We start from the raw sequence: 53,669 nt of genomic DNA on the forward strand, positions 1-53,669 counted from the left end.
TGCCACATCCTGTTCCCCTCCACCGCCAACGACTGCAATGCCGCTCCGCGCGTGGCTGCCAGGCTCGACGTGGCACAGCTCAGCGACATCACCAAGGTCCTGAGCCCGGACACCTTCGAACGTCCCATCTACGCCGGCAACGCCATCGCCACGATGCAGAGCACTGATGCGGTGAAGGTCATCACGGTGCGCACCTCTGTGCATTCAGCCGGTCGTTGCGATGCACAGAGGTATCTCGCAGATCAACGCCCGAGAGGTTGAGTCCCCAAGTACGCTCGGCCATTCTTGAAGCGACACAGCAGCTTTGCACTCGAGCGCATGTCGCGGCCTTGCCGCGTCAGTAAGCTTGCTGAGCCAAGACGCCAGGGGCCGAAGACGACAGACAGCCATGCCTGTGCTTATCCATCTAGAGGCCACAGAACAGCGCGCCGGTTATCGGCCCACGGCAGTTGAGGCACCAGGACCGCAATAACCATTCGCACGTGGAGACAAATGGAGTCGACTCTTTCACCGATGCGTCGCGGCCGCGTACTCATCACGGCCAAGTCTGTGGCCGGTTCACCTCAAGCGCTGAAATTGATTGAGCAAGCCGGACACGAGGTGATGGTCAAGGACCCGCCGCTGCCCTTCGACGAGCAGTGGCTGATCGACCAGGCCCGTGAAGTCGATGCGCTGGTCCTCGCCATGGAACCGGTAACCAGTCGCCTGCTCGATGCCGTGTCCAGGCTGAAGGTCATCGCTCGACCCGGCGTGGGCTATGACACGGTGGACCTGGAAGCGGCGAGTCGCCGCGGTGTGCTGGTGACGGTGGCATCGGGTACCAACGATCAAAGCGTGGCAGACTTCACATTTGGCCTGCTATTGCAGGCCACTCGCGCGATCGCCATCGCTGCGGACAGCGTGCGCCAGGGCCGCTGGGACCGGGTCACCGGGACCGAGGCTTGGGGCAAGACGCTGGCCATCGTCGGTTTGGGCCGAATTGGCAAGGCAGTGGCCAAGCGAGCGAGAGGGTTCGATATGCGCGTGCTGGCCGTCAGCAGGAACACGGACGACGCCTTTGCCCGCGAGCAGGGCATCACTTTCGTATCGCTGGAAGAAGCGCTGCGCGAAGCGGATTTCGTGTCGTTGCATGCCCCGCTCACGCCTGACACGCAGGACCTGATCAATACCCGCACCCTGGCTTGGTTCAAGCCGGGGGCCTACCTCATCAATACCTCACGCGGCGGACTTGTCGATGAACAGGCGTTGGCCGAGGCCGTACGAGGCGGACACCTCGCCGGTGCGGCCGTTGACGTGCTGAAAGCTCAAGGCGCCGGAAGCCAAAGTCCGCTGATCAATGTGCCTGGCATCGTGGTAACGCCGCACATGGCGACCTTCACCCGCGAGTCCATGGACCGCGTGGCGTTGTCGGTGGCACGCAGTGTGATCGCCGTACTGCAAGGCCAGCGACCCGAGCACATCGTCAACCCAGCTGCGCTGGAAGCAGCCGGCCTGTAACCCGAGCAAGCCAGCCCTTTTGAACTGATCTCATGGCCATTCCATCCGACACCATCAAGGCAGTCACTGCCGCGCTCTACGAGCGCTCGCTCAAGCGCGTGCCAGAGGACACCAAGGCGGCACTGCACAGCCTCAACCTTGCCGAGCGCAACGAAACCGCCAAGCACACGCTGCGCATCATGCTCAAGAGCGCGGAGGCCGCGGAGCGCAACGAGCACTTCGTCTGTTCGGACGCCGGCATCCCCGTGTATTTCGTTCGGGTTGGCGCCCAGGCGCAGTTTCAGGGCAGCGTGCGGCAAGCCATCACGCAGGGCTTCGACGAATTGGTGGCCACCATCACGCCGCCCTTGCTGCCGCACGTGACCAACCCGCTGACGCTGGAGCGCGGCTACAAGGGCAAGAGCATGCCCATCGTGACCTTCGACTTGGTCGATGACTGCGACTTCGTCGAGATCACCTGCAGTCCCAAGGCGTTGGGATCCGGACGCTGGGCCGCGTTGGAAATCTTCAGCTTTCCCGACCTGCACACCATCGAGAAGTTCGTGATGGAGACCGTGATCAAGGCAGGATCGCAGCCCTGTCCGCCGGTGGTCATTGGCGTAGGCATCGGGGGCACTTTCGATTACGCGGCCAAGATGGCCAAGGAAGCCACGCTGCGTCCCATCGGTAGCACGCATGAAGAAGCCATGGTCGCAGCCATGGAGCAGCGGCTCACGCGGGCCGTCAATGCCACGGGCTTCGGCCCCATGGGCACAGGCGGCGACGCCACGGCCCTGGCCGTGCACGTGAACTACGCCGCCGGGCACGGCTTCACGCCGGTGGCCGTGGCCTTCAACTGCTGGATCAACCGCCGCACCCGGGCGCGTCTCTTCAACGACGGCCGTGTCGAATGGATGGAGTGAGCGCATGAGCATCACGACACACCGCATGACCTTTCCGCTGTCAGCGGACGATGCCCGCATGCTGCGCGCGGGCGACCAAGTGATCATTGACGGCGAGATCGTCATCACGGCCGGCATGCCCACGCACGAGCGAATGTTGCGTTGCCTGGACGGCGCCGAGCCACTGCCCATGGACTTGCAGGGCGCCTCGCTGTTCCACCTCGGCAGTTTCAGCCGCGAGGTGGAGGGCCGCTTCGAGCTCCTGTATCTCAATCCCACGACCAGCACGCGCTTCAATCCATTCATGCCACGGTTGATCCGCGGCCTGCAGTGGCATGCCGTTGGCGGCAAGGGCGGGCTTGACGAACACTGCGCCGCTGCGATGCAGGAAGTGGGCAGCGTCTACCTGTCGTTCCTGGGTGGCGGCTGCACGTTGCTGTCGCAAGCCATCAAGGAAGTCGTTGAGGTGGGTTGGAGCGACATGCTTGTGCACTATCGACTTGTGCGGCTCAAGGTCGAGGGCCTGGGGCCGGTCACCGTGGGCATCGATGCGCATGGCCGCAGCCTCTATGCCGAAGAGCAGCAGGACGCCAAGGCCCGTCTGCCGGAGTTGTTGGCAAAGCTGGACGCCGAGCGCCACCAGGGGTAAGAGCGCAAAGCCGATCTTCAGGTGCCAGCCCTGCCTTTGTGCGCCACTTCCATTTCGGCAAGTGCCCGATGCCGCTACTGCATGCGCGGTGACGGCTTGACGTTGGCGCTGCCAGAAGGCGTTCGACACATTTTCTGAATCCAGGCCTGGACCGGCTCCTGCCATGCGCCCAAGCGCAAAACAGCCTTGCCGCTTGGACGCATAGGCATGACGGCAGTCGGCTCCTAGAGTCGTACCGATGCTGGGCTCTGCTGCATGGACCAACGGTCCCCCACGCTTCATTGATGGAATCAGCCATGAAAACTTCCCGCCGCTCCCTCCTCGTTGCACTGTCCCTGTGCTGTGCCCCAGTTGCTTTCGCACAGCAGGCTTGGCCCTCCAAGCCGCTGCGTATCGTCGTGCCCTTCACCGCTGGGGGCCCTGCCGATGGCTTGGCCCGCCAACTTGGCGCTCACATGGGTACCGAACTTGGGCAACAGGTGCTCGTGGACAACAAGGCCGGCGCTGGAGGGACGTTAGGTGCCGCCGAAGTCGCGCGCTCGGCTGCGGACGGCTACACCATGCTGTTCTCCGGCACGGGAGCGCTGGTCATCTTTCCGGCACTGAGTCCCAAGATGCCCTACAACACGGACCGTGATCTGATCCCCGTGGGCCAGGCGATCAGTACGCCCATGGTCATCGTGGTGGGCCGCAACAGCCCGTTCAAGGATTTGGGAGCCTTGCTGAAACACGCCAAGGCGAATCCGGGCAAGGTGAACTTTGCCTCGGCTGGTGGGGGCACGACGACGCAAATGGGCGCTGAGCTGCTCAGGCAGGAGGCTGGCGTCGAGCTGACCCACGTCCCTTACCGAGGCGCAGCGCCCGCCTTGAACGATGTGATCGCAGGCACTGCCGACATGATGGTGGCCGACGTGTCGGCCGTGGTCGCGTTCGTGAAAGGCGGCCAACTGCGACCGCTGGCCGTTACCTCGCTCACCCGCTCCAGCGTCCTGCCCGATGTGCCGACAACCGCTGAGGCAGGGTTGCGCAACGTGGTCGCCAGCACGTGGTACGGACTCCTCGTGCCGGCGCGTACACCGCCCGAGGTCGTTTCTCGTCTGAACGCGGCCTTGAAAAAGGCCGTGCAGCATCCGGACTCGGTGGCGTTTCTCAAAGCGCAAGGCGTGTTGCCTGCGGTCGGGTCTCCGGAGGCCTTCGGCCAGTTGATGAAGGCAGAGTCTGCCAAGTGGGGCACCCTGGCCAAGGCCGTGGGTGCCAAGCTGGACTGAGACATGCCCACGAGCAGGACCAAGGCACTGGTTGCGGCAGGACTGATGGCACTGGCCAGCCTTGCGCACGCAGCCTTTCCCGACAAGCCCCTGCGGCTGATCGTTCCGTTTCCCGCGGGAGGAGCCGCTGATGCCATGGCGCGAGGCATGGCACAACGGCTCGGCGCTGAGCTTGGCCAGCAGGTCATCGTGGACAACCGCGGGGGGGCCGGCGGCGCCACCGCGGCCGAAGCAGCGGCCCGATCGCCGGCAGACGGCTACACGCTGTTCTTCGGCACCATGGGAACTCACGCCATCAATCCCGCGCTGTATCCCAAGTTGCGCTACGACCCTGTGAAGGACTTCGCGCCCATCAGCCTGACCCACATCACGCCCCGGGTGCTTGTGGTCTCCCCGTTGCTGAACGTCCGCAGCGTCGCCGATCTTGTTGCGCTGGCCCGCAGCAAGCCCCGCAGCCTCACCTATGGATCGGCGGGAAATGGCAGCTCAAGCCATCTCGCGGGTGCACTGTTCGAGTCGCTGGCCGGCGTGCAGATGGTTCATGTGCCCTACAAGGGAAGCTCCCCGCTGCTGGTGGATGTGCTGGCAGGCCGCATCGACATGACTTTCGATTCCTACGTGGTTTACGAGGAGCACATCAAGGCCGGCAAGGTGGTGCCGCTGGGCGTTACGTCCAAGTCGCGCCTGGCCGTGCTGCCGAAGGTACCCACCATTGCCGAGGCGGGGCTCTCCGGCTACGACGTGTCGAACTGGCTGGGTCTTTTCGCACCCGCCAACACGCCACAGGACGTGCTGTCCACGGTGCATGCGGCGCTGGGCCGGGCCATGGCGGACGGCAACTTGAGGGCTCAACTCGCGGCCCAGGGCATTGAGCCTGCATTCGGCACCCCCGCAGCGCTGGCTGCGCTGATTCGCACCGAGATTCCGAAGTGGGCACAAATCGTCAGGAAGTCAGGCGCCACGGTGGACTGATCATTGGCCACGGCCGACCGCCGCCTCGACCGGAGATAGGAATGATTGAACTGCTGCATCGTGACGAAGCCCAGATCGAGGTCCTCGTCGATGGCGAGCCAGGACCGGCCATCGTGTTGTTGCCCTCCTCGATGCGTGACTCCATGGACTTCGATGATCTGGCACAGCAGATTGCCGCACGAGGTTTCAGGGTGCTGCGGCCCCAGCCGCGTGGCATGGCTCGCAGCCGTGGCCCCATGGACGGATTGGATTTGAGCGTGCTGGCCGCGGACGTCGCCCACACGATCGAGCAGCTGGGTGGAGGCCGGTCGGTGATCGTCGGCCATGCCTTCGGACACTTCATCGCCCGCGTGACCGATTTGGAACATCCTGAACGTGTTCGTGGCGTGGTCGTGATGGCCGGTGCGGCGCGCACCTTCCCGCCGGGCGTGGCCGAGTCGCTGGAGCTTGCGTCCGACGCGTCACGTCCTGAATCCGAGCGACTGCATCACCTGCGTCTTGGGTTCTTTGCACCGGGCAATGATCCGTCGCCATGGCTTGAGGGATGGCATCCCGAGCTGCGCGAGGCCTACCGCCGCGCCGGCACCAGGCCGCCCAAGGACGCCTGGTGGCCCGTGACCCATGCACCGATCCTGGATCTGCAAGGAGACGCCGACCCGTGGCGCCCGCCATCGACGCGCGGGGAGTTGGAGCAGGTGCTGGGTGACAAGGTCACCGTGCGTGTCGTGTCGCACGCCAGCCACGCGATGGTGCCGGAACAGCCCAAGGCTGTGGCCGACATCATCGTCGACTGGGCCAGGTCACTGGCCCCTTGAAGGTCAGCAGCCTTTGAAGACCGGGGGGCGCTTTTCGCGGAATGCGGCCTGCGCTTCCTTGGCGTCTTCGGTCTTGCCTATCAGGGCCGTCATGTCCTGCTCGTAGCGGTAGCCGTCGCGCAAGCTCATGTCCTCGATGGTGTTGAGGGTGTGCTTGCCCATCCGCGTGGACACGGGGCTCTTGGAAGCGATGGTGGCTGCCAGTTCCATGGCCGCAGGCATCAGCTCATCCGATGCCGTGCACGCTTCCACAATGCCCAGGCGATAAAGCTCCTCGCCGGACACACGGTAGCCCGTGAGCATCATGCGGCGCAGCCTGGAGTGTCCGAACAGCCGCATGGCGTGGCGGCAACCCCCAAGCAGACCCACATCCACTTCAGGCAGTCCCAGCGAGGCCTTCTCCGAGGCGATCAACACGTCTGCCGATGCCACCATGGCCAAGCCCGAGCCGAGCGCTGCGCCGTTGATGGCAGCGATCACGGGCTTGGCGCACTCGCGGATGGCATGGAAGCACTCGCGCGTGCGCCGCGAGTGCGCAGGCATGTCGCCCGGCCCCTTGATGTTCTCGGCACGTCCCTTGAGGTCGGCGCCGGCACAGAAAACCTTGCCGGCTCCAGTAAGCACCGCGACACGAACCTCGTCCAGCTCCGAGATGCGATCCAGCGCGAGGGTGATCTCATCATTGAGCACGCGCGTGAGCGCGTTCACCGGCGGGCTGTCCATCGTCAGGATCGCAATGTGTTGTTCGATGGTGACGCGCAGTTGAGTAAGGTCGTCCATGGGGGTTTCCAGTTTTCAATGTTGGGGCTCGCTGGCCCATCCGATGCCGCAGCCCGGGCCACCAGGCACGGCGATGAGACCTTCGGTGACGGGCAGCTCGGTGAAAGGGTCGTCAAGCAGGTGCTGGTGCTCGGACAGCTCGCACGCATAGGGCATGGCCTTGAGCACACTGGCCGCCTGCACGTTCATGGCTTGCAGCAGCGCAGGGCCGAACGTGGCACCAACTCGACAGACGACGTTACCGGCCTCGCAGATTTGCACGGCTTGTACGAAGCGGCGCAGGCCACCCAGCTTGGTCGGCTTGAGGTTGATCACGTCAACGACACGATCGGCCACCAGCCGGAAGACGTCGTGCACGGTCTGCGCGCTCTCGTCCGCTTCAATGGCCACGGGCAGGCTTTGGGTCAACAACGCAAGTCCGGCCCAGTCAGCGGCAGGCACCGGTTGCTCGACCAGGCAGATGTCATGCCGCTCCATCTGGGCAAAGGCGCGCATGAAGGACTTGGCTGCGTAGGACTGATTCGGGTCCAGCGTCAGCTGGACGCCGTGCCCCACGGCATCGCGCACCGTGGCCACGCGCTGCACATCGAGCGCGGTGTCGCCTGAGAGCTTGAGCTTGAGCTGGCCGAAGCCTTCCTCGACGCGGCAGACAGCCTGGCGGGCCATGTCCACCGGGCTCTTGATCGCGAGGATGCGCGCCTGCGGAATGGCATCGCGCAGCTTGCCTCCAAGCAGCACGTGGATGGGCACGCCCAGGCGCCGGGCCATCAGGTCGTGCAAGGCCATGTCGATTCCGGCCTTCGCGCTCGGCTGGAAGGCCAGCGTTGCATCGATCTGCTCGATCAAGGCCGACAGCTCATCCACTCGCCGCTGCAGCAGCAGCGGCGACAGCAGAGCCAGCGCCGCAGCGGCACCGTCGCCGTGGGTCGTGATGGCGGGTATGGCATGGACATAACCCGACCCCCGCACGCCGTCCTCATCCGTCAAGGTCACCACGTGGCCCTCGAGATGCGGCACGGTGGCCCGGGCGAACTTCCAGCTCGGGTCGCGCAGCCGCTGAACGCAAGGCTGAATGGCCACATCGACGATCTTCATGCGCGGCTCAATCGAGGGTGATCTTGGCGCGGGAAACCACCGCGTGCCACTTGTCATATTCGGCAGCCATGAGCTTTGCATACTCCTGCGGTGACGAACCCACTGCAACGGCACCCTGCTTGGAAAATTGGTCTTTGATCTCGTCCGACTGCAACGCGGTCGCAACGGCTTCGCGCATCTTCTTCAGCACGTCGGGCGCCACGCCCTTCGGGGCGATGAACCCGTAGTTGGTGTCCATCTGCACACCGGGCAGCCCGGCCTCCCTGGTCGTTGGCACATCCGGCAGCTGCGTGGCACGCGAGGCACTGGCGACAGCCAGTGCCTTGAGCTTGCCGGCCCTGACGTGCTGCAGGACCGGCGTGACGTCGACCATGGCCACTTGAACCTCTCCTCCCAACAGCGCCGTGACGGCTGGCGCCGCGCCCTTGTAGGGCACATGGGTGATATCGACGCCAGCTTCCAGCTTCAACAGCTCAGCGCCAATGTGAGGGGTTGTCCCGTTTCCAGCCGATCCATAGTTGAGCTTGCCGGGAGCAGCCTTGGCCTTGCCAATCAAATCGGACAGGCTTGAAATGCCTGAACCCGAGCCGACCACGATGACCGACGGCACCCGTGCTGCCAGCGTGACGTATTCGTAATCGGTTTGTGCATACGGCATCTTCATCAGGGTAGGCATGCCCGCCAGAGGGCCAGGCCCGGTGAAGGCAAAGGTGTAGCCGTCAGGAGCGGCCTTGACCATGGCTGCCACGCCGATCGTGCCGCCGGCACCAGCGCGGTTGTCAACGATCACGGGCTGGCCGAGTTGAGTGCCGACCTTCTTGGCCAGCATCCGCGCGATGGCGTCGCTGGGGCCACCAGCGGCATAGGGCACGATGAGAAGCATCGGTTTGGCCGGCCAGGCCTGGGCCTGGGCCTGGGCCTGGGCCAGCGGACTCGTGCCGGCAAGGGCCAGTGCTGCCAGGCCGCTCATCGACGACAGGAATCTTCTGCGCATGATGTCTCCGTGTTTGTGGATCGATTCGAGTGTGGTCGGCCCGGCGGCCTCCAGGTAGGCAGGTAGCCGGCAATTCAGCTATGCACGACGCGAAACCCTGCGGCCTCAAACGCGTTCGAGCACGACGGCAATGCCTTGCCCCACGCCAATGCACATGGTGCACAGCGCGTAGCGCCCGCCCGTGCGCTGCAGTTGGTTCACGGCCGTGATGACGAGCCGTGCACCGCTGGCGCCCAGCGGGTGGCCCAGCGCGATGGCGCCGCCCCATGCGTTGACGCGCGGGTCGTCGTCGCGCAGGCCCAACTGGCGCAGCACCGCCAGGCCTTGCGCCGCGAAGGCCTCATTGAGCTCGATCACGTCCATCTGCGAGAGCTGCAGACCGGTGAGCTGCAACACCTTTTGCGTGGCCGGCGCCGGGCCGATACCCATGATGCGTGGCGCGACACCCGCAGTGGCCATGCCCACCACGCGTGCGCGCGGTGTCAGGCCCTGGCGTGCTGCGGCAGCCTCACTGGCCAGCATCAGCGCGCAGGCGCCATCGTTGACGCCAGAAGCATTGCCGGCGGTCACCGTGCCGTCAGGCCGCACCACACCCTTGAGCCGGGCCAGCGCCTCCAGTGACGTCTGGCGCGGATGCTCGTCCTTCGCGACGACCAGCGCCTCGCCCTTCCTTTGGGGAATGGTCACCGGCGTGATCTCCGTATCGAAGAAGCCGGACTCCTGCGCCGCCACGGCCTTGAGCTGGCTGGCCAGCGCCATGCGGTCCTGGTCTTCGCGGGAAATGCCGAAGTCGGCGGCGACGTTCTCGGCCGTCTCGGGCATCAAGTCCACGCCGTAGGCGGCCTTCATGGCCGGATTGACGAAGCGCCAGCCGATCGTGGTGTCCTCTACCGAGCTCTGGCGGCTGAAGGCCGACGTGGCTTTGGGCATCACGAAGGGCGCACGGCTCATGCTTTCGACACCGCCGGCGAGCATCAACTCGGCATCACCGCACCTGATGGCACGTGCCGCGGTACCGATGGCGTCCATGCCGGAGCCGCACAGGCGGTTGACGGTACTGCCGGGCAGACTCACCGGCAGGCCGGCCAGCAGCAGCGACATGCGCGCGACGTTGCGGTTGTCCTCGCCAGCCTGGTTGGCACAGCCATAGATCACGTCGTTGAAGGCTTCCCAATCCACGCCTTGATGGCGCGCAGCCAGGGCCCTGAGCGGCACGGCGCCGAGGTCGTCCGCGCGAACGCTGGAAAGCGCGCCGCCGTAGCGGCCGAACGGCGTTCGAACGCCATCGCAGATGAAAGCATGGTGGGACATGGTGAATCTCATGGAGGCCAGGGGAAGCCGGCAATCTATAGAGCGATTGACAGCGCACCCAGCGCATGCGCGACACAACTGTTATGCAGGAGCCGGCAAGGGCCATGTGTGCAGTGGAGGCGCTGCGTAGCCGCAATGCGCCGTGACCCAAAGCACATAGCAGCTATGTGCCGGCGGTGGCTACCTGCCTTGAAGCGCTGTCCCTAGATTCGCCGCCCACGGCGGCCCGGATCTGGCTGGCCGCCACAACCCAAGACGGAGACACCAATCATGTGCAGGAAGGCCTTTCTCGTTCTCGCTCTCGCAGCGCCGATGGCCAGTGCGTTTGCCCAAAGCCAGGTGAGTCTCTACGGCATCGTGGACCTGTCGGTCAACGTGGAGCGCGCGGGGTCTGGCACTGGCAGCACCAAGACGCTGCAATCAGGCACCGGCTATGGAAGCCGAGTTGGCTTCAAGGGGCAAGAGGATCTGGGCGGAGGCTTGTCGGCCAACTTCGTGCTGGAATCAGGCTTCGCTGCCGACACCGGTGCTCTGCAGCAGGGCGGTCTGCTGTTCGGCCGTCAGGCTTTCGTCGGGCTCTCGACATCACGCTGGAGCCTCACGGCCGGGCGCCAGTACTCGCCGCTGTGGCAGAGCGTGACGCTGTCCGATGCCTTCGGCCAGACGTACTGGGGCAACGCGCAGGCGACGACCCTTGCGTCTGCCAGCCCAGCGTCGGTGGCCGGCGACGGCGGGCACGGAGCGCTGTCCCGGATCAACAACTCGATTAGTGCCAGCGCTACTCAGGGAGCGTGGACCGAGCGCCTGATGCTGGCGGCAGGGGATGAAAACACCAGCGGCTCCGGCCGTCTTGCCAATGCAAGCCTGACCTACAGTGCGGGCCCGCTGGCTGTGACCGCTTCGCTGGCGCGGTTGCGCCAGTACGCCAAGGACCTCCCCGCAGGGGCAGCCCCGGACTGGCAAACCGCCTATGAAGTGGGCGGACAGTACGATTTCGGCTTCGTCAAGCTCTTCGGCGCCTACTACACGTTCAACCCGTCGGAGAGCAACGTCACGCTCAAGGCCACGACGGCCACCAGGACGCGGGCGTTTTGGATCGGCGGGCAGATCCCGGTCGGCTCGGGGCGCGTGATTACGCAGCTGACCTCGACGCGCTTTGACCGGCCGGCAGGCGTGGCGCAGGGTCGCGCAACCACCTGGGGCGTGACCTACGAGCATGCGCTGTCCAAGCGCAGCTTCCTCTACACCTCCTACGGGCAGGTGACCAACAACGCGACCAGCTCGCTCAGTCTCTACGGCGGCACGACCAGCGTGGCGCCGAAGTCGGCTGGCGACGATCCCAAGGCACTTTCCGTGGGCATGCGTCACGCCTTCTGATCCACGGCTACCGCCAGCGGTGTGGCAAAGCCTCGCGCTGGCTGGCCGCGCGCTCTGCGATGGGCGCTCCGCCAGCGTGCATTTCTGCTTTGCCGCTTCCTGCATAGGCAACTCGAGTGCCGCTGCCTAAAGTGACCACAGGCCTACACAGACAAGGACGACCCTCCATGAACCCCTCCCGCGGACCGCTTTCCCACGTCAAGGTGCTCGACCTCAGCCGCATCCTGGCTGCACCCTGGGCGGCCCAGATCCTCGCGGACCTTGGCGCCGAAGTGATCAAGGTCGAGCGCCCGGGCGCTGGCGACGACACGCGCGCCTGGGGTCCTCCCTTTCTCAAGGACGCCCAGGGGCAGGATACGAAGGAAGCCGGCTACTACCTGGCTGTCAACCGCGGCAAGCGCTCGATCACGCTGAGCCTGGACAAGCCAGAAGCGCAGCAGATCGTGAAGCAGCTGGCCATGGAAGCGGACATCGTGCTGGAGAACTACAAGGCGGGCACGCTGGCGCGCTACGGCCTGGACGAGGCCTCGCTGCGCAAGGTCAATCCGCGCCTGATCTACTGCTCCGTCACGGGGTTTGGCCAGACCGGGCCGCGGCGTGACCAGCCCGCCTACGATTTCCTCATCCAGGCCATGGGTGGCCTCATGAGCGTGACGGGCGAGAAGGACGGCCGGCCCGGCGGCGGCCCGCAGAAGGTGGGCATCCCCATCGTGGACCTGATGACGGGCATGTACACCGCGGTGTCGGTGCTGGCGGCCCTGGCGCGGCGCAACGAGACTGGCAAGGGCGACTACATCGACATCGGCATGCTGGACGTGCAGGTCGCCACGCTGGCCAACCAGGCGATGAATTACCTGGTCTCGGGCAAGGTGCCCAAGCGAAACGGCAACGCGCATCCGAACATCCAGCCTCAGGACGTCTACGGCTGCTCGGACGGCGACGTGATCCTCGTCGTCGGCAACGACGGCCAGTTCGCCAAGTTGTGCGAGGTGCTCGGCCAGGGCGACTGGCCCAAGGACGAGCGCTTCGCGACCAACGCGCAGCGCGTGCGCAACATCGCCGAGCTCTCGCCAATGCTGCGCGACGCGTTTGCCGAGTGGGAGCGCGAGAAGCTGATTGCGGCGCTCGACGCCGCAGGCGTGCCCTGTGGGGCGATCAACAGCGTGGCCGAGGTGTTCAAGGACCCGCAGGTCAAAGCGCGCGGCATGCTCCAGCACGTTCCGCATCCGGCCGGCGTCGACGTGCCCCAGGTCGCCAGCCCGATGCGCTTTGCCGACGCGCCGTTGCAGACCCGCTCGGCGCCGCCGCTGCTGGGACAGCACAGCGACGAGATCCTGACCGAGCTGGGATACGGCAGCGCCGATATCGCGGCGCTGCGTGAAGCGGGAGTGTTGTGATGATGAAGCTGCACTGGTCGCCGAAGTCACCCTATGTTCGCAAGGTCATGGTGTGCGCCCATGAGCTCGGCCTGGCGGACCGGTTAGAGCTGGTGCGCTCGGTGGCAGCGATGCTCAAGCCCAACGAACGGCTGATGCAAGACAACCCCTTGTCCAAGATTCCGACGCTGGTGCTCGACAACGGCTTTGCGCTGTTCGACTCGGCGGTGATCTGCGAATACCTCAACGACCTCGGGAGCGGCATGCTGTTCCCGGACCAGGGCCCGGACAAGTGGCAGGCCCTGAGGTGGCACGCCTTCGCTGACGGGCTGCTCGATGCGCTGATCCTCTGGCGCAACGAGCGCGAGCGTGCCGTACCGCTGCAGCCCTTGCTTGATGCCTTTGAGTTCAAGACCGAGGTCTGCCTGCGGCAGCTCGACGACGAGGCACAGGCCCTGACCGAGACAACCTTCTCGATTGGTCATATTGGCCTCGGATGCGCCCTGGGCTATCTGGACTACCGTTTCGAGGCATTCGGCTGGCGCAGCCGCGCGCCGCGCCTGGCCGAGTGGCATGCCGAGCTTGGCAAGCGCCCTTCCTTTCAATCCACGGAGCCCATCGATGGATGAGCACTTCCATGGGCTCCGTACAGGCTCGGGCGGACATGGTTCAAGGAGTCGGCGTCTTGGGTTAAGGATCAGTTCCTACAACTACGTCTCGACCAGCCCGCCCATGGTGGCGGTGAACATGGCCACGCGGGACGGTGCCATCAAGGACACGGCACGCAATATCCAGGCAAGCGGCGAATTCGTGATCAACGTGGCAACCGAAGTGAAGGTCATGTCTTCACCGAAAGCGCAGGAGACGCTCGCCACGCTGGGTGCCGTGTCCACCGTGATGGGACCGGAAGCATTCGCCGCCCATGTCAAGACGGACGAGAAGCAACTGGTGCCGATCATTCGCTCGCTGGGACTCACTCCGAACAATTGAGCCGGCGACGGGCCCTTGCCGTGGCGAGCGCGATGAAGCCCCATTGAGGTGCGTTCAAAGCCCGATCGCCAGGAGCGATGCCGAGATTCCGCGCCGCCCGGGCTTGGAACGTCCATTTCGATTGGAAGTGGTCGCGCAGCCGCTGCGTTGCGACACCGCCGTGCGTCGTTCTCTAAGCGTTGGATAGCGCAGCCGATTCGCCAGTGCCACCTGGCCAGCTTGCACGACAAGCTTTGCAGACCCCTATTGCAAGACATGGAGACCATAGATGGATGAACGTTCTTCCTTTCCCTTGCCGCTGACCAAGGCGGTCGCCGTCATCGGCGCCGGCACCATGGGTTGCGGCATCGCCGAAGTAGCGGCCGTGGCCGGCCACCGCGTCTACCTGCGAGACAACAACCCTGCGGCGCTCGACAAGGGCCTGGCGCTGGTCCAACGCAGCCTTGACAAGCGCGTGCAGCGCGGGCGCTTGGATGCGGCAGTGCGTGACGCCGTCTTCGAACGCATTGTCCCGGCCGCTGCCGACACGGCGCTTCATGACGTGGGCTTGGTGATCGAGGTGATCGTCGAGGATCTCGAAGCGAAGGTCGCGGTGCTGAGCCGCGTCGAGGCGCAGCTGGAGCCCGAGGCCATCATCGCCACGAACACGTCGTCGCTGTCCGTCACCGCGCTGGCAGGCCGGCTGGCACGGCCCGAGCGCGTGGTGGGCATGCATTTCTTCAACCCGGCCACCGTGCTGCCACTGGTGGAGGTCATTGCCGGCCACTCGACGGCACCCGAGGTGATGCGGTGCATCACCGACACCGCCCGTGCCTGGGGCAAGGTGCCCGTCGCCTGCAGCTCCACGCCGGGATTCATCGTCAACCGCGTGGCCCGTCCCTTCTACGGCGAGGCGTTGCGGGTGCTGCAGGAACAGGGCGCCTCGCCGGTCGGCCTGGACGCGGTGCTGCGTGAGAGCGGCGGCTTCAAGATGGGGCCGTGCGAGCTGATGGACTTGATTGGCCACGACGTGAACTTCGCCGTCACGCGCTCGGTGTACCAGGGTTTCTTCGACGACCCGCGCTACAAGCCCTCGCTGGTGCAAAAGGCACTGGTGGACGCCGGCTGGCTGGGCCGAAAGAGCGGCCGCGGGTTCTTCGACTACCGCGAGGGCGCAGCGCCACCTGTCCCCGAGGAAGCCGGTGACCAAGGGGTTCGACCTGCCCAGGTTCGCGTTGAAGGACACCTGGGCCCCGCCGCTGCGCTGGAGGACGTGCTGCGCGGCCAGGAAGCCATCGCGGTGCAGCACACGGCCGGCGCCGGACTGCTGCGCGTGGATGGCCTGGCACTGGCACTCAGCGACGGACGCACGGCCACCGAGCGCTCGGCTGCGGCCGGCGAGCCGGTCGTGCTGTTCGACCTCGCACTGGACTGGAGCCAGTGCACGCGCGTGGCGCTTGCCGCGCCGCTGCAGGCAAGCGCCGAACACCTGGCCAAGGCCATCGGTTTGTTCGCGGTGTTGGGCAAGAAGGTGACCGTACTGGCCGATGTGCCCGGCCTGGCCGTCATGCGAACGGTGGCGATGCTGGTCAACGAAGCGGCGGATGCGGTGTACCAGGGCGTGGCTTCGGCTGAGGATGTCGATGCCGCCATGAAGATGGGCGTGAACTACCCGATCGGCCCCATGGCGTGGGGACGCCGCATCGGCCTGTCGCATGTCCTGACGGTGATGCAGCACCTGGCGCGGGCCTACGGCGATGGCCGCTACCGCCCCTCAGTCTGGCTGCAGCGCGCGGTGCATTCCTCGGCGACTGTGGAGGGAGCTCCTCATGACTGACATGGTACGCACCGAAATCCAGGGGCCGGTCGGCATCGTCACCATTGACCGGCCAGAGCGCCGCAACGCGCTGAACCTGGCCGTCAAGCAGGCCGTCGTGCAGCAACTGCACACGCTGGCGGCCAACGACGCGGTGGCCGCCGTCGTGCTGACCGGCGCCGGTGGCTACTTCGTCGCAGGCACCGACATCGCCGAGATGGCGGGCATGCGTCCCATGGACCACGTGCGCCTGGCCACCGACGAGGTTTTCCACGTGGTGCGAGGCAACCGTAAACCGGTGATCGCGGCGGTCGAAGGCTACGCGCTGGGTGGGGGCTGTGAGCTCGCACTGGCCTGCGACTTGATCGTGGCAGCCGAGGATGCGTGCTTTGGCCAGCCGGAGATCAAGGTTGGCATCATGCCCGGCGCCGGCGGTACGCAGCGCCTGCTGCGCAGTGCCGGCCGCTACAAGACGGCACTGTGGGCCCTCACCGGCGCCATGATCCCGGCCGAGGATGCGTACGCCGCCAACATGGTGAGCCAGTTGGTGCCCAAAGGGCAGGCGCTGGCTCGCGCGCTGCAAATCGGCGAGCAGATCGCAGCCATGCCGCCACTGGCTGTGCAGGGCATTCGCGAGGTGCTGCGCCAGGGCGCAGACGTGCCACTGGAGACGGCACTGGCGCTGGAGCGGCGGGTATTCGAGCGGCTGTTCGACAGCGAAGACCAAAAGGAAGGCATGCAGGCCTTTCTCGAGAAGCGCAAGCCGTCCTACCGTGGCCGCTGAACCCACGGCGAAAGCGAGCCACGGCTCCAGGGTCGGCACGAGCCGGCCACCCCTGGAGGTGACGCTGCTCGACGACTACCAGGGCGTGGCCCTGGACATGGCGGACTGGTCGTCACTGCCACCCGGCACGAGGATTCAGGTGCTGCGCGAGCCTGCGGACAATGAGGACGAATTGGTGCGGTGCCTTGCCGGCACCGACGTGCTGGTGGTCATGCGCGAGCGCACACCACTGCCGGCGAGCGTCCTGGAGCGGCTGCCCCGCTTGCGCCTCATTACCAATCTCGGGGCACGCAATGCCGCCATCGACCTGCAAGCCTGTGCCCGGCTGGGCATCACCACCTGCAACGCCGCGGGCGACCCGCAGGCACGAGGAGCGACCGCCGAGACGGCCTGGGCCTTGATCCTGGGCTGGCACAAGCGGCTGTTCGCGTCGCAGTTGGCGCTGCGTGCCGGAGTCTGGCAGCCCACGCTGTCCAGCCGGGTACAGGGCAAGGTGCTCGGATTGGTCGGTCTGGGCCGAATCGGCCGGCAGATGGCCCGGTTGGGCACAGCCTTCGGGATGGAGATACTTGCTTGGAGTCCTCACCTTGCGCCCGAGCGCGCAGCCGAGGCGGGCGCGCGTGCCGTGGACAAAACCGAGTTGTTTGACGCGGCTGACGTGGTGTCGCTGCACCTGGTGCTCGCGCCGAGCACGGAGGGCATCGTCGGCGCAGCCGACCTGCGGCGAATGAAAGGCGATGCTCTGCTCGTCAACACCGCCCGGGCTGGGCTGGTGCAGGAGGCCGCGCTGCGCCAGGTTCTGGAGCAACGCCGCATTGGTGGGGCAGCGCTCGATGCCTATTGGCAAGAGCCGCTGCCTGCCGGCCATTGGCTGCTTGCACTGGACAATGTTATGTTGAGTCCGCATCTTGGTTATGCCAGCACGGAGAACCTGCGCGCCTATTACAGGAACGCCTTGCGGCACATCCACGACTGGCTCTCAGGCGTGGCGATTCCATCCATGCAACCGGACTGCCAATAGGCCAAGACCCGGCCTGCTTACGAAACCAAGGAGACCATCATGACCGCCCTTTTGCGACGCCGTGTCCTGGCCGCGAGCCTCGCCTTGCCCGTCCTGGCCTTGCCAGGCGTCCTCCACGCTCAAGGCGAATCCTGGCCCACCAAGCCAATCCGCCTGGTAGTGCCGTTTGCCGCAGGCGGTGGTGCTGACTTGGTGGCGCGGGCCATCTCAGGCCCGCTCGCCAAGCGGCTGGGTCAACCCATCATCGTCGACAACCGGGCCGGCGGGGGCGGCACCACTGGCGCGGATGCCGTCGCCAAGGCCCCGGCCGACGGCTACACGCTGCTGTACACGACCCCGGGGCCCCAGATCACCAACCCTTACCTGATGGCGAAGCTGCCCTACGATCCGGTTGCGGACCTGATACCGGTGGCCCGGGTCGCCGTCGTGCCCAACGTGCTCGTGGTGAACAAGGATCTTCCGGTCAAGAGCGTGAAGGAACTGATCCAGTACGCACGTGCCCATCCGGGAAAGCTGAACTTCGCCAGCGCCGGCATCGGCTCGTCCAGCCACCTGGCCGGCGAGCTGTTCAAGGCCCGCGCTGGGATCGACATCGTGCATGTTCCCTATCGCGGCACGGGCCCCGCCTTGCAGGACCTGCTGGCCGGCAACGTTTCCATGGCCATTGACAGCATCGCGGTGTACCGTGCGCTGATCGAATCGGGTGCGCTCAAGGCCCTGGGCGTGGCAACCCCGGAGCGCTCGCCGGTCCTGCCCAACGTACCGGCCGTTGCCGAGGAGCTGGCGGGTTTCGATGGTGCTCCCGTCAACTACATCAGCGTTCGCAGCGGGACACCCCGTGCAGTCATCGAGCGTCTCAATCGGGAAGTCAACGCGGTGCTCGACAGTGCCGAGGTGCGCAGCTCGCTGCAGGCCAGCGGTGTGGTGCCCAAGGGTAGTACGCCTCAAGAAATGGCTGCGCAGGTCAAGAGCGAGGCGGCCAAATGGAAGCACGTGATCCAGCTGTCCGGTGCTCGGGTCGAGTAGCGGGCTCGTCACGGCGTTTTGCTTCGTCGCCCGGTACAAGTTGCGCCATTGTCTACACCCTCTAAGCACGGTTCCAAGCCGGCCACGTTCTACGTGACCTGATTTGGCGTCTTCATGGCGCTAGGTCGTAACGGGCGCGTACCCGATCAACGATGCGCCGAAACTCGTCGTGGCATTGAGGCCAATAGAGGAAGCCGGATCGAAAACCGGCAACATCCCAGTTGCGGCCATGGTGGTCACGCTCGTGGAAGCTTGGGGCGGCAACGGTCAATTCAAACAGGGCATTACCCTCCAGCGCCGTCCGCAATAGCGGTACCAGCCGCAGCTGCTGCTCGATTTCGCCAACCAGCGCCTGCGATGCAAGACAATCTTTACTCATCGCCGTGCTCCATGGTCGCTGGTTGCGGGGCAAAAAGCTGAAGACATGGCTTCAACCCCGGCATGCTGACGCGGCATAGGAGCCATCACAGTGACTGCTCCTTGGAGGCCTGAAGTCGTGGTTCATCTGCGGCCTGTCGGCGCTTCACAAGCTGGGCATAGGCAAGGGCATCGCTCAAGCGCTCATACCGGAAGTTTTGAAAGCGGTAGCTTCCCGCGTCGAAAGCTATGGCCCATTGCGTCATGGTTTGGCGCTCCTCCCCGGCAGGCAGGCAAGGCGCCTCATCGGCAAGCGCTGCCTCTCCGAAGTTGCCCGGGGGCTGCCTTGCACGGTCCAGTTTGGCGTACGCCACCGCATCGGCAAGCCGGTCGTAGCGGAAGCCGCGGTACTCGTAGCGCCATCCGAGGCAACGTATGCCGAGATCCGCCCTGAGACGAAGCTCCTGCAGGGCCGAATCATCGACACCGCCTTGTTCCATGTCGTCAGACGCAAGGACATCTTGCGGGCCATGCCCTCTGTCGACGATGGCGAACAGTTGCGTGCCAGATGGCCTTGAGCTTGCGGTGCCAAACGCCGTAATTGTCAGATCCCGCGGGCGGCTATCTCGCGCGTGGGCATGCCGTGCAGTTGAGGGCAGGCGCCGCATGAGCTTCGGATGTCGGATCATGTAGGCCCGCATGGTTGAGAGCCACTGCGCGCGGCCTTCAATCAGCGTTGAAAATGCCTCATTGCCGGTTTTCCCCCTGGAACGCTGGCGTAAGTCAGGCGTCAGCTCAAAATAGCCCTCGAAGCCCCTTTGCCACGCATCGTGCCGGCTGGACCATGTGCCTAGCGACTCGCCGGTGGCTTGCGGCATGTTCTGCGCTTGCAGCAAGGGGTTGGTGCGCCAGTTGCCACCCTGGGCTGCGGTCCGCGCGCCATCGCGCTCCAGCCTCAATTCGCTGAAGGAGTCCATACGCCGGTGCCTTGCTCGGTCCCACTGGACCGTATGTGAAGTGGTCGATCGTGTCGATCGAAATGGCGAGAGGCTGCGGCGGGGCGTGGTTCTTTGCAACCGCGGGCGGGCTATAGGCTCCCGGAAATTCAAAGAGTACACCTCAAAGCGGCTGCCGTCTTGTACATCCTGCTCACCGTTGCATTGGGTGGCAGGACATTGGCAACCACGGAAAGCGCCGATAGCTCAGCGATTGTCTGGATGGGGCTGACGCCGCTTACCGATGGCGGTTGAGCGACTTCAGCGACGGCCGGATGGCCGCCTGTGCGTCTTGGCTTCTCGCTCCTGCTCGCGGGCCAGTACCTCGCGCATGACCCGCAGCGTGTTTGTGAAGGACGCCAACAGTTCTTGGGCCTTGGCAGTGTTATGGCCTTGCTGGCCAAGGCTGGCAACGAGGGCTGTTTGCCCAAGCACACGCGCTTGGCCTTCGGCTACATGGCGATGAGCCATTTCCAACAGCGTTTCATGTTGAGCCATGCTTATTCTCAAATTCCGCCGGTTGTAGCCGTACAGCGGTTGTTATTGATGCGGGCACAACGAGAATTCGTATGGCGACGCGGTGGAGATTTTTATTCGCCAGGATTGCGGCTTTTTTTGCTTTATGGCGGCTCCTATATCACATTCAAAATGCCTTAACAGGAATTCAATGCCATGGTTGTTGTGTTTGCCCTGCTGACAACTTTGACGAGACGCCACTTCTCTTATGCAGCCTTTTGATTGCTGCAATGCAACATCATGCGCTGAAATTGCTAGAAACGCCACTGTTCTTGGTCCGGGCGTGAGCGGCCAGCGCGGGGGCGGCCTATAAGAAATTTGAGACTACCAGCCTTATTGCGCCGTGCTGGCAGGCAGCAGGCGGTCATATTCGCCGCGCACCACGGCATAGCACTCGCAGGTCCGGCGCTCCAGCGCGGCGCGGTCCAGCACAGTGATGTGCCCGCGTCGGTACCGGATGAGCCCATCGCGCTGCAACGCGCCGGCGGCCTCCGTAACGCCTTCACGGCGTACGCCCAGCATGTTGGCAATGAGCTCTTGCGTCATGACCAGATTGGGGCCCTGCAGCCGGTCCAGGCTCAGCAACAGCCAGCGGCACAGCTGCTGGTCAAGAGAATGGTGGCGGTTGCATACGGCCGTTTGGGCCATTTGCGTGATGAGGGCCTGGGTGTAGCGCAGCAGCAGGTGCAGCACCGGCGCCGATTGCTCGAATTCGCGTTTGAGCCACGAGCCGCGCAAGCGAAAGCCGCGGCCCGCGCTCTGCACGACGGCGCGGCTGGGCGTCGTCTCGCCGCCCATGAAGACCGACACGCCGACGATGCCCTCGTTGCCGACGACCGCGATTTCCGCTGACGCACCGTTTTCCATCACGTACAGCAGTGACGCGATGGCCGTGCAGGGGAAATACACATCCGTCATCGCGACGCCGGACTCGTAAAGCACCGTGCCCAGCGGCATGTCCATGGGTTCCAGCGCCGCCTGCCAGCGCGCGAAGTTTTCTGCCGGCAAGGCCGCCAGCAGGCGGTTTTGTCGTGGATCGAGATCAGGACTCATGGGCGGCTCCGGTCATGGCCGCACCGGCGGTATGCATGTTCAGACACACTGCCAAGCAAAGCTCACTGTTTGAGGGCAGGTGTCCTGGGTACGCCAGCGCACGAAAACCTGCTTCGGCGAAAAGAAATGCGCACTGTACGCCGCCGCACTGACGCGCCGTCCGGCAGCTCCTAACGTTGCTGTCAGGCCCCGTCGCACTGGTTTCAGGTTCAACCTGTAGGGGGCTGGTGCAATACGCTTGGCGACGCGCACGCCACGCTCCTGCAGGGAGGCAAGCGATGCTGGAAAACCTGCTGATTGCTCGCCTGCCTCGATATGCACAGTTGCGCCTGCTGGCCATGTCCGAAGCGGTGCAGTTATGTCCCGGAGACGTGCTCTGCGAGCCCGGCGTGCGGGCACGGTGCGTTTACTTCCCGCTTGACGCCATCGTGTCGCTGGTGGCCACCGTAGCGGGCTCGCGCCTGCTGGGCGTGAGCCGCGAGGGCGTGACTGAGGCGGCCGGTGAGTTGCAGCAGCGCTTGCTGATTCGCTATCACAGCGGCATGGTCTGCGTGCTCGACCGGCCAGGCCTGGAAAGCGTCGCCTGTGGCTGCCAGGCGGCCGACCAGCGCGCCTACAACGCGCTGCTGAGCCCGTGACGGGTGCTGTTCCAGTTGTAGGGCCGCTGCCATGCGCAGCCAGTTTCGCCATCTGCGGGATCGCCGCTTGCCATTTCGTCTTATCTGTTCACAGGAGTCTGAAGTGGCCGTTCTATCCAGGCATGGACAGTTGGGCGGGCCACCGGTAGCTGCGACGTCTCGCGCCTGGAAGTGCCAGTGTGGGCACGAGATTTACTTCCGCAACAGCGCGTGTCTTGGCTGCGGCGCGCCGCTGGGCTACGTGGCTTCCCGTGGAGCCATGCTGGCACTGCAGCCGGGGTCTCAAAAAGGCACTTGGCAGGCTTGTGGCAGCAGCGGCCCGCGTGTCCCGGTGTACCGCCGCTGCGCCAACTTCGCATCGCCGGCAGGTTGCAATTGGCTTGTCAATGCCGGCACCAGAGGAAAGCGCGTTCAGCTTTGCCAATCTTGCGCCCTCAACCAATGTGTGCCCGACCTGTCACGGGCCGGGGACCTGGTATTGTGGACGCGCATGGAAAGAGCCAAGCGCCGGCTGGTGTCACAGCTCATCGGCCTGGGGCTGCCGGTGGTGTCCAAGGTGAGGGACGATCCGGCACGCGGCTTGGCCTTTGAGTTCCCAAGCCCGTCGCCAGGGGGTTCGCGCGCCCTGACCGGGCACGGCAATGGCGTCATCACCATCAATCTGGACGAAGCCGACGACCCGGTACGCGAGCAGACCCGCCAGGAAATGGGCGAGCCCTACCGCACGCTGCTTGGGCATTTTCGCCACGAGGTCGGCCATTACTACTGGGACCGGCTGGTGGCCGGCACTCAGTGGCTTGTTCCCTGCCGGGCCCTGTTCGGCGACGAGCGGCTGAGCTACGGCTTGGCCCTGATGAAGCATTACGAGCAGGGGCCACCGCCGGACTGGCGCACGACCTTTGTGAGCAGCTATGCCAGCATGCACCCCTGGGAGGATTGGGCCGAAACCTGGGCGCACTACCTGCACGTTCGGGACACGCTCGATACGGCCTTGAGCCATGGCATCCGCGCGCAGGCGCAGTGCGTCCAGGCGCGGCCCTTCGGCCGTGAAGACCTCTGGACACCGGCCGATCCCGCAGGAGACGCTTTCCTGGACATGCTGCATGCGTGGATAGAGATCACTGCGGTGATGAACGAGATGTCGGCTGCCATGGGCCATCAGGACTACTATCCCTTTGTGCTGCCGCGTGCCGCGGTGGCCAAGCTTCATTTCATCCACTGCGTGGTTTCGCAGGCAAGACAGGAAGATCCGGCGTCAGACCCGCCCGCGGTCATGGCCGCTGCAGCGAGCACATCGGCACGCACACCGCGGCGACGAGCGTCCGGACTAAAGGCAGGAGAGGGCACCCATGGTGCGCATTGAGCTTCAAATCGAGCTGGGATACGACATTGACCAGCATGGTGCAGATTTTGTTTTCAACATTCACCCTGCCCACACGGCGTGCCAGAAGGTGTCGCAGGAACACCTGAGCTTGAGTCAACCGGTTGAGGCGCAGGTCCAGACCGATACGGCCACGGGCAACCGCTACCTGCGGCTGCGGGCCTTGCCCGGGCGGTTGAACGTGGCCTATCGCGCCACCGTGGACATGACGCACCACCGCGTTGACCCTGGCCAACTTGCCGAGGTGCCCGTGCGCAGCCTGCCGCTGGGAGTCATGCAATACATCTATCCCAGCCGCTACTGCGAGTCCGACCGGCTCATGCGCCTGGCGTTCAAGGAGTTTGGTGGACTCTGGCAGGGCCATGGCCGGGTGCAAGCCATCATGAAGTGGGTGCAGCAGCACATCGCCTTCACGTCCAACGTCTCCAGCTCGAAGACCTCCGCCGTGGAGACACTCATTGAGCAGGCCGGCGTTTGCCGTGACATGACGCACCTCATGATCACCTTGTGCCGAGCTCTCAACATCCCGGCCCGCTTCGTGACTGGCACCGACTACGGCGCCGATCCGGCGCTTGGGCCGCCCGACTTCCATGCCTACGTCGAGGCCTACCTGGGAGACCGCTGGTACATCTTTGATGCCTCCGGCACAGGCATACCCATGGGCTTCGTGCGCATAGGCACTGGCCGGGATGCGGCAGACGTTGCATTTGCAACCATGTTCGGTGGCGTCACGTCGGTGCATGCGCCCATGGTTCGCGCCGTTGCCGTTGGCAACGCCGATCAGGGCTTTGAGCAGCCTTACCATTGCGATCTTGCACTGTCGACCGACAGCTGCAGCGACTGCCCGCCTCAGCCATGAAGGTTTCTTGACTTTGCTCCGCCAGATTGAGCTGCGACGTTCCTGCGTGATTTCAGCGGGGGTAGGCCGTCAGGGCTCGGGGCGGCCGTTGGGCAACAGCGGCTGCATGGGCAGGACACGGTGCAGCTCATTCTTGAGCGCCTGCAGCTCCAGCGGTTTTTCCAGGTAGCCGTCCATACCGGCGGCCAGGCATTCCTGTCGCCCCTGGACCGAATGCATGGCCGTGGCGGCCACGATGGGAAAAGGGCGCACCACGCCCTGGCGCTGCAGCGTGCGCAGCTGCCGGGTCGCCTCCAGGCCGTTGAGCCCGGGCATGTGCACGTCCATCAGCACCAGGTCCGGCGCCCGGGCACGGCAGAAGGCAATGGCCTGCTCACCGTCCGCCGCGATGTCCACTTCGCAGCCCAACAGCTCCAGCAGCCCTCGCACCACCAGCTGGTTGACTGGATGGTCGTCCACCGCCAGGACCAGCCACGTCGCCGGCGAAAGCCGCGTGAGCCGTTCAAGGTCCGCCAGCATGGCTTGCGGCGATTCGGCCACCAGCAACAGCAGTGGGCGGTTCGCAGGCGGACCGGCATCGAGCAAGGCCTGTGCGTCCTGCAGCGACTGCAGCAGGGTCACGTGCCAGCCCTGCCGCCTGAGCCGGTATTTGACCGAATCCAGCCCCCCGGGGATGGCATTGACCAGCCAGGCCGTTGCTCCATGGGCTTGCGCGGGCAGGGGCTCGTTGATCAGGCGCGCGGGCAGTACGGCCTGCCAGGTGAAGCTCAATCCTTCACTGCGGGCTTTGTGCAGGCTCAGCGCCACCTCAATGGCCGGCTGTGTGTGCAGCGGCTCGCGCCACTGCGCATGAACATCGTCCAGCCCCGTCATGCCGATGCCACCGGCGCCGTGGCGTTTGAGCACCTCCTCCAACGCCTGGTCCGTCACGAAAAGGCCGGTGCCGGCGGCCGTCACCGTGACGGCACAGTGGTCCGCGTCCAGCATGACCGCCTCGGCGGTGAGGGTGAGGAACCCTTGGTCGATCGACTCCGTAAGCGTCAGCATCAGCCGGTGCATGGCCGCGCGGATGGGGTCTGCGTTCGTGGCCAACTCGATGTTGGAGCCCCGGTAGTCAAAGAACGATACCAGGCCTTTGGTGCGTGCCAGGGGCAGCACCTGCTGCGCGCTGTGCGTGAACAGTTGAGAAAACTCCATGGGCGCCACCTCATCACGCCGTGACGGAGGACGGCAGTCGGGCGTCGCTCCTGCTCGTCAGCGTGCGGGCTCCCGGGCGGCCGAGAGCGAGGGCTGTGCGACCGCCGTCGCTGTTGATCAAAGCGCCACGGTCTAATCGGGATGACCCGGGACGGTGAGCAAGGCCGCCAGGCGTGCAAGGGTGGCTACGCTGGACCGCAGGCTGGCGCTCATGGCCACTTGTTGGGGCGCGTCCCGGCATGCACGCTGTCAATGGACTTCACGGCCCATGCAGGCTACTTGCCCTTGGGCCGCTCAGGTGTCGGCCGCGTCAGGGACGAGGCCGACACAAGCACGGGCGGTGGACGCACCTGCTTGGGCTTCTTGGCTTCCTTGTTGCCACGTTGTCTCTTGGTCATTGCCGCTTCCTTCATTCGATAAATGGGAGAGCGCATTTCATGCGCCTGTTGCAGGTTGCTGCACGCGGACTCGGGGCGTCTGTACGTTGGCCCACCGAGCGCGTGGGCTATCCCTGCCGTGCGCTGAGTGAGGACCGCGTACGCCAGCGCACCGACGCGGCGACTGGCAGCCCTTAGCGTCTGGACATGAGGCCCCAGCCTCGGCAGCCGCCATGACGCTCAAGCACGACATCGCCGTGATCCGCGTCCACAAGGCTGTCGGTCATGCCTGTTAGGCCGCATGGCATGCGGCAGGCGCGAACCGCCGTCCATGCCCGTGAAAAACCCACCATGCAACGCATCCTGATCCTTGGCGGCACTGGCTTCGTTGGCCAGGCGCTGCAGCGGTCATCCGCGGCCTGTGATTGGGCTGCCCACGAGCCCCGGGCGGCTGCTGGCGAGCCTGATGCAATGGCTGCCTGGCGAGCCGCCGATGTCGGCCGACAACCTGGACTCCATGAAGGTGGACAACGTCACCACCAGCTTGTTGCCTGACCTGCGGGCCTTGGGCATCCAACCCGCTTCGCCGGCCACGGTGGCTCCGGAGTACCTGCGTCCGGCTTATGACTTTGCGCGGCTGGATGCCTTGCGCATGCGCAGGCGTTGATGAACTCCGCGCGCGCCAAGCGATGGAGGCGGTGGAGGCCTATCTGGCACGGCGCCGCGTGCGGGGCTGGTTTCGCTGCCTGATCGGCTTTTCAACGGCCAGGGGCCCCAACTGGGGCCGCATCGCGGGCTGTGTGCCATGCAAGGGAGCAGCGGGCAGTGCACGCACGCAGCCGTTTGGACTGCGATGGCTATCGTGGTGCTTGGCGGTGCACAGCGGGCGTGGCTTGCGTCGGTCGCCTTGCTTACGCAAGGGCGCGGCTGAAGTGGTACAAGCGATACAGCGGGTTTCCCAGCGGCGCCCAGGCGTGTTGGTGCAGGGCGCCATCCGCTTGAAGCGGCACCGGCAGCAGCCCTGCCCATGCTTCGACAAGCCATGAAGGCGTGCAGCTCGCGCGCCGAAACTGATTGACCGTGCAATATCTTCTTCCCCTGCGGCGTGACCGGGTCACCCTTAGCGCTGGTCGCTGCGAACTCCTGAGCCGACAGTTCCCCGCCGCGGTGGACCGGCTGCGTCAGGCGCGGGACATCGCTCCGGGGAGTTTTGACGACTTCGTCACCTTGGGCTGGATGACCTGGCACAACGCAGCGTTGGAGCTCACGGCGGCCGGACGGACCGTGCACAAGCCGGTCGTGGCCGCGGGATGTAAACCATGAAGCCCAACGAAAAGGCCGAGCTTGAGCGACAGGGCGCCAAGGCCGCGGTGCGCGGCGAGGACGCTTTGATGAATCCGATGCTGTTGCTGCACAACATGCCGCTGGCCACAGGTGAAACGCGACAGGAGTGGCGCCAGAGGCTGGATGCCTGGCAGGCAGGCTACGAACAGCAGGTGCTGAAGCCCCTGTCCATCAAGTGGCTGCCGACTGGGCGTTGACGGAGGCGTTGGGCGCGACGTTGCCCGGCGTCCCGCGCTCAGCCATGTGGCTGCAAGCTGATTGGCATGTCCTTAAGCGCGACCATCTGATCGGCGTAATACCAGCGCCAGGCAAAGTATCGGTACTGCTCGCGCCGCAGATGGGCCTGGCTTCTTTGATCGGACCAGGCTTTCACGGCGGCGTTGTCGGCCGTATCGTCCGAACCACGCTCCGGCAGTGACGGCAGGGACGGCTCGACCACGGCAGGCTGGAACCAACTGGGAATGTCATCAGGGGCATGCGCTGCGAAATGCGCGCGAAGATCGTCAGGAGTCATGGGCTGTAACGGTTGAAGTAAAGGGGATGAAGTAGCACTTGGCTGGCGTGTGCCGCATCACGGCTTGTTCAACCCGCGGCGCTCACTTGCGCTTGAGCATCAGGGGCGGCGGCTGCACTGGCCAGTGTGACGTGTATTCGCTACCAAGCATGAAAATAAATATTTTCAGTTGCTTTTCATTGAAATTGATGGTCTCGCCAGAAAGTCTCCACCAAGGTTGGCTCGGCGGGTCATTCCCGTGTTTTAAATTCCTTGCCGTTCCTGTGCTTCAATCTTGCTGTCCGCGTGAAGCGGAGTGAATTGAAGCCGTCTTCCCACGGCAAGATGATATTGGACCGGAATGATGAGGAGCCAACGCCGCTCCGGATCTGTATTTTCTTCGCCCGGAAGGGGCTGGCAACCCGCCGTTAGAGAAATCCACCGGCGAGTTTTTCATTTCCAAGCGAGTAGCCTGTGAATATGGGGTTGTCGGTTGGTTACATCAAATTGAATCAATGCGCCTTGCGTTTGGCGCGCGTGGCCGGCTGTTCTTCCAACGGCGCTTCGGCGGGCGGCTCACCGAGGGAAGCCTGCTGCAGGTTTCCAATCATCTTGTTCGACATCTGGCTCAGCGCCGCCATGTTGGTCTGGGCCAGATCGGTCAAAAACTCCAGGTGACTTTGCATCAAGCCCTGAAGCAGGCTGGCGAAAGCCTTGGACTGTCCCACGTCCGATATATTTTCCTGCACCTGCTTGACCATTTTTTTGGGTTCATGCGAGGTTTTGCCCGACGCCGCCTCTTGGACAGTTTGAGCGAATATTTTTTGACCGTTTTTCAACCACAAGCTCACCATTTCCGGTGAGGCCGAAAAACGCGTCAACAACTGCATGTTACGTTGTGTCAGGCGAACATAGGGTTGCATGGACGGTTGCAGTGAATTTTCATTGAGCATAGTGTTGATGGGATTTGTCATGTAGTTCTCCTGTGGATCGTATATCTTGAGCAAGCAGTGGTCCCACCAAGTCTGAAACCAAAAAAATATCTTCCAAAATAAATCAGGCCCGCTAATCAAGGCACCCCAAAGCCAAACTGCCTGAACACAACACGGGCTGGTTCGCTGCGAAGGTAGGCAACGAATTCGCGCGCCAGCGCCGGATTCCTGCTGCCCGCAACGACGGCTGCCGCATGGTGGATAGGCGTGCCCAGGGGCAGCGTCTGTACCACCCGCACGCGGCCTGCTGCCGCGGCCACATCGGTGGCAAAGACAAGGCCCGCGTCCGCATCGGAGCTGGCGACCAAGTCCAGCACCTCGTGCACGCTCTCCACGATGACGACCTTGCGCTGCAGTGAAGACCACAGGCGCTGAGCGTTGATTGCCTCGCGGGCATAGCGCCCTGCGGGCACGCTGGTGGGACGCCCCATCGCGATACGCATCACCTCCGGACGCGCCAGATCGGACAGCCGTTGCACGGGCAGGCCTGCTGACATCGGCACCACCAGGACCAGTGCGTTGGAGGCAAAGACGTTGAGCACAGCGGGCACCAGCAAGCGGCGCTGCTCGCCCAGTTCCAGGGTTTGCACGTCCCCAACGACCAGCACGTCGGCCGTCGTGTCGTGGCCGAGCTGCTCCAGCAGCGCGCCAGAGGCTCCTGCAAGGAAGCTCACGCTGACGCCGCCGTGGCTGGCTGTGAACTCCAGTGCCACGGCCTTCATGGCGTCGCCCAGGCTGTCGTCCATGGCCACTGTCAGGCGCTGAGCCAGCGCTGGTGAGGCCGCCGCAGCTAGCGCCACGAGCGCGCCGGCGCAGCGCACGATCCACTGTCGGCAGGTTTGCGTCATGCAGGCGTTGTAGCGATTACGGCTACGGGCTGAGCGCTTCGTCCGTAAAAAGCCGCTACAGCTTGCGGCGCACGCCGCTGGGATTCACGGCTCACGTGCATGCCGCAACCGGGCATAGGCCACTGCATCGGCAAGGCGGTCGTAGTGAAAGCCCTCGTACACGTAGCGGCCGTCCTCGAAACACACGCCCAGCGATTGCATGAGGACCTCTTCCTGGCCTGTGGGAAGGTTCACTTCTTCAAGCAAGGAGGGACTGGGCAGGTTATCCTCGGCCAGCATGCGTGCAACGCGGGTGCCTACCAAGCGCGCATACGCCACGGCATCTTCCAGGCGGGTATATCGGTAGCTGCGAAAGTGGTAGTAGCGACCTTCGTGGTGAATACCCAGCATTGCCATCAGGTGCGCCTGCTCCTCGTGATCGGCCTCGGCCAACTCACGAGCAGGGGTGCTGCATGTATTCGCATGGCCGCCTTCGGTGATGAAGGTGTCTTGGGCGGCAGCATCGATGCTGCCGCTGCTTGCCGTCGAACGACTGGTCGGGATGCTCATGTTGCGGTTCTCCCATGGCGGTATGAACTCGTCTTCATGTCGCGGATGCTTCCGGTGCCGCTCATGGCCTGGATGCTCCCTGATGAATGAATGGGTCCAATCACCAGTCAGTGTCCCGTGTGAGGAACGACAGCACGGGCGGCTTGCCCATTGAAGATCGTGCGCCGTCGTGAGGACGGCATCTGTACGCTGGTGCACGGAGCTGCACCCAGATGCCCTCAAGCCGGCGGAGCCAGCTTCTAGGAAAGCGCCCGCCAGCGCCCCCTGGGTACAAGCCCGTGCTTACAGCACGCGGATATTGGAGGCCTGCAGGCCTTTGCGGCCCTCGGTAATCTCGAACTCCACACGCTGGCTCTCGACGAGCGTCTTGTTGCCGTCGCTCTTGATTTCGCTGAAGTGGGCGAACATGTCTTTCCCACCCTTGTCAGGCGTGATGAAGCCAAAGCCCTTGGGCTCATCAAACCATTTCACGGTGCCTGTTTCGGTACTCATGGAGTCAATCCTTGTGGGAGAAATTCGAAAACGAGGGGATTACCGCAAGCGGTCCCGGTGGTTTCGCAGCGCAATAGGCAAAAGCCGCTCGCGTTCGGGAAGCCACAGGAATGACCTCCGCAAGCCGTGCAGGCTGTGTGTCGCTTACAGCGTGCGGATGCTGGAAGCCTGTGGGCCCTTTTGGCCCTGCGTGACTTCGAATTCCACGCGCTGGTTCTCAACGAGGGTCTTGAAGCCGTTGCCCTTGATCTCCTTGAAGTGGGCAAACAGGTCCTTGCCGCCGTTGTCAGGCGTGATGAAGCCAAAGCCCTTGGTTTCGTTGAACCATTTCACGGTGCCAGTTTCGGTCGTCATGTCGTCAATCCTTTGGGGAAAGTTGGGGAATACGGGTGGTGTGATTGCGGCTTACAGCGTGCGGATGCTGGAAGCCTGCAGGCCCTTTTGGCCCTGCGTGACTTCGAATTCCACGCGCTGGTTCTCAACGAGGGTCTTGAAGCCGTTGCCCTTGATTTCCTTGAAATGGGCAAACAGGTCCTTGCCGCCATTGTCAGGCGTGATGAAGCCAAAGCCCTTGGTTTCGTTGAACCATTTCACGGTGCCAGTTTCAGTCGTCATGTCGTCAATCCTTTTAGGAATATTGGAAAGGCCCCAGCTTTGGCTGGTGCGGGAAATTAGCTTCCTTGCAAGGAAGCCAAGGTCATGAGGTATTGCCGCGGCCTGAAGCATCAACGCCTGCGCTGATGGGCCGACGGAGGCGGGCCACGCCGCTCGAGGTGCCGGAACGTGATGCGGCCCTTGCTGAGGTCGTAGGGAGAGAGCTCCAGCGAGACGTTGTCGCCGGCCAGGATGCGGATGCGGTGCTTCTTCATGCGCCCGGCGGTGTAAGCCACCAGCACATGCCCGTTCTCCAGCTTCACGCGAAAGCGCGAATCCGGCAGGACCTCGCCGACCACGCCCTGCATTTCGATCAGTTCTTCCTTGGCCATGGAGTTACTCCTGTGTGTGTGAAAGATGGGAAAGCCGGGCAGGGCCGGTCGCGGCCTGGCTGGCAGCCGCACGGCTGATCCAGTCAAGTCCTTGATCGCAGGCGTACTGCAGGGCGGCTTCGCCGGAATCGAATTCCGGCACGAAGCGCATGACGCGGTCGTGGGAAGCGCTGCCGTGCCCGCTGCGTATGGAAACGGAGGCGGCGTAGCGGCTTGGCCCGATGTGTCGGGTCAAAGGGGAGACAAGGTACTTGCCTACCCGGAAAGATTTATTGATGAGAGGCTTTCGGCGGCGCGGCCCACACTGGGGGTCGGCCGGGTCTGACTGAGGTGGCGTGCTGGGATGCACGCACAAGCGGCGGATGAACTCGGTCCGGGCGCGGGCTGGCAGGGGTATTCGCTGCGAGCCAAGGGCAACCAGAACATCGAAATCGCCGAGGCAATCAGCAGCTCTGGAGCGGGATGGAGATCAACTCGTGATCCGGGCGCCGGCTTAAAAGACCGCTTTGTGCAAGCTGGTTTACCGCAAGCGCCAGTGGCTAATGTAGCACGCATTCTGCCGTTGCGTGATCTACCAATTTTTTTGATCTCTTGGCGCAGCATGCTGGGCGCGCATTTGGCAGTGCGCGCGCACTGCACAGTGCTGCCCCATACCGAGGAGGCTGCCAGCGCTTGAAGCGCTGTCAGCCAGCGACCCTGCCAAGCGCCAGAAAGTTGCGGGCCTTTGCTCCGGCAGGCGCCCCGTATGCTCAGAGGCGCGTGTTGCTTGCTGTGCCCAGCCGCTGCCCATGGAACAAAACGACATCCCTCAACGGTCCTCCACAGGCGTGCCTGGCCTGGATGACGTGCTGCATGGCGGGCTGCTGTCGCATCGCCTCTACCTGGTGGACGGCAACCCGGGCGCGGGCAAGACGACGCTGGCGCTGCAGTTCCTTCGGGAAGGCGTACGCAACGGCGAGCGATGTCTCTACATCACGCTGTCCGAGACGCGGGCCGAGCTCGTGGCCGGCGCCCTGTCGCATGGCTTGAGTCTGGACGGCGTGGACATCGAGGAGCTTATTGGCCACGAGGGCGGCTTCGACGGCGAGGCGGAGCTGACGATGTACCACCCCTCGGAGGTGGAGCTGACCGAGACGACGCGCCAGGTGCTGCAGGCAGTCCAGCGCGTCGAGCCCAGCCGCATGGTGTTCGATTCGCTGTCGGAGCTGCGGCTGCTGGCGCAAAGTTCTCTGCGCTACCGGCGCCAGATCCTGGCACTCAAGCAGTTCTTTGCCGCACGCCGCTGCACGGTGCTGCTGCTCGACGACCGTACCGCCGAGGGGCCGGATCTTCAACTGCAAAGCATTGCGCATGGCGTGATCTCGCTGGACCAGCACGCACCGAGCTATGGGCAGACGCAGCGGCAACTGCAGGTGGTGAAGTTTCGTGGCAGCGACTTTCGCAGTGGTTTCCACGACATGTGCATCCGCTGCGGGGGCCTGCAGGTGTTTCCCCGCCTGGCCGCGGCCGACCATGACGGTGATTTCGTGCGTGAGCCGGTGCCCAGCGGTGTCGTCGCGCTGGATGCGCTGCTCGGTGGCGGCATAGACCGCGGCACGACGACGCTGCTGTTGGGCCCGCCAGGCAGCGGCAAGTCCACCGTGGCGCTGCAGTACGCGCATGCCGCGGCGCTGCGCGGCGCCCACGCTGCGGTCTTTGCCTTCGACGAGTCGCGCGCCATTTTGCTGGCCCGCTGCCAGGGGCTGGGCATGCCGTTGGTGGAAGGGTTGGGCGTGGGCCAGGTGCAGGTGCGCCAAATTGATCCGGCGGAAATTGCGCCGGGCGAGTTCGCCGCGATGATCCGGGTGGCGGTGGAGCAGCGCGATGCGCGGGTGGTGGTCATTGACAGCCTCAACGGCTACCTCAACGCCATGCCCGACGGCCGCTTCCTCACGGCCCAACTGCACGAGTTGCTGGCCTATCTCAACCACCGCGGCGTGGCGACGTTTCTGGTCGCGGCACAGAGCGGCCTGCTTGGGCCCAACATGCAGTCGCCCGTGGATGCAAGCTATCTGGCCGACAGCGTCGTCGTGATGCGCATGTTCGAGCACGACGGCCGGGTGAAAAAGGCCATCTCGGTGTTCAAGAAGCGCAGTGGCCGCCACGAGGAAACGATCCGCCAGATCTGGTTCGACGCCGGCGGCGTGCACCTGAGCGCACCGCTGGCGGGGCTGCGCGGCGTGCTTGCCGGGGTGCCGGTGAGCAGTGGCGTGCACGTTACAGGGGGCATTTTGGACAGTGCAACCGGGCCTGCGGGCACACCGCCGTGAGCCAGTCCGGACAGCGTGTACTGGTGGCGCCGCCAACGCGCCGTGACGGCGAGGTGACGCTGTCGCTGATACAGCGCGCGGGGATGGATGGCGCTGTGTGTGCCACGTTGGCCATGCTGTGCGAACAGCTGGCGCAGGGCGTGATGCCGTGCTGGCTCATGAGGCGGCGCGCGCGTTCCTTGCCCACGCGGTGCCCGCGCACCAGCAATTCTTTCCACATCCGCGGCCAGCCGTACTCCTGACGCACTTCGGCATGGATGGCGCGCATGTGCACCAGCAAGACCTCATCGCTGAGCCCGCCCGACCCCGGCTGGCTGGGCTTGCGTGCGTCGCGACGGCGGCGATGTTCCAGGTACCCACTGACGCTCACGCGCAGCACTTTGCAGGTCAGCGACAGCGGCCACTGCTGACCGTGACGCTTGTACTTCACCCCCGCGCCTTCGCGAACTACGCCGTCGCTTTTTCCAGCACATCGCGCTCCATCTTCACGCGCGCAAGTTCGGCTCTCAGCCGAGCAATCTCCATTTGCTCCAGCGTCAGACAGCTTTGACATGCTGCCTCAACTGGTCAACTGGGTGAAAAATGGCATCGCGCCTGACGCCGTCACCGCATCGGCCAGCAACCTGGGAAGCTCGGCGCAAGGACCCCGGTGCTTGCGTCGTCCTTGCTTGCCGACAGGGGACTGCAAGCGCAGCGTGCCTGGTGCTCTGTCAGGTCGCCTGTGGCAGCAATCAGCCGTACAGTTTGGCCGGGTTGGCATCAAGAATCAGCGATTCGAGTGTCGGGCTGTCGGTCCAGCGCCTGAACTCCGCCAGCAGCTGGGCGGCATCTGGCGCGGGCTCTACGCGCAAGTGCGGCCAGTCGCTGCCCCACAGTAGCGCATGCGGATTGGCACCGAGCAGCGCGTGATGGAAAGGCAGGCCTTGGTCGAAGTCCCGCGCCTTGAACAAGTTGCGGTACGCACAGAGCTTCACGAACGTGACGCCGTCTTCCACCAACGACAGCAGGCAGCGGAATCCTGGGGCGTCGATGCCCGCATCGATGTCGAAGCCGCCCATGTGGTCGATCACCACCTTCACCGGCAGCCGGCGCAAGTTCTCTGCGATCTCCGGCAGGGCCTGCGTGTCGGTCCAGAGCTCGGCGTGGAGGCCTGCGTCGGCCAGTCTCGGGGCAAGCTCCAGCAGGTCCGTGAAGCCGGCACTGCCGGCAAAGTTGGCGCCCGCGCCGCTGCGATGGCTGAATCGCGCGGCCCTGATGCCCCTGTCGCGCAAGCCGTGCAGCGCAGCAAAGGTATGCGCCCGCGCCACGATGACACCCCGCAACTGGCGATGCGCCGCCAGCGCGTCGAACAGCAACGAGTGATCTTCGCCATAGGCGCTGGGATGCACCAGGACGCCGTTCGACAGGCCCAGTCGTGACAGCAGCGCCAGATACTGCGAAGAAAGCGCAGGCGGCGGCGTGTAGCTCCTGTCCGCGGCGAGTGGAAACTGATCGTAGGGGCCGAACAGGTGCGCGTGGCAGTCCCATCCCCCGCTCATGCCATGTCCTTTTGCGGCAGGTCGAAAGCCGCGGTTTCGCCTTCGGGCAGAGGGATCTCATGTGCATTGAGCGTCATGGCCACCATCGTGTAATAGCCCACCAGCGCCGTGAGCTCGACGACAGTGCGTTCGCCGAAGTGCTGCAGCGTGGCGGCATAGGTGGTGTCGGACACCGAGTTGAACTGGTTCAGCTCGCGCGCATATCGCACCACCAGGCTTTCCGATTCGGTCAGGCCCTGCGGGATGCGCTGCGACAGCAGTTCGTCGATGATGGACAGTTCAATACCGGCCTTGAGCGCCTCGGCGCGGTGCGCGTACCACTCGAAGGGTGACTGGCAGGCGCGCCCTGTCACGAGAATGGCCAGTTCCGACAGGCGCGGTGGCAGCGAAGTGTTGTAACGCAGGAATTCGCCCAGGGCCTGCCACCGATCGGCGAGTTCCGGGCTGTGCAGCGCCGCACGCAGCGGCCCCACGATCTTGCCGCGCCGGCCGGAGACGACCTTGTCGTAGACGCGGCGCTGCTCGGCGTCCATGGTGTCGGGGGTAGGGAACGTGATGCGTGGCATGGATGGCTCCTGAGTTTGCGCAGCAGGTTAGCGGGCGCCAGTGCACACAGCCAGATCACCCGGCGCATTGCAGCTATGTGCGCTGCATCACAACGCAGGACCGGAATGCCACATTCCCTTTTGCGCCATGTCGGCGACGATGTCGATGATGCGCGAGGCCACGGCCGAGACGGCGCGCGGTGGGCCTTTGGACTTGGCCATGGCCATGGCGACGATGCGCTGCATCGGCGGGCTGGTGATCTTCGACGCCTGCAGGCGTCCTTCTGCCATCTCGGTCCACACTGCATGCAACGGCAGTACTGTGTACAGGCGCTCCTGCGCCACCAGCAACTTTTGCAGCGGCAGCGAGTCGGCTTCGATGACCGGGGTCAGGCTGATGCGCTCCTGGCGGGCGAAGGCATCCAGCGCCGTGCGCAACCCGTTGGGCACGCTGGGCAGCACAAACGGTAAGCCATCGAGTTGGCTGAAGGGCAGTTCCGGCCGCAAGGTCAGCCGATCGCCTTTGGCACCGATCAGGAAGCTGTCAACGGTGGCCAGCGCCTGCTCATGCTCCGACAAGGTGCTGCTGTAGCGGTACAGGATGGCGATGTCGACTCGGGCATCGGACAGCCATTCCTCCACTTGGCCACTCGATCCCTCGAGGATCTTGAGCTTGACTGCCGGGTGGCGCTCGCGCAGGTCGCTGAACAGCCTCCCGACCAGAGGATGGGCAATCGAGGGCAGCGAGCCCACGGTGACGCGGCCGGTCGGCTCGCGCACCTCGCCACGGATTTCGACTTCGAGTTGCTCGGCGCCTTCGAGCAGAGCCTTGACTTGTGGAAACAGCCGCTCACCGACTTCGGAAAGCTCGACTCCGCGGCCGGTCCGGTTGAATAGCCGCGAACCACACTCCCGTTCGAGCGCGTTGAGCTGCCGGCTCAGCAGCGACTGATTGCTGTCCAGGAACAGCGCTGCGCGCGTCAGGCTGCCGAGCTCGCCGATGGCAACAAACGCGCGCCACTTGTTCAAGTCAGCGGTGATGTCGAGCTTGAAGTCGGTCGCTTTTGGAGTTTGCATGAGAGGACAGGCGTACAGCGACGCAACAATGACTTGTCTGCATTTTGCGCTTGATTCCAATGCGTCTTCGCTGGTGAATGAAGACGGGGTTGGCCATCACGGAGACTGGGCCATGCCTCGAACATCCAGCGGTAGTGAAGTGTTGGAGCAGGCACGTCGCCAGCGCAGGGGTTGAGTTTCTACCCGCGCAGCGGCCTGGCTCGCTTGCCGCGCAGCGTCTCGGTGTCCGGACGTTTTCGCGATGCCAGTTCCATCGGCAGCAAGCGCTGGAAGAGCTCCGCTGGCAGACGCAGCGGGCGCCCGCGGCGGCGGATAATGCCGATCGTGCGGCTCAGGGCCGGCGTTTCGAGCTTGATGCTGACCAGCTTCCCGCGGCGGTAGCGCCAGCCACGGCACCACGCCGATGCCCACCCGGCTTCCACCAGGCTCACCAGCGCAGGCACGTGCCGCACTTCGCAGAACCATTTCGGCTTGTTCTCCACCCGTGCCAAAGCTTGGTCGATCAGGAAACGATTGCCACTGCCCTGAGCAAGCGCGATGTGGTCGTAAGACGCAATATCGGCCCAGCCGATGCCCTTGCGCTTTGCCAACGCATGCTCGCTCGTGCAGGCAACGACGAAAGGATCCTCCATCAGCGGCTCGAACTTGATGTCGGGTTCCTGGGTGCCGATGTACGTGAGGCCTAGATCAGCTTTGGCGTTGGCAACGGCCAGCAGCAACTCCGATGCGGATTCATCGACCAGGCGTACCCGAATTCGCGGATACAGCTCGTGAAAGCGGCTGATGACGCCAGGTAGGAAGTAGCTCACTGCCGGCGGCACGCAGGCGACCGACACCTCGCCGGAGATCCGTTCGGCGAAGTCGGCGACACCTACGAGAGCGCTATCAAGCTCGTTCATCACGCCACGCGCCTTGTGGACGAAGGTTCGTAGTCCTTGTGTCTGTGATGCGGAAGCCAACTCAAAGAGGCGCCTACGTGGCCCGGCAAGGCTGGCGTGCGGTGCGGCGTCAATCAAGGGGATAGCCTCTTTTAAGATTGACGCGCCACACGCTGGAATGGGCCACCATCGGTAGCCGCGCCAGGGCGCGCTACCAAGGCGGGCTGGGCCGGCCGATGTGCGTCCTGTGCGCCAACACGGGGCTTCGCATCACCGGCCGGTATACGCTGGACGCCTTCTCGGAACCCTTGTGCACGCCGCAGCCGCTGCTGCGCGGCGACGAGTACGCCGGGGCCTCGCTGTTCTTCCAGTCAAGGTTCCTGGGCGGCCTGGCGCCCTTCATGGAGGCCACGGGTGCCCTCCTCGCGGCCGGTGCCTGGCTCGTCGACGCGTGACAATTGCGTCTCACCGCCGGCAAGCCGTGCCGGCCCGGCTCGCCAGGCGCCCGCGCGGCGCGGCACCCACAGAAGAGAGACAAACCGGCCTTGCTGGACCTTCAGACGACTTTTGTAATGATGCTGGCCACCGTTGGGGCCACGGCGGCAGCGCTGCCCACGTTGGTGGGCTGGCGCGCCACCGCGGGCGGGCGCTGGATGAACGGCAGCGCGGTGGCGCAGGCGCTGGCTTGGGGCGCATTCATGCTGGCGCGCCCGCTGCACGACAGGCTGTTTTCCTCGCTGTGGATCGGCCTGCTGGGCTTGAGCCTGGTGTGCATCTGGCACGCCCTGGACGCCTGGTTAATGCGCCGCCCCGGGCGGGCGCTGGTGCACGCTGTGGCATTGATCACGCCGCTGGGCTACGGGCTGGGTTTTGACAGCTATGCGTTTCGCGTGGGCTGGTCCAACTTCGGCCTGGCGCTGCTGTTGGGCTGCGTGGCGCTGGGCTGCGCCTGGCCGGCGCAGGGTATTGGGCGGCGCTGGCGCGCCGTGGTGCTGGTAAGCGCGCTGGCGTTGGCGCTGGTGACACTGAGCCGCGGCGTGCTGGGCGCCTTCTTCACGGAGCTGTATCCCACGCTGCGCACGCCGCATCCGCTCAATGTGGCCGGCGCGATGGTTCAGCACGTGGCGTTGGCGCTGATCACTTTGGGCTTGCTGGCGGCCTGGCACGACGAGGCCAGCCGGGCCTTGCAGCGGCTGGCCGCAACTGACGGGCTCACCGGGCTGCTCAACCGCCGCGCCTGCTTGGAGCAGGCCGCCACCGCCCTGGCCACGTCACGCCGCTACCGCGAGCCGCTGGCCGTGTTGCTGCTGGACCTGGACCACTTCAAGCAGATCAACGACACGCTGGGCCACGAGGCGGGCGACACGGCGCTGCGGCTCATGGCCGAACAGTTGCAGCTGCACCTGCGCCCGGGCGACCTGAGCTGCCGCTACGGCGGCGAGGAGTTCCTGGTGCTGCTGCGCCGCTGCGCTCAGGCGCAGGCCATGGAGGTGGACGCGCGGCTGCGCGAGGCGCTGCAGCGCGCCACGCAGGCACACATGGGCCGCACAGTGAGCTTCAGCAGCGGCCTGGCGCTATGCCAGGACGGCGACATCGACATCCAGCCCCTGCTGCACCGCGCCGACATGGCGCTGTACGAGGCCAAGCGATCAGGGCGAGGAAGGTTGGCCATGGCGGCGTAGCAGGGCCCGCACACTCACAGCACCGTGTTCCTGCGACGTGATTGACGGCGCTCAGGATTCGAATTGGATATTCCGGTCCTGCACCAGCTTCGCCAACGACTGGCGCTGGCTCTCCACGAAGCCCGTGAAAGCCTGGCCGCGCGCCGCGGTGAGCCTGATGTTGAGTTCCGCAAACTGCTTCTGCAGTTGCGGCTGTGACACGATCTTCTCCAGTTCGCCGCCAAGACGGTTCACGATGTCCGCGGGGGTGCCGCGTGGGGCGAATAGGCCATGCCAGGACGTGAACTGGTAGTCCGGGACGCCGGCTTCCGCCATGGTCGGCGCCGTGGGGAACGCCGGCGAACGCTCGCCGGTGACCGCAAGGAGCTGAAGCCTGCCGCTCTTGACCAACCCTGTAGCGGCGCCGTCGATCATCACGTCCACTTGGCCGGCCACCAGGTCGTTCAGGGCCGGCACGCTGCCCTTGTAGGGCACATGGACCAGATCGATGCCCGTGCGGGCCCGCAGCATTTCCATTGCGAGATGGCTTGGCGTGCCGTTTCCGCCGGACGCGTAGGTCAGCTTGCCGGGCTGCGCCTTGGCGCGTGCGATGAACTCTCCCAGGCTGCGCACGCCGAGGTTGGGATTGACAACCACCAGCAAGGACACCGACGTGAGCCGTGCCACAGGCACGAAGTCGCGCACCGGGTCGTAGGACAAGTGCGGCAGAGCGAGGCGGTTGATCACGTGGGTGGCGATGTCCCCCAGCAGCAGCGTGTAGCCGTCACCGGGCTCCTTGGCCACGGCACCGGTTCCCAGTGAGCCGCCAGCGCCGGCACGGTTGTCGACGATGACGGTCTGGCCGATGGCCGTTGAAAGCTGCTGGCCGATGGACCGTGCAATGAGGTCGGAGTTGCCTCCCGGCGGAAAGGGAACGACCAGTCGCAGCGGTTTCGTGGTCGGCCAGCTTTGCGCCTGTGCGGACCCGACACCCAGGCCAGGAACAGCGGCCAGGGCAAGGCAGAGTTTTCGACGGTTCATGTTCATGCTTTGTCTCCTGAACTGACAGCGATTCGTGCTCTAGTAATTCGATGGCTCTTCAGCCCGGCGAGCCCACCGTGCGCGTCGGGTCGTCCAGCGGCGGCAGCGGGTAGTGCATGCCGCGCTGGCCGCCAAAGTGCCGGTCGCCCTTGCGTACCTTGGACTCGGCCGGGAAGCCGACGAGTCGATCTCCGGCGATCCACTCCCGATCTATGCCCCAGGCGTTCTCCACGAACACCTGCTCAAGCCTTTGCTGGATGTCCCGGTAGCCCGCCACGCCAGCGAGGTTGACGGTTTCCGCAGGGTCTTCCTGGAGGTCGAAGAGCTGCAGGTGGTTGCCGGCGGGATACCAGATCAACTTGTGGCGGCCGTCATGGGCCATGCGGGTCGCCAGCTCGTTTTCCTTGCATTCGCCGTAAAGCGTCTGGCGCTGCTGCTCGCCAACCATCGGGATACCGTCCACGGTCGATGGCACCGGCAGACCCGCCAGGGACAGCAACGTGGGCATGACGTCCTGCAGACCCACGAGCCTGTGGTCGACATGGTTGGCCGCCACGCGCGGGTCCCCCGCCGTTCCGACCAACAGCATCGGGATTTGGGCCGAGCCTTCGTAGAACACGCGCTTGGCCCACAGGCCGAAGTCCCCGAGCATGTCGCCGTGGTCGCTGCAAATCAGGATCACGGTGTTGTCGAGCAACTGCTCCTCGCGCAGTGTGCCGATGAGCACCCGCAGCTGGTGGTCGATGTGCGTGCACAGCGCGTAGAAAGCACGCCGGATGGCCTGCAGCTCATGGTCGCGGAACTGCGTGGGCCAGTGCGCCCGGGTCGCCTGCAGGGCCGCAGGCAACGCGCCATCAGCCCATTGGGCCTTCTGAGGCAAGTCCACATGCGCCAGCTCGTACATGTCCATGTATGCCGCCAGCGGAACGAGTGGCGGGTGAGGGTGGGTGTAGGAGACGTGCCAGAAGGCCGGGCGGCGCGGGTCCCGGCGCTTGATCATGCGGGCCGCCTCACGCGTCGTCCAGTTGGTGACGTGCATCTGTTCCGGCAGGTGCCATGGACGGAACAGGTAGTCGTTGTTGTTCATGCCGTGCAGGAACTGCGTGCCAGCGACGCCCTGCTCGGCAAGGTACATGTCGTAGTCATCCACTGCGCCCAGCTGCGGACGGCCTTCCTCGGCCAGCAGGATGTCGTCGAAGCCAATGCGGTCCCGCTGCGGGTAGACGTGCATCTTCCCGACGGCGTAGGCCTGATAACCGCCATCCCTGAAGCACTGGGCCACCGAGGGCAGGGCGGGCATCTCCTGGGCCGGCTTGAATTCCCGGTCGCCATGCGTCTGCGGCGAGGTACCCGTCATGACCGTGCGCCGGGCCGGGATGCAGATCGGACACTCGGAGTAGGCGCGCGGGAAACGTGTACCCAACCGAGCCAGATGGTCCAGCGTGGGCGTGAGGATGGCCGGATGGCCGGCAGCGCGAAGCAGCTTGCCCGGCCACTGGTCCATCATGACGAAAAGGACGTTGGGTTGGTTCTTCATCGTTTGACTTTCCTCAGGCCTGGCGCGGTGCGGTGGCAGTGAAGTAATTGGGATTGCGGTTGGCGATTTCTTCAGCGAATCGGACGTTCATGCGGATGTGCTCGCGCAGGACATCGGCGGCGGCGGCTGGTCGTCCGGCGCTCAGCTCGGTCACGATGGCGGCATGCTGTTCCTGGGACCGCTGCGGCGCATCGGGGCGGCTCTGCGCCAGCACCCGCACCCGGCGGTGCAGTTCGCGGGCTTCGAGCACGTAACGCCATGCGCCTGGAACCCCAGCGAGCTCGAGCAGGCGCCTGTGGAACCACTCGTCGCACTCCAGCACGGTGGCGACGTCGCCACGGCGACCCGCGGCGCGCTGGCGGCTCACGCAGGTCTTGAGCGCGTCAAGCTCGTCCCGCGGCAGCGTGGCAGGTAGCCGCATCATCGCGGTGCACTCCACGGCCTCGCGCATGAACAGCGCTTCACGGATGCGCTCCAGGTCCATCCGCGCCACAAAGGTGCCGACCTGCGGCACCACCTGAATCATTCCTTCCAGGGACAGGCGTTGCATTGCCTCGCGCACCGGCGTGCGTGACACCTGCATGTGACCAGCGATCTCGTTCTCCGAGACAGCGGAGCCTGGTAACAGCTTGACATTGAGGATGGCATTGCGCAGCCGCTCATGCACCTCCTGCCGGATGGGCCGCCCTGAACCCAGCTCAATGGGTCCGCCCAAGTCCAGCGCACTGTCGCCGGACTCCGCAACATCGCTATGCAGCGGATTAACGGCTTCGCGTTGAGCCGCTGCGGACGGCCGCCCCCGGCGGCGGCGGATAGCGGTTTGACCTTCAACAGCCGACATCCGGCACCTCCATCAACAGTTCGCTCAGGCTATTCTAAAATACTTGCATGCAAGAATTCCAGAAATAACAGAGGCAAGCTGGTGAAGTCGCTGGGCATGCAGGCGTCGATGTCACGCCGCGGGAACTGCTGGGACGCCCCGATGGAGAGCCTCTGGGAAAGCCTCAAAACGGAGTTGGTCCACCACGAGCGTTACGCGACGCGCGCTCAGGCATCAACGGCAATCCGGCAGTGGATCAAGATCTTTTACACCCCCCAGCGCCGCCATAGCCGGCTGGGCAACGGGGCACCATCGGTCTTTGCACGACAACACTTCCACAACGAAAGAGCGCGGGCAGCTTGGAAGTCGCTGTGCACTCTTGTCAGGACACCTCATCCTGTGCGAGGTTGTCAATCATGGACAGCAGGACGCGCCTCGCTGTGGCCACGTCGGCCTCGGGCACACCGCGGGCTGCAATGGCATTTACCTCCTCGGCCAGGGGCACCAATTGCCGCTTGAGCTTGCGCCCATTCGGCGTCAGGAACACGTAGACGTTCTTGCGGTTGTCAGGGCGCTGTTCCAGCCGCACATAGCCCAGTGCCTCCATGGCGCGCAAGGCCGTGAACGTCGTGGGCTCGGCCACGCCGGCCTCGATGCTGAGCTCGCGCTTGGTCAGGCCGTCGCGTTCCCACAGGATGCGCAGGAAGGTCCAGTGCCCCAGGGCCACGTCATGGCGTGCCAGGCGCTGCTGCAGCGCGCGCAGGAACGAGCGCGTGGCGTCCTTGACCAAGTGCGCCATGCGGTCCTGCGGCATGGCTTCGCGCCAATGGCGCAGGATCCGGCTGGCGGTTTCAGTGTCTCTGGGGGCAGGGGCTTTGGGCACGGCAGCGACAGCGGGCATGGACAAGGCTCTCATTTTCGCAGACCCACCTGGTGGCTCAGTTCCACGTCCCGTCCTTCGCGGGCCGAAGCCAGCAGCGCCAGGCAAATCTCCAGCGTGGCGCGTGCCCACGGCCCGTCGTGCAGCGGCTTGGCGACCTGCAGCACTGCATTCACCAGCTCGTCGATCACCTCAAAGCGCGGCACCGCGGGTGCAGGCAGTTCGATGCGCTCGCGGCGGCTGTCGCCGTACACCCAGACGGCGTCGGGCATGGGGCGCAGGTCGCCGTGCTCGCAGCTCACGATCACCGGCCCGAAATGCTGGTGCGCCGGTGCCGAGGTGCCGGGTGCCGGCGGCTTCCAGGCCGGCCCGCCATAGGTGCCCGCGGCCTTGAGCCGCGCCTCGTCCTCGGCGGACGCCACGCTCGCGAGCCGGCGCCGGGCCAGGCCATAGGCCTGCGGATCCTTGGGGCTGCCCATCTCGCCGGTCCAGCCGCACCACTCGTCGCTGTCGAAGCGGCCGTAGCCGCTGTAGGTCAGGCTGGCGAAGGCGCCGTCCTCGAACCACAGCAGGGCGGTATAGGCCCCTTCGGTGGGCCGTGCCGGATCCCAGTGGCCCATCACGGCGCGCACCCGCGTGGCGCGGCTGCCGGCCAGCAGGCGTACCACGTCCACCTGGTGCGCCGCTTGGCTGAACACCACGCCGCCGCCGGCCTCGGTCTGCAGTTCCTCGGGCCGGCGCGGCCGGTAGAGGAAGTCCGTGTAGTTCAGCGCCTGGATCATGCGCACCCGGCCCAGCCCACCAGCATCAATCAAGGCGCGCGCGCACAGGTAGGGCGTATCGAAGCTGTGGCAGTGGCCGACGATCAGGTGCACGCCGGCCGCGGCGCAGGCCTGCACCATGTCGTCGCACTCGGCCAGCGTGATGGCCATGGGCTTCTCGACCAGCACGTGCTTGCCATGGGCTGCGGCGATGCGGGTGTGCGCGGCATGGAACTGGTGCGGGCTGGCGATGTAGACGGCGTCTACAGCGGGACATGCCGCCAGGGCCTCGATGTCCTCGAACACCGCAGCCTGGAAGTCCTGCGCGAACTGCTCGCGCGCGGCGGGGCGTGGGTCGCAGGCCGCGGCCAGCTCGATGCGGTCATCGGCCAGGAAGGTGGGCAGCATCAGCGAAAAGGCACGCCCCAGGCCTGCCACCCCCAGGCGGAGCTTGCGCGCGGGCTGCGTGCTCACAGGTCGATCACCAGCTCGCCGCCCTTGGCGCGGGAGACGCAGATCATGATCTGGCTCTCCATCTCCTCGGGCATCAGCACCATGTCGCGGTGGTCCGCCTCGCCGGAGACCAGCTTGGTGCGGCAGGTGCCGCAGGTGCCGCTCTCGCAGGAAGAGGGCACGGTGCAGCCATGATCGCGCAGCACCGACAGGATCGTCTTGCCCACCGGCACCTCGAAGTGCTGTCCGGTCTTGGCCACCGTGACGGTGAAGGGCTTGTCGTCGGGGTGCATGCCGCCGCCCTCGTTGAAGCTCTCGAAATGCACGTTCTTGCTCGGCCAGTGACCGGCCATGTCGCGCACCGCGTCCATCAGGCCGCGCGGACCGCAGCAATAGATGTGGGCGCCCGGGGCGGGGCGCTCCAGCACCGGCCACAGGTCCAGCGAGTTCGCCGGGTCGCCGTGGTCGTGGTGGATCACGACCTTGCCCTTCAGCTCAGGCGCGTTGAGCTCATCCAGGAACGCCGTGCTCTCGGCTGAGCGCGTGAGGTAGTAAAGCTTCCACGGCGCCGGGGGCAGCTCGCCGAAGCTGCGGATCATGGACAGGATGGGCGTGATGCCGATGCCGCCGGCAATGAAGATGTGGCGCTTGGCATCCTCGAACAGCGGGAAGGCGTTGTCCGGCAGCGAAGTGGGCAGCGTGTCGCCCTCCCTGGCCTCGTCGCACAGGCTCATGGAACCGCCCTGGCCCTGTGCGTCACGCTTGACCGTGATGACGTAGCGGTGGCGCTCGGCCGGGTCGTTGCACAGCGAGTACTTGCGCAGCAGGCCGTTGGGCACCTGCACCTTGACATGGGAGCCCGGCGTGAAGGGCGGCAGTTCCGAGCCATCGTGCTGCACGAGCTCGAAGCTGCGGATGCCCTCGGCGGCGTCGGTGATGCGGGCGATGCGCAGCGGCATCTGCGTGTCGGCGTGGGTCTGGATGACGGTCATGAACAGGTCCTTTGCGAGTCAGGCAGTGACGATGCGCATGGACAAGTCCACGGCCCGCACGTCCTTGGTGAGCTTGCCGCTGGAGATGCGGTCCACGCCGGTAGCGGCGATGCGCCGGACGGCATCGAGGTCCACGCCGCCGGAGACCTCCAGCACCGCGCGCCCGGCGTTGAGCGCGCAGGCGCGCGCCATGTCTTCGAAGCTGAAATCGTCCAGCAGCACGTTCTTCGCGCCCGCCTCCAGTGCCCGCTGCAGCTCTTCCAGGCTTTCGACCTCGATCTGCACGTCCACGCCGGCGTTGAGAGCAAAGGCGGCTTCCAGCGCCTGCCGGATGCCACCGGCCGCGGCGATGTGGTTTTCCTTGATCAGGATGCCGTCCCACAGCGCCATGCGGTGGTTCGTGCCGCCACCCATGCGCACGGCGTACTTCTGCGCCTGGCGCAGTCCGGGCAGCGTCTTGCGGGTGTCGAGCATCTTGCACCCGCGCGGGTTGGGTGAGACGCCAACGATGGCGTCGGCGTACTGACGCGTGTTGGTGGCCACGGCCGAGAGCGTCTGCAGGAAGTTCAGCGCCGGGCGCTCGGCGGACAGCAGCGCGCGCGCTTCGCCCTCGATGCGCACCACCACGGTATCGCGCTCCACGCGCTGGCCTTCCCCCACGGACCAGTCCAGTCGCGCGTCAGGGTCCAGCGTCTTGACGCAGGCATCGAACCAGGGGCGGCCCGCAATCACGGCGCCCTCCTTGGCCACCACCTGCGCCCGCACGCGCTGGCCGCTGGGCACCAGCTGCGCGGTCCAGTCGCCGCGGCCGATGTCTTCCATCAGCGCGTCGTGCACGTTGCGCGCCAGCGCAGCTTCCAGAATCTCGTTGGCTTCAAACATTTCCGTGTCTCCTATTTCAGCGCCAGCACCACGGCCACCACGGTCAGGAAGACCAGCAGCACGCGCCGGAACCAGGTTTCGCTCAGGTGGGAGCGCAGCCGCTTGCCCAGCGTGAGGCCGCAGGCCACCGGCGCCAGCGCCAGCGTGGAAAGCAGCAGCTCCGTGCCGCCCAGACGCCCGTGCGCGGCCATGGAGCCGTACAACGGGATGGCGGAACCCAGGTAGATCAGGCTGATGCTGCCGATGAAGGCCTCGCGTGGCAGGCGCAGGCTGGCCAAGTAGCTGATGATCAGCGGCCCCGTGAGCGAGGACACCCCACCCATCGCACCCGAGAAAGCGCCGATGCCCGCGCTCCACCAGCGCTCGCGCGTAGGTGCCACCTGCAGCCGCAGCGGCAGGCACAACAGCACGACGGCCAGCAGCACCACCGCACCCAGCACGGCATTGAGCGTGCGCGGCGACAGCGCCAGGGTCATCGGCACCGTCAGCAGCGTCGTGACAAGCTGCGTGGCGATGAGTGGCAGGAAGCGCCGCAGACCTTGCAGGTTGCCGCTTTCCACCGCCTGCCAGGCGTTGGACACCAGCACCGGCATGGCCACCAGCACGATGGCCTGCGTGGCCGGGATGACCAGCGACAGCAACGGCACCGCGACCAGCGGCAGCCCGATGCCCAGGGTGCCCTTGACCATGCCACCGGCCAGGAACACGGCCGCAGCCGTCGCCAGCTCCAGTGCAGTCATGCCATGAGCTCCCGCGGCGCCGCCATGTCACTCGGGCTTCAGGTTGGCGCGCCTAGCCGCCGCCGTCAGGCGGTCACCTTCGCTCTTGAGCGCGCTGGCCAGCTGCTCGCCAGATCCCCCCACGGGATCGACGCCGGCAGCCTGCAGCTGCTCAATGACGTCCGGTTGCTTCACGATCTTGGCGATCTCGGCCGCGATGCGGTCGGCGATGTCCTTGGGCGTGCCCGCGCGGGCCAGCACCGCCACGTTGAAGGCGAAGTCGAAGCCCGGGGCTTTTTCAGCCAGGGCCGGCACGTTGGGCGCCAGCGGCGAGCGCTTGAGCGAGTTGATGGCGATCAGCCGGGCCTTGTCCGACTTGACGAAGCCCATGAGCGAGGGCGGCGACGCGAACGCCATGTCGACTTCGCCGCCGATCATCGCAGGGATCGAGTTGGCACTGCCCTTGAACGGGATGTGGGTGATCTCCAGGCCCAGTGCGTCCTTCATGGCCTCGGCCGTGAGGTGATGGATGCCTCCGATGCCCGAGGAGCCATAGTTGAGCTTGCCTGGCTTGGCCTTGGCCAACGCGATGAGCTCGTCCAGCGTCTTAGCCGGCACCCCGGCATTGACGGCCAGGAACAATGGCGCCTTGCCCACGAGCGACACCGGTGCAAAGTCCTTCTGGACGTTGTAGGTGACGCTCTTGTTGATCAACGGCGAGATCGTCAACAGCGGTCCGTCGGTCACCAGCAGGTTGTAGCCGTCGGCGGGCGACTGCGTGATGACGGCAGCTGAGATGGACCCACCAGCGCCCGGTTTGTTCTCCACGAACACCGTCTGGTCCAGCGCCTTGGACAGATGGACCGACAGGGTGCGCGCCACCGTGTCAGGCAACCCGCCAGGCGAATAGGGCACGATCAGCCGGATCGGCTTGGTGGGATAGGCCTGTGCAAAAGCCGGCGACAGCGCGGTGCCGGCAAGGAAGGCCACGGCGGTGCCTGCCAGCGTCCGGCAAAACATGCGTCTCATGAGGAACTCCTTGGAGGGGCAGCCGCGCGCAAGGACAGAGGCGTGCAGCTGCCTGGATCGCCGAACAAGCGCTCGGTGGGGAGGGGGTTCAGATGCTGTAGCTCTCGTAGGTGGCCGGATGGAAAAGCTCTTCCACGGCCATCAGCCGGGCCGACAGGCCCTGCGCATGATGGTGGCGCACGAAGGTCTCCAGCGTCTTGCGCGCCGGCGCCACGCCGTACGACCAGTAATCCTCACCCATGGTCTCGCGCGCGGCCTTGAGCTGCTCTTCGACGAAGGGCAGCGTGACCTTGGTGGCGGAGGTGTCGGACAGCAGCTCCAGCGCGGTGGCCTTGGATTGCGTGAAGGCCTTGAACACCGCGCCGGGCAGCCACGGGTGCGCCGCGGCAAGCTCCTTGCGGATGCCCACCACGTGCATGATCGGGAACACGCCCGTGCGCCGGTAGTAGTCCTTGGCCACCGCGGTCGGGTCGTCAAAGAGCCAGCCGATGTCCGGGTTGCGCTTGAGGATGTGCGCGCTGGGCGGGCGCGGGCCGATGAAGCCGTCGATCTCGCCCCGGTCGAGCAATTCGGAAATGGTGGTGCCCGCGGGCGCCTCCTCGACGCGCACGCCAGGAGGCAGCTGCAGCTTGATCTTCTCCGGGCGCCCAGGCGTGTCGATGCCCCCGCGCACCCAGGTCACGTCCTCGGGTGCGACGCCGTAGTCGTCCTGCAAGATCGAGCGCGCCCACACGTTGGCCGTGAGCTGGTACTCGGGCAAGCCCACGCGCTTGCCCTTGAGGTCCTCGGGACGCTGGATGCGGTCCTTGCGCACATAGATCGAGGTGTGGCGGAAGGCCCGCGAGAGGAATACCGGTACCGCGACGTAGGGACATTCGCCCTTGGAATGCTTGACCAGATAGCTGGAGAAGCTCAGCTCGGCGATGTCGAAATCCTGGCTGCGCATGGCTCGGAAGAACATCTCTTCCGGATTGAGCAGCATGAAGACGGGGTCTACCCCGTCGATCTGCACACGGCCATCGAAGAGGGCGCGGGTGCGGTCGTAGTCGCCCATGGCGACGGAGAGTTGAAGTTTGGTCATGGAACTGCAGGCTTGTAACGTGATCCGTGGTCAGACACGCGCGGTGTCTGGTCACTCGTGAAAAGCGGAAACGGACGACTCAGGCCTTGACCGAGTACGAGGGCTCCATTTCGGGCCGCTCCAAGCCGTCCGCCCAGACCGGCCTGATCTCGAAGGCGCGCCAATCCGTGGTCTTGGGCACGATGGCCTGGAACGCGCAGACCTCCTGGGGAATGGCCTTGTCGCCGCTGCCGATGGCGGTCTCGCCGTTCTGGAAGGCGCGCACCGCTTCAAGCATCTGCTTGCGGAACTCGACAATGGCCAGGTCGCTGGCGCCCAGCCGGTCATTGGTGCGGTCGGCGATGGCGCCCATCGTCACCCACATCGCGATGTCCTGGTTGGGGAAACCCGTGATGCCGGTGAAGTTGCCCGCCTTCATCGCCTGTCGGTCCTGCCAGAAACGGTTGTCCTGGTTGCGCAGCGGCCGGTAGTACTGATCGAGGTCCACGCCCACCGTCTGGCGCAGGAACCTGCGCCAGGTTTCGGTTTCGGGCGTCTGCGACGGATGGCCCCACGCGATGAAGTAGAAGGCCGTGCTCGTGTCGTCGCAGGGCACGTTGATGTTGGCAACGTTGTAGAGGTTGTTGGGCGGGATCAGCGCGGTGGCCGGGGCCACGAATACCGTTGAGCGCACATAGTCATGCGTGGCGGCGTCCTTGATGGGGCGGCGTATGGCGGCGTAGCGGAAGCCGTACTCGCCGCGCTGCACCTGCAGGCGCGGCGCCTTGTCGGTGGACGGGCGCAGCCAGGCGTTGGCCGTGGCCTTGGCGCCGTCCACGCGGGCAGGAACCATGTCCGAGCTGTGCAGGCTGGAGCTGTGTGCCGAGTCGATGGCGCCTTCGAGGATCTGCGCCCAGTTGCACGGCAGGATCGCCTTGGCGATCGACACACTGGCTTGGGCCGTGGGCGCCCAGCGCGGCGGCACGAACTCCGGCACCGCGTCCTGCGGGCCCATGTACGCCCACACCATGCCGCCCCACTCCTGTACCGGATAGGCCTTGTGCTTGACCTTCTCGGCCATGCCGCTGGCTGCCGGCTCCGACACCATCTCCAGCACGTTGCCCTCGACATCCATCTTCCAGCCGTGGTAGAGACAGCGCAGGCCGCCTTCCTCGTTGCGGCCGTAGACCAGCGAGGCGCGGCGATGCGGGCAGTACTCGTCCATCACGCCCACGCGGCCGTCGCTGTCGCGAAATACCACGAGGTCCTCGCCGAACACGCGAGCCTTCACCGGTGTGCCATCCACCTCGGACACCTCCTCGATCAGGCACACCGGCGTCCAGTGCCGGCGCATGAGCTGGCCCATGGGCGCGTCACCTTCGACGCGGCACAGCAGCTCGTTCTCTTGGCGGGTCAACATCAAAAGGCTCCTAAGTATGAAAATGGCTGTGTGCCTGAATGAAGTGCGTTTTATCCAGAGAAAATGCTTAGATAACTAATATTAGTCTAGATCAAAGACAATGCGTTTGAAAGCATGCATGGCTGGTGCAAACCCTTGGCTGCCGCGCTGCGACGCAGCGTCTTGCCGGATAACGTTGGCGTGAACCGGCCGGACTGGAGGTGGTGCGGGAGTGGCTTGTGCGGGACGCGCCGCCGTATCGACATGGAGGGCGGTGCCGTGGAAAGACCCTGGACCGCTCCATGGAAACTAAGAATATTAGTTGCCTAATATAAAATTTCGCTCCGGCGGTGGGGTTCCTGCTGCCTCGCCAAGGAAGTGCCTCCATGCAAACCGAACACGACAGCGACGCAATGGTCTGGAGCGATGCCTTCGTGCTGGGCTTTGGGCCGATGGACGAGGTGCACGAGGAGTTTGTGGACCTCGTTGGCGCGATGCAGAAGGCCCGGGACGAGGAGCTCGCTGCCCGGCTGGAAGCCCTTGCCACGCATGCGAAGGCGCATTTCGATGCCGAGAACGCGTGGATGGTGGAGACGGATTTTCCGGCCCGGGAATGCCACATCGACGAGCATGCAGCGGTCATGCGCTCGGTGCATCAGGTGCGCGAGCGTCTGGCCGGCGGCGACCACGCGGTGGCCCGGCGCTTGGCTGACGAGTTGGCTTCCTGGTTTCCTGGGCATGCCGACTATCTCGACTCCGCGCTCGCGCATTGGATGTGCAAGCGCCGCCTGGGCGGCAAGCCTGTGATCCTTAGGCGCGACATCAAGCCTGCAGCGTTGCGCGATGGCGCCAGCCTGGCTGCCTCCAGTGTCTCCAAGTGATCCATCCGCACGAACCCAAGGCTGGCGATCGGCAACTCATGGGTCGCTGCGGCCGGGGGTGCCTCACTCCGCCGCTTCTTCGCCCTGCCGTTGACGCATGAGCCGCTTGTTGAGCGCTTGCCGCGAGATGCCCAGCAGCCCCGCGGCGAGGACGGCGGCGGAGAAGAGCAGTCGGCGCATGGACGCACTCCTTGGGCGGTAAGGGGCTGTCAGGCGCCGGCGTCTTCGGTTGGCAGGCCACAGTCGGCAAGGATGCGCCTTCCCCTGCGACCGCCACGGCCACGTCGAGCTGGACGCGCTGAGCACGCAGGTGCGCAACGGCTACTTCTTTGCCCGCGCGCTGGTGGGCCGCGAGTTCGACCTGCCGGCGGTGCAGGCCCGCTGAGAACGACGAAGCCGCCTGATGCTACGCTTGATGCCGTACTGCATCACTTCAGATGCATGGAGGTGGCTCATGCGGACCACAGTGACCATTGACGACGAGCTTTACGCCAGGGCGCTGGAGCTGGCGGACCCGGCCATGGACAAGGGCGACCTGTTCCGGGAGGCCGTGAAGACCTTCGTGCGTGTGCAGGCCGCCAAACGCCTGGCCGCCCTGGGCGGCGCTGCGCCCGCGATGGAGGACGTGCCGCGCCGGCGCGAACCCGGGCCCGTGTTGTGAACGTCCTCGTGGACACGTCGGTGTGGGTTCACCACTTCCGGCATGGCGAGCCCGCCCTGGTGGACCTGCTGCAGGCCGACCGGGTTCTGGTCCATCCGATGGTGCTGGGAGAGATTGCCTGCGGCACGCCTCCGGTGCGCGAGCGCACGCTGCAGTGGCTGGCGCAGCAGCAGTCGCCACTGCAGGCGGGCCTGCAGGACGTCCTGGCCTTCATCGAACGCGAGCGCCTGTACGGCCTCGGCTGTGGCCTGGTGGACATGACGCTGCTGGCCTCCACCCTGATGACCCCGGGCGCCGCGCTGTGGACCCGCGACGGGCGGCTGCTCAAGCTCGCCGAGCGCTTCGGCGTTGGGTATCAGGCGGCGGCGCATTGAGGCGGCGCGGGTGTGCGGGGAGGGATGTGGGACAGAGGCTGGTGATGCCTGGGCCGCCAATGAGACACCCTGTGTCAACCTCCCGCCGTTTTGAGCGCGTGCTGCAAGCCGCCGTGCCGGGCTTCCGCCCACGGCCGCTCGACCATCAGGCGCGATCCCGTCTCCACCCTGCGCACCAGAAAATCCAGCCCGTGCCAGGCCTCCTCCAACTGCCGCAAGCCGGGATGCCGCAGCAGCGCGTGCCAGGCGCGCACGTAGTCGGCGGCGTAGCGCCGGGACATGTCCTCCCCAGGGTGGCCAGCTCGTCGGCGCCCTCCGCGCGTGCCGCGTCGCCCAGCACCCAAGTTTCACTTTGCAGCGACTGCGCCAGTTGTCGGCTCTGCGGCAGGAAGACTTCGGCGTAGCCGTGGGCGGTGAAGAGGCCCGGGATGCCGCGCTCCAAGTCCTGCCCGCTGCGTTGTTCG

At 65.2% G+C, this 53,669-nt stretch carries 61 protein-coding genes and 5 pseudogenes (1 of these 66 running past the window's edge); 31 read left to right on the forward strand and 35 right to left on the reverse strand.

The annotated features are described in order from the left end of the window. From SM757_RS09450 to SM757_RS09480, 7 genes and pseudogenes are all read left to right on the forward strand, one after another. A pseudogene (locus tag SM757_RS09450) lies at window positions 1-198 on the forward strand (electron transfer flavoprotein subunit alpha/FixB family protein); the annotation flags it as partial. A 294-nt stretch (window positions 199-492) separates the two neighbouring features. After that, complete coding sequence (locus tag SM757_RS09455) at window positions 493-1,497, forward strand: phosphoglycerate dehydrogenase (RefSeq protein ID WP_322465235.1); 1,005 nt, start codon at window positions 493-495, stop codon at window positions 1,495-1,497. 32 nt (window positions 1,498-1,529) lie between these two features. Then, window positions 1,530-2,399 carry a fumarate hydratase gene (locus SM757_RS09460; protein WP_322465236.1) on the forward strand — a complete coding sequence of 290 codons (870 nt, stop codon included), beginning with the start codon at window positions 1,530-1,532 and terminating at the stop codon, window positions 2,397-2,399. Window positions 2,400-2,403: 4 nt separating this feature from the next. After that, on the forward strand, window positions 2,404-3,027 hold the full coding sequence (locus tag SM757_RS09465; RefSeq protein WP_322465237.1) for a fumarate hydratase C-terminal domain-containing protein: 624 nt from the start codon (window positions 2,404-2,406) through the stop codon (window positions 3,025-3,027). 296 nt (window positions 3,028-3,323) lie between these two features. Beyond that, on the forward strand, window positions 3,324-4,295 hold the full coding sequence (locus SM757_RS09470; protein ID WP_322465238.1) for a Bug family tripartite tricarboxylate transporter substrate binding protein: 972 nt from the start codon (window positions 3,324-3,326) through the stop codon (window positions 4,293-4,295). A 3-nt stretch (window positions 4,296-4,298) separates the two neighbouring features. Then, window positions 4,299-5,267 (forward strand): Bug family tripartite tricarboxylate transporter substrate binding protein, encoded by a 969-nt coding sequence (locus SM757_RS09475; RefSeq protein WP_322465239.1) that lies wholly within the window; start codon window positions 4,299-4,301, stop codon window positions 5,265-5,267. 41 nt (window positions 5,268-5,308) lie between these two features. Then, the gene (locus tag SM757_RS09480) at window positions 5,309-6,082 is read left to right on the forward strand and encodes an alpha/beta fold hydrolase (protein ID WP_322465240.1); all 774 of its coding nucleotides are present in this window, start codon (window positions 5,309-5,311) and stop codon (window positions 6,080-6,082) included. Window positions 6,083-6,085: 3 nt separating this feature from the next. On the opposite strand, the gene SM757_RS09485 is transcribed toward SM757_RS09480, so the two are convergent. The 4 genes from SM757_RS09485 to pcaF form a co-directional block, all read right to left on the reverse strand. Beyond that, on the reverse strand, window positions 6,086-6,862 hold the full coding sequence (locus SM757_RS09485; RefSeq protein WP_322465241.1) for an enoyl-CoA hydratase/isomerase family protein: 777 nt from the start codon (window positions 6,860-6,862) through the stop codon (window positions 6,086-6,088). 15 nt (window positions 6,863-6,877) lie between these two features. Continuing rightward, a complete protein-coding gene (locus SM757_RS09490; protein ID WP_322465242.1) occupies window positions 6,878-8,038 on the reverse strand; it encodes a mandelate racemase/muconate lactonizing enzyme family protein in 1,161 nt (386 codons plus the stop codon). Then, window positions 7,965-8,951 (reverse strand): Bug family tripartite tricarboxylate transporter substrate binding protein, encoded by a 987-nt coding sequence (locus SM757_RS09495; protein ID WP_322465243.1) that lies wholly within the window; start codon window positions 8,949-8,951, stop codon window positions 7,965-7,967. The genes SM757_RS09490 and SM757_RS09495 overlap by 74 nt, the downstream gene beginning before the upstream one ends. A 105-nt stretch (window positions 8,952-9,056) precedes the next feature. Then, window positions 9,057-10,262 carry a 3-oxoadipyl-CoA thiolase gene (gene pcaF / locus SM757_RS09500; protein WP_322465244.1) on the reverse strand — a complete coding sequence of 402 codons (1,206 nt, stop codon included), beginning with the start codon at window positions 10,260-10,262 and terminating at the stop codon, window positions 9,057-9,059. Between the two features lie 270 nt (window positions 10,263-10,532). Between pcaF and SM757_RS09505 the strand changes: the two genes are divergently transcribed. The 8 genes from SM757_RS09505 to SM757_RS09540 all read left to right on the forward strand — a co-directional run bounded on the left by SM757_RS09505 (window position 10,533) and on the right by SM757_RS09540 (window position 18,631). Next, on the forward strand, window positions 10,533-11,639 hold the full coding sequence (locus SM757_RS09505) for a porin (RefSeq protein ID WP_322465245.1): 1,107 nt from the start codon (window positions 10,533-10,535) through the stop codon (window positions 11,637-11,639). A gap of 167 nt (window positions 11,640-11,806) precedes the next feature. Beyond that, the gene (locus SM757_RS09510; RefSeq protein ID WP_322465246.1) at window positions 11,807-13,036 is read left to right on the forward strand and encodes a CaiB/BaiF CoA transferase family protein; all 1,230 of its coding nucleotides are present in this window, start codon (window positions 11,807-11,809) and stop codon (window positions 13,034-13,036) included. Then, window positions 13,036-13,644 carry a glutathione S-transferase family protein gene (locus tag SM757_RS09515; protein ID WP_322465247.1) on the forward strand — a complete coding sequence of 203 codons (609 nt, stop codon included), beginning with the start codon at window positions 13,036-13,038 and terminating at the stop codon, window positions 13,642-13,644. Before SM757_RS09510 ends, SM757_RS09515 begins: the two co-directional genes overlap by 1 nt. Beyond that, window positions 13,637-14,005 (forward strand): flavin reductase, encoded by a 369-nt coding sequence (locus SM757_RS09520; RefSeq protein ID WP_322465248.1) that lies wholly within the window; start codon window positions 13,637-13,639, stop codon window positions 14,003-14,005. The genes SM757_RS09515 and SM757_RS09520 overlap by 8 nt, the downstream gene beginning before the upstream one ends. Window positions 14,006-14,273: 268 nt before the next feature. Next, window positions 14,274-15,821 (forward strand): 3-hydroxyacyl-CoA dehydrogenase, encoded by a 1,548-nt coding sequence (locus tag SM757_RS09525; RefSeq protein WP_322465249.1) that lies wholly within the window; start codon window positions 14,274-14,276, stop codon window positions 15,819-15,821. Then, a complete protein-coding gene (locus SM757_RS09530) occupies window positions 15,814-16,584 on the forward strand; it encodes an enoyl-CoA hydratase-related protein (protein WP_322465250.1) in 771 nt (256 codons plus the stop codon). The genes SM757_RS09525 and SM757_RS09530 overlap by 8 nt, the downstream gene beginning before the upstream one ends. Continuing rightward, entirely contained in the window at window positions 16,574-17,605 is a 1,032-nt protein-coding gene (locus SM757_RS09535) for a D-2-hydroxyacid dehydrogenase family protein (RefSeq protein ID WP_322465251.1), read from the forward strand. Before SM757_RS09530 ends, SM757_RS09535 begins: the two co-directional genes overlap by 11 nt. A gap of 39 nt (window positions 17,606-17,644) precedes the next feature. After that, window positions 17,645-18,631, forward strand: a complete 987-nt coding sequence (locus SM757_RS09540) for a Bug family tripartite tricarboxylate transporter substrate binding protein (protein WP_322465252.1) — start codon at window positions 17,645-17,647, stop codon at window positions 18,629-18,631. Window positions 18,632-18,743: 112 nt separating this feature from the next. Here SM757_RS09540 and SM757_RS09545 read toward each other — a convergent pair whose 3' ends face one another. Beyond that, entirely contained in the window at window positions 18,744-19,010 is a 267-nt protein-coding gene (locus tag SM757_RS09545) for a hypothetical protein (RefSeq protein WP_322465253.1), read from the reverse strand. Between the two features lie 85 nt (window positions 19,011-19,095). Then, complete coding sequence (locus SM757_RS09550; protein WP_322465254.1) at window positions 19,096-19,965, reverse strand: CrpP-related protein; 870 nt, start codon at window positions 19,963-19,965, stop codon at window positions 19,096-19,098. Window positions 19,966-20,268: 303 nt separating this feature from the next. Here SM757_RS09550 and SM757_RS09555 point away from each other — a divergent pair, with 303 nt between their 5' ends. Beyond that, window positions 20,269-20,640 carry a hypothetical protein gene (locus tag SM757_RS09555; protein ID WP_322465255.1) on the forward strand — a complete coding sequence of 124 codons (372 nt, stop codon included), beginning with the start codon at window positions 20,269-20,271 and terminating at the stop codon, window positions 20,638-20,640. Between the two features lie 192 nt (window positions 20,641-20,832). Here SM757_RS09555 and SM757_RS09560 read toward each other — a convergent pair whose 3' ends face one another. Beyond that, window positions 20,833-21,552, reverse strand: coding sequence for a Crp/Fnr family transcriptional regulator (locus tag SM757_RS09560; RefSeq protein WP_322465256.1), 720 nt, complete (start codon window positions 21,550-21,552; stop codon window positions 20,833-20,835). A 278-nt stretch (window positions 21,553-21,830) separates the two neighbouring features. Between SM757_RS09560 and SM757_RS09565 the strand changes: the two genes are divergently transcribed. The 4 genes and pseudogenes from SM757_RS09565 (at window position 21,831) to SM757_RS09575 (ending at window position 24,430) form a co-directional block, all read left to right on the forward strand. Beyond that, on the forward strand, window positions 21,831-22,190 hold the full coding sequence (locus tag SM757_RS09565; RefSeq protein ID WP_322465257.1) for a hypothetical protein: 360 nt from the start codon (window positions 21,831-21,833) through the stop codon (window positions 22,188-22,190). A gap of 31 nt (window positions 22,191-22,221) precedes the next feature. After that, a pseudogene (locus SM757_RS35550) lies at window positions 22,222-22,638 on the forward strand (zinc-ribbon domain-containing protein); the annotation flags it as partial. A 42-nt stretch (window positions 22,639-22,680) separates the two neighbouring features. After that, entirely contained in the window at window positions 22,681-23,553 is an 873-nt protein-coding gene (locus SM757_RS09570) for a zinc-binding metallopeptidase family protein (RefSeq protein WP_322465258.1), read from the forward strand. Then, window positions 23,540-24,430 carry a transglutaminase-like domain-containing protein gene (locus SM757_RS09575; RefSeq protein WP_322465259.1) on the forward strand — a complete coding sequence of 297 codons (891 nt, stop codon included), beginning with the start codon at window positions 23,540-23,542 and terminating at the stop codon, window positions 24,428-24,430. The genes SM757_RS09570 and SM757_RS09575 overlap by 14 nt, the downstream gene beginning before the upstream one ends. A gap of 69 nt (window positions 24,431-24,499) precedes the next feature. Here SM757_RS09575 and SM757_RS09580 read toward each other — a convergent pair whose 3' ends face one another. Both SM757_RS09580 and SM757_RS09585 read right to left on the reverse strand, forming a co-directional pair. After that, window positions 24,500-25,627: a response regulator gene (locus SM757_RS09580; RefSeq protein ID WP_322465260.1), complete on the reverse strand. Its 1,128-nt coding sequence runs from the start codon at window positions 25,625-25,627 to the stop codon at window positions 24,500-24,502. 275 nt (window positions 25,628-25,902) lie between these two features. Beyond that, on the reverse strand, window positions 25,903-26,025 hold the full coding sequence (locus tag SM757_RS09585) for a hypothetical protein (RefSeq protein ID WP_322465261.1): 123 nt from the start codon (window positions 26,023-26,025) through the stop codon (window positions 25,903-25,905). 445 nt (window positions 26,026-26,470) lie between these two features. On the opposite strand from SM757_RS09585, the gene SM757_RS09590 reads away from it, so the two are divergent. Together SM757_RS09590 and SM757_RS09595 are read left to right on the forward strand one after the other, a co-directional pair. Continuing rightward, window positions 26,471-26,671 (forward strand): hypothetical protein, encoded by a 201-nt coding sequence (locus SM757_RS09590; RefSeq protein ID WP_322465262.1) that lies wholly within the window; start codon window positions 26,471-26,473, stop codon window positions 26,669-26,671. A gap of 652 nt (window positions 26,672-27,323) precedes the next feature. Continuing rightward, a complete protein-coding gene (locus SM757_RS09595; RefSeq protein WP_322465263.1) occupies window positions 27,324-27,545 on the forward strand; it encodes a CrpP-related protein in 222 nt (73 codons plus the stop codon). 38 nt (window positions 27,546-27,583) lie between these two features. Here the strand turns inward: SM757_RS09595 and SM757_RS09600 are convergent, their stop codons facing one another. From SM757_RS09600 to infA, 8 genes are all read right to left on the reverse strand, one after another. Continuing rightward, on the reverse strand, window positions 27,584-27,862 hold the full coding sequence (locus SM757_RS09600; protein ID WP_322465264.1) for a hypothetical protein: 279 nt from the start codon (window positions 27,860-27,862) through the stop codon (window positions 27,584-27,586). Between the two features lie 491 nt (window positions 27,863-28,353). Then, window positions 28,354-28,815, reverse strand: coding sequence for a hypothetical protein (locus SM757_RS09605; protein WP_322465265.1), 462 nt, complete (start codon window positions 28,813-28,815; stop codon window positions 28,354-28,356). Window positions 28,816-28,910: 95 nt separating this feature from the next. Further along, entirely contained in the window at window positions 28,911-29,681 is a 771-nt protein-coding gene (gene modA / locus SM757_RS09610; protein ID WP_322465266.1) for a molybdate ABC transporter substrate-binding protein, read from the reverse strand. Window positions 29,682-29,765: 84 nt separating this feature from the next. Next, window positions 29,766-30,230 carry a hypothetical protein gene (locus SM757_RS09615; protein ID WP_322465267.1) on the reverse strand — a complete coding sequence of 155 codons (465 nt, stop codon included), beginning with the start codon at window positions 30,228-30,230 and terminating at the stop codon, window positions 29,766-29,768. A 282-nt stretch (window positions 30,231-30,512) separates the two neighbouring features. Continuing rightward, complete coding sequence (locus SM757_RS09620; protein ID WP_322465268.1) at window positions 30,513-30,722, reverse strand: cold-shock protein; 210 nt, start codon at window positions 30,720-30,722, stop codon at window positions 30,513-30,515. A gap of 144 nt (window positions 30,723-30,866) precedes the next feature. After that, window positions 30,867-31,076 carry a transcription antiterminator/RNA stability regulator CspE gene (gene cspE, locus SM757_RS09625; RefSeq protein WP_322465269.1) on the reverse strand — a complete coding sequence of 70 codons (210 nt, stop codon included), beginning with the start codon at window positions 31,074-31,076 and terminating at the stop codon, window positions 30,867-30,869. Between the two features lie 51 nt (window positions 31,077-31,127). Continuing rightward, window positions 31,128-31,337, reverse strand: a complete 210-nt coding sequence (gene cspE / locus SM757_RS09630; RefSeq protein WP_322465270.1) for a transcription antiterminator/RNA stability regulator CspE — start codon at window positions 31,335-31,337, stop codon at window positions 31,128-31,130. A gap of 110 nt (window positions 31,338-31,447) precedes the next feature. Beyond that, complete coding sequence (infA, locus tag SM757_RS09635) at window positions 31,448-31,708, reverse strand: translation initiation factor IF-1 (protein WP_322465271.1); 261 nt, start codon at window positions 31,706-31,708, stop codon at window positions 31,448-31,450. A 343-nt stretch (window positions 31,709-32,051) separates the two neighbouring features. Between infA and SM757_RS09645 the strand changes: the two genes are divergently transcribed. Both SM757_RS09645 and SM757_RS09650 read left to right on the forward strand, forming a co-directional pair. After that, window positions 32,052-32,384: a hypothetical protein gene (locus SM757_RS09645; RefSeq protein ID WP_322465272.1), complete on the forward strand. Its 333-nt coding sequence runs from the start codon at window positions 32,052-32,054 to the stop codon at window positions 32,382-32,384. A gap of 112 nt (window positions 32,385-32,496) precedes the next feature. Beyond that, complete coding sequence (locus tag SM757_RS09650) at window positions 32,497-34,017, forward strand: ATPase domain-containing protein (RefSeq protein ID WP_322465273.1); 1,521 nt, start codon at window positions 32,497-32,499, stop codon at window positions 34,015-34,017. 142 nt (window positions 34,018-34,159) lie between these two features. Here the strand turns inward: SM757_RS09650 and SM757_RS09655 are convergent. The 5 genes and pseudogenes from SM757_RS09655 to SM757_RS09675 form a co-directional block, all read right to left on the reverse strand. Beyond that, window positions 34,160-34,557: pseudogene (locus tag SM757_RS09655) on the reverse strand (IS3 family transposase); the annotation flags it as partial. Between the two features lie 191 nt (window positions 34,558-34,748). Further along, window positions 34,749-35,555 (reverse strand): amidohydrolase family protein, encoded by an 807-nt coding sequence (locus SM757_RS09660; protein ID WP_322465274.1) that lies wholly within the window; start codon window positions 35,553-35,555, stop codon window positions 34,749-34,751. Continuing rightward, window positions 35,552-36,121 carry a carboxymuconolactone decarboxylase family protein gene (locus SM757_RS09665; protein ID WP_322465275.1) on the reverse strand — a complete coding sequence of 190 codons (570 nt, stop codon included), beginning with the start codon at window positions 36,119-36,121 and terminating at the stop codon, window positions 35,552-35,554. The genes SM757_RS09660 and SM757_RS09665 overlap by 4 nt, the downstream gene beginning before the upstream one ends. An 87-nt stretch (window positions 36,122-36,208) precedes the next feature. Beyond that, window positions 36,209-37,177 (reverse strand): LysR family transcriptional regulator, encoded by a 969-nt coding sequence (locus SM757_RS09670; protein WP_322465276.1) that lies wholly within the window; start codon window positions 37,175-37,177, stop codon window positions 36,209-36,211. A gap of 179 nt (window positions 37,178-37,356) precedes the next feature. Then, a complete protein-coding gene (locus SM757_RS09675) occupies window positions 37,357-38,076 on the reverse strand; it encodes a LysR substrate-binding domain-containing protein (protein ID WP_322465277.1) in 720 nt (239 codons plus the stop codon). 137 nt (window positions 38,077-38,213) lie between these two features. On the opposite strand from SM757_RS09675, the gene SM757_RS09680 reads away from it, so the two are divergent. Together SM757_RS09680 and SM757_RS09685 are read left to right on the forward strand one after the other, a co-directional pair. Then, window positions 38,214-38,510 carry a hypothetical protein gene (locus tag SM757_RS09680; protein WP_322465278.1) on the forward strand — a complete coding sequence of 99 codons (297 nt, stop codon included), beginning with the start codon at window positions 38,214-38,216 and terminating at the stop codon, window positions 38,508-38,510. Window positions 38,511-38,627: 117 nt separating this feature from the next. Continuing rightward, window positions 38,628-39,737 (forward strand): GGDEF domain-containing protein, encoded by a 1,110-nt coding sequence (locus SM757_RS09685; RefSeq protein ID WP_322465279.1) that lies wholly within the window; start codon window positions 38,628-38,630, stop codon window positions 39,735-39,737. Window positions 39,738-39,788: 51 nt separating this feature from the next. On the opposite strand, the gene SM757_RS09690 is transcribed toward SM757_RS09685, so the two are convergent. Genes SM757_RS09690 through SM757_RS09700 form a run of 3 tightly spaced genes read right to left on the reverse strand, consistent with a single transcriptional unit; the run spans window position 39,789 to window position 43,135 of the window. Next, window positions 39,789-40,763, reverse strand: a complete 975-nt coding sequence (locus SM757_RS09690) for a Bug family tripartite tricarboxylate transporter substrate binding protein (protein ID WP_322465280.1) — start codon at window positions 40,761-40,763, stop codon at window positions 39,789-39,791. Window positions 40,764-40,815: 52 nt separating this feature from the next. Next, window positions 40,816-42,294 carry a sulfatase-like hydrolase/transferase gene (locus SM757_RS09695; protein ID WP_322465281.1) on the reverse strand — a complete coding sequence of 493 codons (1,479 nt, stop codon included), beginning with the start codon at window positions 42,292-42,294 and terminating at the stop codon, window positions 40,816-40,818. Between the two features lie 13 nt (window positions 42,295-42,307). Next, window positions 42,308-43,135: a GntR family transcriptional regulator gene (locus SM757_RS09700; protein ID WP_322465282.1), complete on the reverse strand. Its 828-nt coding sequence runs from the start codon at window positions 43,133-43,135 to the stop codon at window positions 42,308-42,310. A 96-nt stretch (window positions 43,136-43,231) separates the two neighbouring features. Between SM757_RS09700 and SM757_RS09705 the strand changes: the two are divergent. After that, window positions 43,232-43,432, forward strand: a pseudogene (locus SM757_RS09705) (IS3 family transposase); the annotation flags it as partial. A gap of 64 nt (window positions 43,433-43,496) precedes the next feature. Here the strand turns inward: SM757_RS09705 and SM757_RS09710 are convergent. From SM757_RS09710 to SM757_RS09745, 8 genes are all read right to left on the reverse strand, one after another. After that, window positions 43,497-43,997 carry a MarR family winged helix-turn-helix transcriptional regulator gene (locus SM757_RS09710; protein WP_322465360.1) on the reverse strand — a complete coding sequence of 167 codons (501 nt, stop codon included), beginning with the start codon at window positions 43,995-43,997 and terminating at the stop codon, window positions 43,497-43,499. Window positions 43,998-44,026: 29 nt separating this feature from the next. Further along, window positions 44,027-45,229, reverse strand: a complete 1,203-nt coding sequence (locus SM757_RS09715) for a Gfo/Idh/MocA family protein (RefSeq protein ID WP_322465283.1) — start codon at window positions 45,227-45,229, stop codon at window positions 44,027-44,029. Next, on the reverse strand, window positions 45,226-46,200 hold the full coding sequence (locus SM757_RS09720; protein ID WP_322465284.1) for a PDR/VanB family oxidoreductase: 975 nt from the start codon (window positions 46,198-46,200) through the stop codon (window positions 45,226-45,228). The genes SM757_RS09715 and SM757_RS09720 overlap by 4 nt, the downstream gene beginning before the upstream one ends. 18 nt (window positions 46,201-46,218) lie before the next feature. Continuing rightward, window positions 46,219-47,082 carry a carboxylating nicotinate-nucleotide diphosphorylase gene (gene nadC, locus SM757_RS09725; protein ID WP_322465285.1) on the reverse strand — a complete coding sequence of 288 codons (864 nt, stop codon included), beginning with the start codon at window positions 47,080-47,082 and terminating at the stop codon, window positions 46,219-46,221. Between the two features lie 11 nt (window positions 47,083-47,093). Further along, the gene (locus SM757_RS09730) at window positions 47,094-47,822 is read right to left on the reverse strand and encodes a sulfite exporter TauE/SafE family protein (RefSeq protein ID WP_322465286.1); all 729 of its coding nucleotides are present in this window, start codon (window positions 47,820-47,822) and stop codon (window positions 47,094-47,096) included. Window positions 47,823-47,849: 27 nt separating this feature from the next. Continuing rightward, window positions 47,850-48,830, reverse strand: a complete 981-nt coding sequence (locus tag SM757_RS09735; protein WP_322465287.1) for a Bug family tripartite tricarboxylate transporter substrate binding protein — start codon at window positions 48,828-48,830, stop codon at window positions 47,850-47,852. Between the two features lie 88 nt (window positions 48,831-48,918). Then, on the reverse strand, window positions 48,919-49,911 hold the full coding sequence (locus SM757_RS09740; protein WP_322465288.1) for a PhnD/SsuA/transferrin family substrate-binding protein: 993 nt from the start codon (window positions 49,909-49,911) through the stop codon (window positions 48,919-48,921). A 79-nt stretch (window positions 49,912-49,990) separates the two neighbouring features. Further along, window positions 49,991-51,310, reverse strand: a complete 1,320-nt coding sequence (locus tag SM757_RS09745) for a Rieske 2Fe-2S domain-containing protein (protein WP_322465289.1) — start codon at window positions 51,308-51,310, stop codon at window positions 49,991-49,993. Between the two features lie 365 nt (window positions 51,311-51,675). Here SM757_RS09745 and SM757_RS09750 point away from each other — a divergent pair, with 365 nt between their 5' ends. The 4 genes from SM757_RS09750 to SM757_RS09765 all read left to right on the forward strand — a co-directional run bounded on the left by SM757_RS09750 (window position 51,676) and on the right by SM757_RS09765 (window position 53,205). Beyond that, window positions 51,676-52,170, forward strand: a complete 495-nt coding sequence (locus SM757_RS09750) for a bacteriohemerythrin (RefSeq protein WP_322465290.1) — start codon at window positions 51,676-51,678, stop codon at window positions 52,168-52,170. 229 nt (window positions 52,171-52,399) lie between these two features. Continuing rightward, window positions 52,400-52,555 carry a hypothetical protein gene (locus SM757_RS09755; protein WP_322465291.1) on the forward strand — a complete coding sequence of 52 codons (156 nt, stop codon included), beginning with the start codon at window positions 52,400-52,402 and terminating at the stop codon, window positions 52,553-52,555. A 69-nt stretch (window positions 52,556-52,624) separates the two neighbouring features. Then, on the forward strand, window positions 52,625-52,831 hold the full coding sequence (locus SM757_RS09760) for a type II toxin-antitoxin system VapB family antitoxin (protein WP_322465292.1): 207 nt from the start codon (window positions 52,625-52,627) through the stop codon (window positions 52,829-52,831). Then, the gene (locus SM757_RS09765) at window positions 52,828-53,205 is read left to right on the forward strand and encodes a type II toxin-antitoxin system VapC family toxin (protein ID WP_322465293.1); all 378 of its coding nucleotides are present in this window, start codon (window positions 52,828-52,830) and stop codon (window positions 53,203-53,205) included. The genes SM757_RS09760 and SM757_RS09765 overlap by 4 nt, the downstream gene beginning before the upstream one ends. A 74-nt stretch (window positions 53,206-53,279) precedes the next feature. Here SM757_RS09765 and SM757_RS09770 read toward each other — a convergent pair whose 3' ends face one another. Beyond that, window positions 53,280-53,486 (reverse strand): hypothetical protein, encoded by a 207-nt coding sequence (locus SM757_RS09770; protein WP_322465294.1) that lies wholly within the window; start codon window positions 53,484-53,486, stop codon window positions 53,280-53,282. Window positions 53,487-53,527: 41 nt separating this feature from the next. Beyond that, window positions 53,528-53,669, reverse strand: a pseudogene (locus tag SM757_RS35555) (ImcF-related family protein) (its annotated part continues 74 nt past the right edge of the window); the annotation flags it as partial.

This window comes from Azohydromonas lata (genome assembly GCF_034427735.1).
Taxonomy (GTDB): Bacteria; Pseudomonadota; Gammaproteobacteria; order Burkholderiales; family Burkholderiaceae_C; genus Azohydromonas; species Azohydromonas lata.

Coding starts and splice junctions, on each gene's coding strand:
- SM757_RS09590 (WP_322465262.1), top strand. CDS start 26,471: ATGCAATGGCTGCCTGGCGAGCCGCCGATGTCGGCCGACAACCTGGAC.
- SM757_RS09480 (WP_322465240.1), top strand. CDS start 5,309: ATGATTGAACTGCTGCATCGTGACGAAGCCCAGATCGAGGTCCTCGTC.
- infA (WP_322465271.1), bottom strand. CDS start 31,708: ATGGCCAAGGAAGAACTGATCGAAATGCAGGGCGTGGTCGGCGAGGTC.
- SM757_RS09565 (WP_322465257.1), top strand. CDS start 21,831: ATGCTGGAAAACCTGCTGATTGCTCGCCTGCCTCGATATGCACAGTTG.
- SM757_RS09665 (WP_322465275.1), bottom strand. CDS start 36,121: ATGCCACGCATCACGTTCCCTACCCCCGACACCATGGACGCCGAGCAG.
- cspE (WP_322465269.1), bottom strand. CDS start 31,076: ATGACGACCGAAACTGGCACCGTGAAATGGTTCAACGAAACCAAGGGC.
- SM757_RS09580 (WP_322465260.1), bottom strand. CDS start 25,627: ATGGAGTTTTCTCAACTGTTCACGCACAGCGCGCAGCAGGTGCTGCCC.
- SM757_RS09550 (WP_322465254.1), bottom strand. CDS start 19,965: ATGGACTCCTTCAGCGAATTGAGGCTGGAGCGCGATGGCGCGCGGACC.
- modA (WP_322465266.1), bottom strand. CDS start 29,681: ATGACGCAAACCTGCCGACAGTGGATCGTGCGCTGCGCCGGCGCGCTC.
- SM757_RS09490 (WP_322465242.1), bottom strand. CDS start 8,038: ATGCAAAGCTCATGGCTGCCGAATATGACAAGTGGCACGCGGTGGTTT.
- SM757_RS09510 (WP_322465246.1), top strand. CDS start 11,807: ATGAACCCCTCCCGCGGACCGCTTTCCCACGTCAAGGTGCTCGACCTC.
- SM757_RS09570 (WP_322465258.1), top strand. CDS start 22,681: ATGGAAAGAGCCAAGCGCCGGCTGGTGTCACAGCTCATCGGCCTGGGG.
- SM757_RS09735 (WP_322465287.1), bottom strand. CDS start 48,830: ATGAGACGCATGTTTTGCCGGACGCTGGCAGGCACCGCCGTGGCCTTC.
- SM757_RS09460 (WP_322465236.1), top strand. CDS start 1,530: ATGGCCATTCCATCCGACACCATCAAGGCAGTCACTGCCGCGCTCTAC.
- SM757_RS09690 (WP_322465280.1), bottom strand. CDS start 40,763: ATGAACATGAACCGTCGAAAACTCTGCCTTGCCCTGGCCGCTGTTCCT.
- SM757_RS09585 (WP_322465261.1), bottom strand. CDS start 26,025: ATGACCAAGAGACAACGTGGCAACAAGGAAGCCAAGAAGCCCAAGCAG.
- SM757_RS09575 (WP_322465259.1), top strand. CDS start 23,540: ATGGTGCGCATTGAGCTTCAAATCGAGCTGGGATACGACATTGACCAG.
- SM757_RS09520 (WP_322465248.1), top strand. CDS start 13,637: ATGGATGAGCACTTCCATGGGCTCCGTACAGGCTCGGGCGGACATGGT.
- cspE (WP_322465270.1), bottom strand. CDS start 31,337: ATGACGACTGAAACTGGCACCGTGAAATGGTTCAACGAAACCAAGGGC.
- SM757_RS09695 (WP_322465281.1), bottom strand. CDS start 42,294: ATGAAGAACCAACCCAACGTCCTTTTCGTCATGATGGACCAGTGGCCG.
- SM757_RS09760 (WP_322465292.1), top strand. CDS start 52,625: ATGCGGACCACAGTGACCATTGACGACGAGCTTTACGCCAGGGCGCTG.
- SM757_RS09485 (WP_322465241.1), bottom strand. CDS start 6,862: ATGGACGACCTTACTCAACTGCGCGTCACCATCGAACAACACATTGCG.
- nadC (WP_322465285.1), bottom strand. CDS start 47,082: ATGTTTGAAGCCAACGAGATTCTGGAAGCTGCGCTGGCGCGCAACGTG.
- SM757_RS09685 (WP_322465279.1), top strand. CDS start 38,628: ATGATGCTGGCCACCGTTGGGGCCACGGCGGCAGCGCTGCCCACGTTG.
- SM757_RS09515 (WP_322465247.1), top strand. CDS start 13,036: ATGATGAAGCTGCACTGGTCGCCGAAGTCACCCTATGTTCGCAAGGTC.
- SM757_RS09745 (WP_322465289.1), bottom strand. CDS start 51,310: ATGTTGACCCGCCAAGAGAACGAGCTGCTGTGCCGCGTCGAAGGTGAC.
- SM757_RS09650 (WP_322465273.1), top strand. CDS start 32,497: ATGGAACAAAACGACATCCCTCAACGGTCCTCCACAGGCGTGCCTGGC.
- SM757_RS09540 (WP_322465252.1), top strand. CDS start 17,645: ATGACCGCCCTTTTGCGACGCCGTGTCCTGGCCGCGAGCCTCGCCTTG.
- SM757_RS09505 (WP_322465245.1), top strand. CDS start 10,533: ATGTGCAGGAAGGCCTTTCTCGTTCTCGCTCTCGCAGCGCCGATGGCC.
- SM757_RS09720 (WP_322465284.1), bottom strand. CDS start 46,200: ATGACCGTCATCCAGACCCACGCCGACACGCAGATGCCGCTGCGCATC.
- SM757_RS09495 (WP_322465243.1), bottom strand. CDS start 8,951: ATGCGCAGAAGATTCCTGTCGTCGATGAGCGGCCTGGCAGCACTGGCC.
- SM757_RS09660 (WP_322465274.1), bottom strand. CDS start 35,555: ATGAGCGGGGGATGGGACTGCCACGCGCACCTGTTCGGCCCCTACGAT.
- SM757_RS09545 (WP_322465253.1), bottom strand. CDS start 19,010: ATGAGTAAAGATTGTCTTGCATCGCAGGCGCTGGTTGGCGAAATCGAG.
- SM757_RS09770 (WP_322465294.1), bottom strand. CDS start 53,486: ATGTCCCGGCGCTACGCCGCCGACTACGTGCGCGCCTGGCACGCGCTG.
- SM757_RS09455 (WP_322465235.1), top strand. CDS start 493: ATGGAGTCGACTCTTTCACCGATGCGTCGCGGCCGCGTACTCATCACG.
- SM757_RS09605 (WP_322465265.1), bottom strand. CDS start 28,815: ATGACAAATCCCATCAACACTATGCTCAATGAAAATTCACTGCAACCG.
- SM757_RS09675 (WP_322465277.1), bottom strand. CDS start 38,076: ATGAACGAGCTTGATAGCGCTCTCGTAGGTGTCGCCGACTTCGCCGAA.
- SM757_RS09600 (WP_322465264.1), bottom strand. CDS start 27,862: ATGACTCCTGACGATCTTCGCGCGCATTTCGCAGCGCATGCCCCTGAT.
- SM757_RS09670 (WP_322465276.1), bottom strand. CDS start 37,177: ATGCAAACTCCAAAAGCGACCGACTTCAAGCTCGACATCACCGCTGAC.
- pcaF (WP_322465244.1), bottom strand. CDS start 10,262: ATGTCCCACCATGCTTTCATCTGCGATGGCGTTCGAACGCCGTTCGGC.
- SM757_RS09645 (WP_322465272.1), top strand. CDS start 32,052: ATGCACGCACAAGCGGCGGATGAACTCGGTCCGGGCGCGGGCTGGCAG.
- SM757_RS09750 (WP_322465290.1), top strand. CDS start 51,676: ATGCAAACCGAACACGACAGCGACGCAATGGTCTGGAGCGATGCCTTC.
- SM757_RS09465 (WP_322465237.1), top strand. CDS start 2,404: ATGAGCATCACGACACACCGCATGACCTTTCCGCTGTCAGCGGACGAT.
- SM757_RS09615 (WP_322465267.1), bottom strand. CDS start 30,230: ATGAGCATCCCGACCAGTCGTTCGACGGCAAGCAGCGGCAGCATCGAT.
- SM757_RS09700 (WP_322465282.1), bottom strand. CDS start 43,135: ATGTCGGCTGTTGAAGGTCAAACCGCTATCCGCCGCCGCCGGGGGCGG.
- SM757_RS09620 (WP_322465268.1), bottom strand. CDS start 30,722: ATGAGTACCGAAACAGGCACCGTGAAATGGTTTGATGAGCCCAAGGGC.
- SM757_RS09525 (WP_322465249.1), top strand. CDS start 14,274: ATGGATGAACGTTCTTCCTTTCCCTTGCCGCTGACCAAGGCGGTCGCC.
- SM757_RS09560 (WP_322465256.1), bottom strand. CDS start 21,552: ATGAGTCCTGATCTCGATCCACGACAAAACCGCCTGCTGGCGGCCTTG.
- SM757_RS09470 (WP_322465238.1), top strand. CDS start 3,324: ATGAAAACTTCCCGCCGCTCCCTCCTCGTTGCACTGTCCCTGTGCTGT.
- SM757_RS09475 (WP_322465239.1), top strand. CDS start 4,299: ATGCCCACGAGCAGGACCAAGGCACTGGTTGCGGCAGGACTGATGGCA.
- SM757_RS09740 (WP_322465288.1), bottom strand. CDS start 49,911: ATGACCAAACTTCAACTCTCCGTCGCCATGGGCGACTACGACCGCACC.
- SM757_RS09730 (WP_322465286.1), bottom strand. CDS start 47,822: ATGACTGCACTGGAGCTGGCGACGGCTGCGGCCGTGTTCCTGGCCGGT.
- SM757_RS09595 (WP_322465263.1), top strand. CDS start 27,324: ATGAAGCCCAACGAAAAGGCCGAGCTTGAGCGACAGGGCGCCAAGGCC.
- SM757_RS09530 (WP_322465250.1), top strand. CDS start 15,814: ATGACTGACATGGTACGCACCGAAATCCAGGGGCCGGTCGGCATCGTC.